The 56,347-nt window shown below is 61.6% G+C and carries 54 protein-coding genes and 2 pseudogenes (1 of these 56 cut by a window edge); 33 read left to right on the top strand and 23 right to left on the bottom strand.

Annotated features, from left to right (window positions below):
• Positions 1-1,330 carry the 5' portion of a beta-glucosidase BglX gene (gene bglX / locus ACK3CV_RS07300; RefSeq protein ID WP_164141994.1) on the bottom strand. The gene continues 968 nt to the left of window position 1, outside the view, so the window shows 1,330 of its 2,298 coding nt (coding positions 1-1,330); it begins with the start codon at positions 1,328-1,330; the stop codon falls past the left edge of the window.
• A 112-nt stretch (positions 1,331-1,442) separates the two neighbouring features.
• Positions 1,443-2,363: a LysR substrate-binding domain-containing protein gene (locus ACK3CV_RS07295; protein ID WP_164141992.1), complete on the bottom strand. Its 921-nt coding sequence runs from the start codon at positions 2,361-2,363 to the stop codon at positions 1,443-1,445.
• 118 nt (positions 2,364-2,481) lie between these two features.
• Between ACK3CV_RS07295 and ACK3CV_RS07290 the strand changes: the two genes are divergently transcribed.
• Positions 2,482-3,636: a pyridoxal phosphate-dependent aminotransferase gene (locus tag ACK3CV_RS07290; protein WP_049195871.1), complete on the top strand. Its 1,155-nt coding sequence runs from the start codon at positions 2,482-2,484 to the stop codon at positions 3,634-3,636.
• A 34-nt stretch (positions 3,637-3,670) separates the two neighbouring features.
• On the top strand, positions 3,671-4,450 hold the full coding sequence (locus tag ACK3CV_RS07285) for an ABC transporter substrate-binding protein (protein WP_033637552.1): 780 nt from the start codon (positions 3,671-3,673) through the stop codon (positions 4,448-4,450).
• A gap of 34 nt (positions 4,451-4,484) precedes the next feature.
• On the opposite strand, the gene ddlA is transcribed toward ACK3CV_RS07285, so the two are convergent.
• The gene (gene ddlA / locus ACK3CV_RS07280) at positions 4,485-5,588 is read right to left on the bottom strand and encodes a D-alanine--D-alanine ligase (protein ID WP_033637551.1); all 1,104 of its coding nucleotides are present in this window, start codon (positions 5,586-5,588) and stop codon (positions 4,485-4,487) included.
• A gap of 168 nt (positions 5,589-5,756) precedes the next feature.
• On the opposite strand from ddlA, the gene ACK3CV_RS07275 reads away from it, so the two are divergent.
• The 3 genes from ACK3CV_RS07275 to dld all read left to right on the top strand — a co-directional run bounded on the left by ACK3CV_RS07275 (position 5,757) and on the right by dld (position 8,583).
• On the top strand, positions 5,757-5,960 hold the full coding sequence (locus ACK3CV_RS07275; RefSeq protein ID WP_006324220.1) for a ParD-like family protein: 204 nt from the start codon (positions 5,757-5,759) through the stop codon (positions 5,958-5,960).
• Complete coding sequence (gene map, locus ACK3CV_RS07270) at positions 5,957-6,751, top strand: type I methionyl aminopeptidase (protein WP_033637550.1); 795 nt, start codon at positions 5,957-5,959, stop codon at positions 6,749-6,751. The genes ACK3CV_RS07275 and map overlap by 4 nt, the downstream gene beginning before the upstream one ends.
• A gap of 125 nt (positions 6,752-6,876) precedes the next feature.
• Positions 6,877-8,583: a D-lactate dehydrogenase gene (dld, locus tag ACK3CV_RS07265; RefSeq protein WP_164141991.1), complete on the top strand. Its 1,707-nt coding sequence runs from the start codon at positions 6,877-6,879 to the stop codon at positions 8,581-8,583.
• Positions 8,584-8,655: 72 nt separating this feature from the next.
• Here dld and ACK3CV_RS07260 read toward each other — a convergent pair whose 3' ends face one another.
• The 3 genes from ACK3CV_RS07260 to ACK3CV_RS07250 are packed head-to-tail and all read right to left on the bottom strand — an operon-like array spanning position 8,656 to position 11,349.
• Positions 8,656-9,663: a FecCD family ABC transporter permease gene (locus tag ACK3CV_RS07260; protein ID WP_033647054.1), complete on the bottom strand. Its 1,008-nt coding sequence runs from the start codon at positions 9,661-9,663 to the stop codon at positions 8,656-8,658.
• Positions 9,660-10,616, bottom strand: coding sequence for an ABC transporter substrate-binding protein (locus tag ACK3CV_RS07255; RefSeq protein ID WP_164037423.1), 957 nt, complete (start codon positions 10,614-10,616; stop codon positions 9,660-9,662). The genes ACK3CV_RS07260 and ACK3CV_RS07255 overlap by 4 nt, the downstream gene beginning before the upstream one ends.
• A 16-nt stretch (positions 10,617-10,632) precedes the next feature.
• Entirely contained in the window at positions 10,633-11,349 is a 717-nt protein-coding gene (locus ACK3CV_RS07250) for an ABC transporter ATP-binding protein (RefSeq protein WP_033647057.1), read from the bottom strand.
• A 586-nt stretch (positions 11,350-11,935) separates the two neighbouring features.
• Between ACK3CV_RS07250 and ACK3CV_RS07245 the strand changes: the two genes are divergently transcribed.
• Complete coding sequence (locus ACK3CV_RS07245) at positions 11,936-12,787, top strand: DMT family transporter (RefSeq protein ID WP_164141989.1); 852 nt, start codon at positions 11,936-11,938, stop codon at positions 12,785-12,787.
• A gap of 57 nt (positions 12,788-12,844) precedes the next feature.
• On the opposite strand, the gene ACK3CV_RS07240 is transcribed toward ACK3CV_RS07245, so the two are convergent.
• A complete protein-coding gene (locus tag ACK3CV_RS07240; RefSeq protein ID WP_033637547.1) occupies positions 12,845-13,435 on the bottom strand; it encodes a Yip1 family protein in 591 nt (196 codons plus the stop codon).
• 205 nt (positions 13,436-13,640) lie between these two features.
• Here ACK3CV_RS07240 and ACK3CV_RS07235 point away from each other — a divergent pair, with 205 nt between their 5' ends.
• The 6 genes from ACK3CV_RS07235 to ACK3CV_RS07210 all read left to right on the top strand — a co-directional run bounded on the left by ACK3CV_RS07235 (position 13,641) and on the right by ACK3CV_RS07210 (position 17,434).
• A complete protein-coding gene (locus tag ACK3CV_RS07235; RefSeq protein ID WP_033637546.1) occupies positions 13,641-14,108 on the top strand; it encodes an acyltransferase in 468 nt (155 codons plus the stop codon).
• Positions 14,108-14,650, top strand: a complete 543-nt coding sequence (locus ACK3CV_RS07230) for a GNAT family N-acetyltransferase (protein WP_164141987.1) — start codon at positions 14,108-14,110, stop codon at positions 14,648-14,650. The genes ACK3CV_RS07235 and ACK3CV_RS07230 overlap by 1 nt, the downstream gene beginning before the upstream one ends.
• Before the next feature lie 104 nt (positions 14,651-14,754).
• A complete protein-coding gene (locus ACK3CV_RS07225; protein ID WP_033637543.1) occupies positions 14,755-15,606 on the top strand; it encodes a DUF1460 domain-containing protein in 852 nt (283 codons plus the stop codon).
• A gap of 130 nt (positions 15,607-15,736) precedes the next feature.
• Positions 15,737-16,549 (top strand): MetQ/NlpA family lipoprotein, encoded by an 813-nt coding sequence (locus ACK3CV_RS07220; RefSeq protein ID WP_164037426.1) that lies wholly within the window; start codon positions 15,737-15,739, stop codon positions 16,547-16,549.
• Between the two features lie 158 nt (positions 16,550-16,707).
• On the top strand, positions 16,708-17,247 hold the full coding sequence (locus tag ACK3CV_RS07215) for a GNAT family N-acetyltransferase (protein WP_164141985.1): 540 nt from the start codon (positions 16,708-16,710) through the stop codon (positions 17,245-17,247).
• A gap of 103 nt (positions 17,248-17,350) precedes the next feature.
• A complete protein-coding gene (locus ACK3CV_RS07210) occupies positions 17,351-17,434 on the top strand; it encodes a small membrane protein YohP (RefSeq protein WP_016928643.1) in 84 nt (27 codons plus the stop codon).
• 42 nt (positions 17,435-17,476) lie between these two features.
• Here ACK3CV_RS07210 and ACK3CV_RS07205 read toward each other — a convergent pair whose 3' ends face one another.
• From ACK3CV_RS07205 to ACK3CV_RS07195, 3 genes are all read right to left on the bottom strand, one after another.
• Entirely contained in the window at positions 17,477-18,397 is a 921-nt protein-coding gene (locus ACK3CV_RS07205) for a DUF808 domain-containing protein (RefSeq protein WP_033653484.1), read from the bottom strand.
• A gap of 102 nt (positions 18,398-18,499) precedes the next feature.
• The gene (locus tag ACK3CV_RS07200; protein WP_239504674.1) at positions 18,500-19,465 is read right to left on the bottom strand and encodes an alpha/beta fold hydrolase; all 966 of its coding nucleotides are present in this window, start codon (positions 19,463-19,465) and stop codon (positions 18,500-18,502) included.
• Positions 19,466-19,544: 79 nt separating this feature from the next.
• Entirely contained in the window at positions 19,545-19,949 is a 405-nt protein-coding gene (locus tag ACK3CV_RS07195; RefSeq protein ID WP_033637539.1) for a VOC family protein, read from the bottom strand.
• Between the two features lie 75 nt (positions 19,950-20,024).
• Here ACK3CV_RS07195 and ACK3CV_RS07190 point away from each other — a divergent pair, with 75 nt between their 5' ends.
• The gene (locus ACK3CV_RS07190) at positions 20,025-20,480 is read left to right on the top strand and encodes a GNAT family N-acetyltransferase (RefSeq protein ID WP_164141984.1); all 456 of its coding nucleotides are present in this window, start codon (positions 20,025-20,027) and stop codon (positions 20,478-20,480) included.
• Positions 20,481-20,514: 34 nt separating this feature from the next.
• Here the strand turns inward: ACK3CV_RS07190 and pbpG are convergent, their stop codons facing one another.
• The 3 genes from pbpG to ACK3CV_RS07175 form a co-directional block, all read right to left on the bottom strand.
• Complete coding sequence (pbpG, locus tag ACK3CV_RS07185; protein WP_041033978.1) at positions 20,515-21,444, bottom strand: D-alanyl-D-alanine endopeptidase; 930 nt, start codon at positions 21,442-21,444, stop codon at positions 20,515-20,517.
• Between the two features lie 151 nt (positions 21,445-21,595).
• Positions 21,596-22,699, bottom strand: a complete 1,104-nt coding sequence (locus tag ACK3CV_RS07180; RefSeq protein ID WP_164141981.1) for an adenosylhomocysteinase — start codon at positions 22,697-22,699, stop codon at positions 21,596-21,598.
• 45 nt (positions 22,700-22,744) lie between these two features.
• Positions 22,745-23,689: a GlxA family transcriptional regulator gene (locus ACK3CV_RS07175; RefSeq protein ID WP_033653487.1), complete on the bottom strand. Its 945-nt coding sequence runs from the start codon at positions 23,687-23,689 to the stop codon at positions 22,745-22,747.
• A gap of 91 nt (positions 23,690-23,780) precedes the next feature.
• Here ACK3CV_RS07175 and ACK3CV_RS07170 point away from each other — a divergent pair, with 91 nt between their 5' ends.
• Positions 23,781-24,458: a DJ-1/PfpI family protein gene (locus tag ACK3CV_RS07170; protein WP_164141979.1), complete on the top strand. Its 678-nt coding sequence runs from the start codon at positions 23,781-23,783 to the stop codon at positions 24,456-24,458.
• 50 nt (positions 24,459-24,508) lie between these two features.
• Positions 24,509-25,072: a DedA family protein gene (locus tag ACK3CV_RS07165; RefSeq protein ID WP_033637532.1), complete on the top strand. Its 564-nt coding sequence runs from the start codon at positions 24,509-24,511 to the stop codon at positions 25,070-25,072.
• Positions 25,073-25,088: 16 nt separating this feature from the next.
• On the opposite strand, the gene ACK3CV_RS07160 is transcribed toward ACK3CV_RS07165, so the two are convergent.
• Entirely contained in the window at positions 25,089-25,982 is an 894-nt protein-coding gene (locus tag ACK3CV_RS07160; protein WP_033637531.1) for a LysR family transcriptional regulator, read from the bottom strand.
• Positions 25,983-26,094: 112 nt separating this feature from the next.
• On the opposite strand from ACK3CV_RS07160, the gene ACK3CV_RS07155 reads away from it, so the two are divergent.
• Positions 26,095-26,532, top strand: coding sequence for a PACE efflux transporter (locus ACK3CV_RS07155; RefSeq protein ID WP_033637530.1), 438 nt, complete (start codon positions 26,095-26,097; stop codon positions 26,530-26,532).
• 436 nt (positions 26,533-26,968) lie between these two features.
• Entirely contained in the window at positions 26,969-28,435 is a 1,467-nt protein-coding gene (gene ansP, locus ACK3CV_RS07150; protein WP_164037440.1) for an L-asparagine permease, read from the top strand.
• Positions 28,436-28,472: 37 nt separating this feature from the next.
• Here ansP and ACK3CV_RS07145 read toward each other — a convergent pair whose 3' ends face one another.
• Positions 28,473-29,252, bottom strand: coding sequence for a HalD/BesD family halogenase (locus ACK3CV_RS07145; protein WP_049195894.1), 780 nt, complete (start codon positions 29,250-29,252; stop codon positions 28,473-28,475).
• Positions 29,253-29,368: 116 nt separating this feature from the next.
• On the opposite strand from ACK3CV_RS07145, the gene ACK3CV_RS07140 reads away from it, so the two are divergent.
• Positions 29,369-30,265: a LysR substrate-binding domain-containing protein gene (locus ACK3CV_RS07140; protein WP_049195895.1), complete on the top strand. Its 897-nt coding sequence runs from the start codon at positions 29,369-29,371 to the stop codon at positions 30,263-30,265.
• On the opposite strand, the gene ACK3CV_RS07135 is transcribed toward ACK3CV_RS07140, so the two are convergent.
• Positions 30,250-31,002, bottom strand: a complete 753-nt coding sequence (locus tag ACK3CV_RS07135; protein ID WP_164141978.1) for an SDR family NAD(P)-dependent oxidoreductase — start codon at positions 31,000-31,002, stop codon at positions 30,250-30,252. The genes ACK3CV_RS07140 and ACK3CV_RS07135 overlap by 16 nt on opposite strands.
• A gap of 151 nt (positions 31,003-31,153) precedes the next feature.
• On the opposite strand from ACK3CV_RS07135, the gene ACK3CV_RS07130 reads away from it, so the two are divergent.
• From ACK3CV_RS07130 to ACK3CV_RS07095, 8 genes are all read left to right on the top strand, one after another.
• Positions 31,154-31,918, top strand: a complete 765-nt coding sequence (locus ACK3CV_RS07130) for an arylamine N-acetyltransferase family protein (protein WP_489009820.1) — start codon at positions 31,154-31,156, stop codon at positions 31,916-31,918.
• Positions 31,919-32,041: 123 nt separating this feature from the next.
• Positions 32,042-32,671: a response regulator transcription factor gene (locus ACK3CV_RS07125; protein ID WP_164141974.1), complete on the top strand. Its 630-nt coding sequence runs from the start codon at positions 32,042-32,044 to the stop codon at positions 32,669-32,671.
• Complete coding sequence (locus tag ACK3CV_RS07120) at positions 32,671-34,212, top strand: MASE1 domain-containing sensor histidine kinase (protein ID WP_164141972.1); 1,542 nt, start codon at positions 32,671-32,673, stop codon at positions 34,210-34,212. Before ACK3CV_RS07125 ends, ACK3CV_RS07120 begins: the two co-directional genes overlap by 1 nt.
• 60 nt (positions 34,213-34,272) lie before the next feature.
• Positions 34,273-35,601, top strand: coding sequence for an MFS transporter family glucose-6-phosphate receptor UhpC (uhpC, locus tag ACK3CV_RS07115; protein ID WP_275430306.1), 1,329 nt, complete (start codon positions 34,273-34,275; stop codon positions 35,599-35,601).
• Positions 35,598-36,629 (top strand): ABC transporter substrate-binding protein, encoded by a 1,032-nt coding sequence (locus ACK3CV_RS07110; protein ID WP_103773767.1) that lies wholly within the window; start codon positions 35,598-35,600, stop codon positions 36,627-36,629. The genes uhpC and ACK3CV_RS07110 overlap by 4 nt, the downstream gene beginning before the upstream one ends.
• Before the next feature lie 67 nt (positions 36,630-36,696).
• Positions 36,697-38,775, top strand: coding sequence for an ABC transporter permease (locus ACK3CV_RS07105; RefSeq protein ID WP_164141969.1), 2,079 nt, complete (start codon positions 36,697-36,699; stop codon positions 38,773-38,775).
• Positions 38,776-38,786: 11 nt separating this feature from the next.
• The gene (gene fbpC / locus ACK3CV_RS07100; RefSeq protein ID WP_033653496.1) at positions 38,787-39,833 is read left to right on the top strand and encodes a ferric ABC transporter ATP-binding protein; all 1,047 of its coding nucleotides are present in this window, start codon (positions 38,787-38,789) and stop codon (positions 39,831-39,833) included.
• 246 nt (positions 39,834-40,079) lie between these two features.
• On the top strand, positions 40,080-40,346 hold the full coding sequence (locus tag ACK3CV_RS07095) for a hypothetical protein (protein ID WP_049201133.1): 267 nt from the start codon (positions 40,080-40,082) through the stop codon (positions 40,344-40,346).
• Between the two features lie 41 nt (positions 40,347-40,387).
• On the opposite strand, the gene dusC is transcribed toward ACK3CV_RS07095, so the two are convergent.
• The 3 genes from dusC to rhlE form a co-directional block, all read right to left on the bottom strand.
• On the bottom strand, positions 40,388-41,320 hold the full coding sequence (gene dusC / locus ACK3CV_RS07090; protein WP_164141966.1) for a tRNA dihydrouridine(16) synthase DusC: 933 nt from the start codon (positions 41,318-41,320) through the stop codon (positions 40,388-40,390).
• A gap of 84 nt (positions 41,321-41,404) precedes the next feature.
• Positions 41,405-42,364: a D-2-hydroxyacid dehydrogenase family protein gene (locus ACK3CV_RS07085; protein ID WP_164141964.1), complete on the bottom strand. Its 960-nt coding sequence runs from the start codon at positions 42,362-42,364 to the stop codon at positions 41,405-41,407.
• 113 nt (positions 42,365-42,477) lie between these two features.
• A complete protein-coding gene (rhlE, locus tag ACK3CV_RS07080) occupies positions 42,478-43,854 on the bottom strand; it encodes an ATP-dependent RNA helicase RhlE (RefSeq protein WP_164141963.1) in 1,377 nt (458 codons plus the stop codon).
• 297 nt (positions 43,855-44,151) lie between these two features.
• On the opposite strand from rhlE, the gene ACK3CV_RS07075 reads away from it, so the two are divergent.
• From ACK3CV_RS07075 to ACK3CV_RS07055, 5 genes are read left to right on the top strand one after another with little or no spacing between them, the layout of a single operon-like run.
• Positions 44,152-44,850: a CerR family C-terminal domain-containing protein gene (locus tag ACK3CV_RS07075; protein WP_164141961.1), complete on the top strand. Its 699-nt coding sequence runs from the start codon at positions 44,152-44,154 to the stop codon at positions 44,848-44,850.
• Positions 44,851-44,868: 18 nt separating this feature from the next.
• Complete coding sequence (gene hlyD / locus ACK3CV_RS07070; RefSeq protein WP_489009819.1) at positions 44,869-45,855, top strand: secretion protein HlyD; 987 nt, start codon at positions 44,869-44,871, stop codon at positions 45,853-45,855.
• A gap of 8 nt (positions 45,856-45,863) precedes the next feature.
• Positions 45,864-47,600 carry an ATP-binding cassette domain-containing protein gene (locus tag ACK3CV_RS07065; RefSeq protein ID WP_164141959.1) on the top strand — a complete coding sequence of 579 codons (1,737 nt, stop codon included), beginning with the start codon at positions 45,864-45,866 and terminating at the stop codon, positions 47,598-47,600.
• On the top strand, positions 47,597-48,751 hold the full coding sequence (locus tag ACK3CV_RS07060) for an ABC transporter permease (RefSeq protein ID WP_033637510.1): 1,155 nt from the start codon (positions 47,597-47,599) through the stop codon (positions 48,749-48,751). Before ACK3CV_RS07065 ends, ACK3CV_RS07060 begins: the two co-directional genes overlap by 4 nt.
• An 11-nt stretch (positions 48,752-48,762) precedes the next feature.
• Entirely contained in the window at positions 48,763-49,869 is a 1,107-nt protein-coding gene (locus tag ACK3CV_RS07055) for an ABC transporter permease (RefSeq protein WP_033637509.1), read from the top strand.
• Between the two features lie 6 nt (positions 49,870-49,875).
• On the opposite strand, the pseudogene ACK3CV_RS07050 reads toward ACK3CV_RS07055, so the two are convergent.
• A pseudogene (locus ACK3CV_RS07050) lies at positions 49,876-50,067 on the bottom strand (transposase); the annotation flags it as partial.
• A 182-nt stretch (positions 50,068-50,249) separates the two neighbouring features.
• Here ACK3CV_RS07050 and ACK3CV_RS07045 point away from each other — a divergent pair.
• Both ACK3CV_RS07045 and ACK3CV_RS07040 read left to right on the top strand, forming a co-directional pair.
• Entirely contained in the window at positions 50,250-50,984 is a 735-nt protein-coding gene (locus tag ACK3CV_RS07045) for a hypothetical protein (protein WP_239504673.1), read from the top strand.
• A 64-nt stretch (positions 50,985-51,048) separates the two neighbouring features.
• Positions 51,049-51,558 carry a hypothetical protein gene (locus ACK3CV_RS07040; RefSeq protein ID WP_086581046.1) on the top strand — a complete coding sequence of 170 codons (510 nt, stop codon included), beginning with the start codon at positions 51,049-51,051 and terminating at the stop codon, positions 51,556-51,558.
• 368 nt (positions 51,559-51,926) lie between these two features.
• Here ACK3CV_RS07040 and ACK3CV_RS07035 read toward each other — a convergent pair.
• The 3 genes and pseudogenes from ACK3CV_RS07035 to ACK3CV_RS07025 all read right to left on the bottom strand — a co-directional run.
• Positions 51,927-52,075, bottom strand: a pseudogene (locus ACK3CV_RS07035) (RHS repeat-associated core domain-containing protein); the annotation flags it as partial.
• A 52-nt stretch (positions 52,076-52,127) separates the two neighbouring features.
• Positions 52,128-52,427 carry a hypothetical protein gene (locus tag ACK3CV_RS07030; RefSeq protein ID WP_060428927.1) on the bottom strand — a complete coding sequence of 100 codons (300 nt, stop codon included), beginning with the start codon at positions 52,425-52,427 and terminating at the stop codon, positions 52,128-52,130.
• Between the two features lie 21 nt (positions 52,428-52,448).
• On the bottom strand, positions 52,449-56,347 hold a 3,899-nt coding region (locus ACK3CV_RS07025), incomplete at its 5' end, for an RHS repeat-associated core domain-containing protein (protein ID WP_489009818.1).

Genomic DNA, 56,347 nt, shown 5'->3' with positions numbered 1-56,347 from the left:
CGCGCAGGGTGACCGACTGCTTGACCACCCCGGCGGCTGACCAGCTGCCCATCACGTCGCGCTGGCTGTCGGCCATCGGCCCGACCAGCGCGATGGTCGCCTGTTTGCTCAGCGGCAGCGTCTGCTTATCGTTCTTCAGCAGCACCATCGTCTTGCGCGCCACCACCCGCGCTTCGGCGCGGTGCAGGCGGCTTTCGGCGTTGGTGTCCTGCGGATCGGCACCCGCCGGGCCCAGATGCACATACGGATCGGTGAACAGCCCCATGTCGTACTTGGTGTTCAGCACGTCGCGGCAGGCGCGGTCGATATCGCTTTCAGCCACCAGCCCGTCTTTCACCAGGCCCGGCAGGTATTTGTCGTAGAACTCGTCGCTCATGCTCATGTCGACGCCGGAGGTGATTGCCAGGCGCACCGCGTCGCGTGCGTCGGCGGCCACACCGTGTTTAATCAGTTCTTTAATTGCGCCGTGGTCGCTGATGGTGATGCCTTTAAAGCCCCACTGGTCGCGCAGCAGATCTTTCAGCAGCCACGGGTTGGCGGTGGCCGGCACGCCGTTGATCGCGTTGAGCGACACCATCACCCCGCCGCTGCCGGCATCCACCGCCGCTTTATAAGGCGGCAGATAGTCCTGATGCATGCGCAGCGGGCTCATGTCGACGGTGTTGTAATCGCGGCCGCCTTCGACGGCGCCGTACAGCGCAAAGTGCTTGACGCTGGCCATCACCGAACCGGGTTTGGCCGGGTCGCCGTTCTGGAAACCGTCGACCATCACCTTGGCGATTTTCGACACCAGCCAGGTGTCTTCGCCGAAGCCTTCAGAGACCCGGCCCCAGCGCGGATCGCGGGTGATATCGACCATCGGCGCAAAGGTCATGTTCAGGCCGTCATCGCTGGCCTCCTGCGCCGCCACCCGGGCGCTGAGCGCGATGGCTTCCAGATCGAAGCTGGCCGCCAGCCCCAGGCTGATCGGGAACACGGTGCGCTGACCGTGCACCACGTCATAGGCGAAGAACAACGGGATTTTCAGGCGGCTGAGCTGCATCGCCTGATCCTGCATCACCCGGATATCCGGCCGGGTAACGGTATTGAAGATGGCGCCGATCTGCCCTTTGCGGATGCCCTCGCGGATCGCTTCTTTCGGGTTATCCGGCCCGACGCTGATCAGCCGCAGCTGGCCGATCTTCTCTTCCAGCGTCATCTGCTTCATCAAATGGGACACGAAGGCGTCGCGCTGCTGGGCGTGCATGCCCTGCGTTATCGGCGTTTCCTGCGCAAAAGCCGGGCTGAGGGCCAGACCGGACAACATACTCACCACACAAAGCCATTTCATCTTGTTTTATCTCAGGCGTGTTTCCGCCGCCAACGCCGCGGAGTTTAATCGGAGTGAAGAAACAGTTTGCCACACTCTGTTTCATCGCCAAGGTAATTCGCATCGTTAATGTTTACAAAGCATTACAGGTTATCGGCAGGTAATTCTGCAGCCGGGCGCGGCTGTCGGCGGCCTCCGCCGTCAGGAAATCGATAAACTGCGCCAGCACCGGCGATGGCGCCCCGCGTTCAGGATAGACCAAATAATAGGCCGCGCCGCTGCTGACGCAGAGCGGGAACGGCGTGACGATACGCTGCGCCTGGATATCCTCCTCCAGCAGGCACAGATCGCCGATGGCGATGCCGAACCCCTGCAGCGCGGCGCTCATCGCCAGATCGAGGGTATCGAAATGCTGAGCCTTGCCGGACGGCAGCGCATCGGCCCCCGCCGCCTTCAGCCAGCGCAGCCAGTCGCGCCGATCGCGCGTCGGGTGCAGCAGGGTTTTGTCCGTCAAGTCCGCCAGCCGGGGCGTTGGCGGCAGAAACGTCGGCGTGCAGACCGGCGTGAGGATTTCGTCGAACAGCAGGTGCGCGCTCAGCTTTTTGCCCGGCGGCCGGCCGAATATCACCGCGGCGTCAAACTGCTCGGTGCTGAAATCCAGGCCGTGCGACACCGAAGCGGTCAGCTCAATATGCATATCCGGCCGTTCATTCTGCAGGCGAATGATGCGCGGCAGCACCCAGCGCATCGCGCAGGTCGGGCATTTGATGCGCAGCGCCCCCGGCGGGGCGGCGGCCCGCGTCAGCGCCTCGTCCAACTGCCCCAGCGCCTGCTGCACCGGCGCCAGCAGCTGCGCGCCCTGCGGCGTCAGCGCCAGACCGCGCGCCTGGCGGCTGAACAGCGGATAGCCCAGGCGCTGTTCCAGCCCGAGAATTTGCCGGCTGACCGCCCCCTGCGTCAGGTGCAGCTGCCGGGCGGCATGGGTAAAGTTGAGGCGTTGCGCCACCACCACGAAGGTTTTCAACACGTCGAGCGACGGCAGGGATATCGGCATAGCGGGCCTCGATTAGGTATAATCGTAGTGCATGGCAAGTATGACAAACTTTCCCTTGTCCGCCTACGCCGCCTGATGCTTAATCGCTCAACACTTCCCTGTTTGCCTGGAGCCCATCATGCAGAGCGCCTGCTCATCCCGCTCGAAGCTGCCGGACGTCGGCACCACCATTTTCACCGTCATTGGCCAACTCAGCGCCGAACATCAGGCCCTCAATCTGTCGCAGGGCGCGCCCAACTTCGCCGGCGACCCGCAGCTGATCGAGGCAACGGCACAAGCCATGCGCGCAGGTCATAACCAATACGCGCCGATGAGCGGCGTGGCGGCGTTACGTGCTGCTCTGGCGGAAAAAGCTGAACGATTGTATGGCGCACGCTATGACGCCGACGAAGAAATCACGGTGATCGCCAGCGCCAGCGAAGGGCTGTACTCGGCGATCAGCGCGCTGGTGCATCCCGGCGACGAGGTGATCTATTTCGAACCGGCGTTCGACAGCTATGCGCCGATCGTGCGCCTGCAGGGCGCCACGCCGGTGGCGATCAAGCTGTCGTTGCAGGATTTTCGCGTCGACTGGGACGAAGTGGCCGCCGCCATCAACGGCAAAACGCGCATGATCATCGTCAACACGCCGCACAACCCGACCGGCGCGGTGTTTGACGAGCACGACATCGAACGTCTGACCGCCCTGACCCGCGACACCGACATCGTGATCCTGTCCGACGAGGTCTACGAGCACGTGGTGTTCGACGGCGATATTCACCACAGCATGGCGCGCTACCCGCAGCTGGCGGAACGCAGCGTGATCGTGTCGTCGTTCGGTAAAACCTACCACGTCACCGGCTGGCGCGTCGGCTACTGCCTGGCGCCGGCGGCGCTGATGGACGAGATCCGCAAGGTGCACCAGTTTATGGTGTTCTCCGCCGATACGCCGATGCAGCACGCCTTCGCCGCCGCGCTCGCCAACCCGCAGAGCTACCTGGGGCTGGCGGCGTTTTATCAACAAAAGCGCGATCTGCTGGCCAGCGCCCTGCAGGATTCGCGCTTTGAGCTGCTGCCCAGCCGCGGCAGCTTCTTCATGCTGGCCCGCTTTAGTGGCTTCAGTCACGAAAGCGACAATGATTTCGCCGTGCGCTTGATCCGCGAAGCGAAGGTGGCGACGATCCCGCTGTCGGCGTTCTACAGCGACGGCACCGATACCGGCATTATCCGGCTGAGTTTTTCCAAAGATAACGAGACCCTGCTGGAAGGCGCGCGCCGCCTGAGCCAGGTGTGATTTTTTGTCCAACCATGGGAAAGGGGCACTGCCTATGAAAGCATTGAAAACGCTGTTCGCCGCCGGATGCCTGCTGGCCGCCGGCGCTTCGCTGGCGGCGGAAAACAGCCTGCGCTTCGGCCTGGAAGCGCTGTATCCGCCGTTCGAATCCAAATCCGCCAGCGGCAAACTGGAAGGGTTCGACATCGAACTGGGCGACGCGGTGTGCGCCGCCGCGCAGTTGCAATGCAGCTGGGTGGAAACCTCGTTCGACAGCCTGATCCCGGCGCTGCAGGCGCGCAAGTTCGACGCCATCAACTCGGCGATGAACGTGACCGAACAGCGGCGCCAGGCGATCGCCTTTACCGACGCCATCTATCAGGTGCCGAACCGCCTGATCGCCAAGGCCGACAGCGGCCTGCTGCCGGACGCCAAAGCGCTGGCGGGCAAACACGTGGGCGTGCTGCAAGGCTCGATTCAGGAGATTTACGCCAAAACCCATTGGGCGCCGGCGGGCGTGGACGTGGTGTCTTATCAGGATCAGAATCAGGTTTATCTCGATCTGGCGGCCGGTCGGCTTGACGCCACGCTGGTGATGGCGCCGTCGGGGCAAAGCGGCTTCCTGTCGCAGCCGGACGGCAAGGGCTTCGCCTTCGTCGGCGAGGCGGTGCGCGACGACAAAATCCTCGGTGAAGGTATCGCCTTCGGCCTGCGTAAAGGGGATGAGGCGCTGAAGAAAAAACTGGATGCCGCCATCGCCAAAGTGAAACAGCAAGGCACGGTGGCGGCGCTGTCGAAGAAGTATTTCGGCGACATCGACGTGACGGTAAAGTGATAGACGGGGGCGGCACCGCCGCCCCCTGCCGCGTTTAGCGATCGAATACCGAACTGTTCAGCGCGCGATCCTGCTGGTGGCGCTCCAGCGCCAATTCGATCAGGCGCGTGATCAGCGCCTGATAGCTGACGCCGCTGGCGGCCCACAGCTTGGGATACATGCTGATGTTGGTGAAGCCCGGCAGCGTGTTGATTTCGTTGATCACCACCTGGTTGTCCGGCGTCAGGAACACATCCACCCGCGCCAGCCCGAAGCACTCCAGCGCGCGGAACGCCTTCAGCGCCACCTCGCGGATGTGGTCACTCACTTCCGGCGCGATCGCCGCCGGCACCACCACCTGAGCGCCCTGCTCATTGATGTATTTGGTGTCGTAAGAATAGAAGGCGTCGCTCAGCACGATCTCGCCGCACACGCTGGCCTGCGGATCGTCGTTGCCCAACACCGCGCACTCGATCTCGCGGCCGACGATCGCCGACTCCACCAGCACCTTGTGATCGAAGCTGAAGGCCAGCGATACCGCCGCGTCGAACTCGGCGCGGTTTTCCACCTTGCTGACCCCGACCGACGAGCCCTGGTTGGCCGGCTTGACGAACAGCGGCAGGCCGAGGCGCTCGCTCAGTTGCTCAAACGTGAATCCGGCGCGGTTGGCGCGTGTCAGGGTGACGAACGGCGCCACCGCCAGCCCGGCGTCGCGCAGCAGGCGCTTGGTCACGTCTTTGTCCATGCTGACCGCCGAGCCGAGCACGCCGGCGCCGACGAACGGCATATTGGCCATGCGCAGCAGCCCCTGCAGCGAGCCGTCCTCCCCCAGCGTGCCGTGCACGATCGGGAAGATGACGTCGAGTTGGCCCAACGCGCCGGCGCTGCCCGCTTCGATCAGCTGCTGTTTTTCCTGGCCCGGGATCAGCGCCACGTTCTTGTTCGAGCGGTTCAGCGCGATCAGCGCCGGGTTCTCGGCGTTGAGCAGGTAGTTGGAGGCGTCGTTGATGTGCCACTGCCCCTGTTTGTCGATCCCCAGCAGCGTGACGTCAAACTTCTCTTTGTCGATTGCATCCACAATGTTTTTGGCCGACTGCAGCGACACCTCATGCTCCGCCGATTTACCGCCAAAAATCACCCCAACACGTAGTTTAGTCACGCCTTAAATCCTTCTGAAAAATCATGGCAAAAAAGTCGTTCATCACAATAAACGCATTGCCTGGCGGCGGCAATCGTTGTTGCCAGAATCTTCTTACGCCACAGATTGCCACATCACGACCATCCTAAACGTATACACTTCGTATATCGTTCACTTAGGGAGACGCCGATGGGCATCGTAAAAATTTCAGACGCGCTGCATGACGATCTGCGCCTCGCCAGCCTGACCATGACGCGTTCGATCAATGCGCAGGCCGAGTACTGGATCAAGATCGGCATGCTGGCGGAGTTCCATCCGGAACTGACCTACCCGCAGCTGGTAAAAAAAATGATGAAAGATAACGCGCTGACGCTGAAGGAGATTGTCGGGTGAAACAGATTGTGATTAAAACGCCGGAAGAGATTGCCAAAATGCGCCATTCCGGCGCCCTGCTGGCGAAAGTGTTTGCTATGCTCGATGAGGTCATCGTCGAAGGCATCTCCACCATGGAGATCAACGACCGCGCCGAGGCGTTTATCGTCGAGGAGCTGAAGTCGCGCCCGGCCAGCAAAGGGCAGTATGATTTCCCCTATGTGCTCAACACCTCAATCGACGACGTGGTGTGCCACGGGGTGCCGTCGGCCAGCAAAATCCTGCGTTCCGGCATGATCGTCAACGTTGACATCACGCTGGAAAACGGCGGCTACATCGCCGACTCCAGCAAGATGTACTGCATCGGCCAGGTGACGCCGCTGGCCAAACGGCTGGTGAACAACGTCTATGAATCGATGTGGCAGGGCATTCGCGCGGTGAAACCGGGCGCCACCCTGGGCGATATCGGCCATGCCGTCCAGCGGCACGCCGAGCAGGCCGGCTACAGCATCGTGCGGGAGTATTGCGGCCACGGCATCGGCCGCGACATGCACGAAGAGCCGGCGGTGCTGCACTACGGCCAACCCGGCAGCGGCATGGCGCTGCAGGAAGGCATGGTGTTCACCATCGAGCCGATGATCAATCAGGGCGACCGCCGCATCAAGCAGAAGAAAGACGGCTGGACGGTGGTGACGCGCGACAAAAAACTGTCGGCGCAGTGGGAACACACCGTAGCGGTCACCGCCGACGGCGTGGAAATCCTGACGCTGCGCGACGAAGAGCGTCGGGCCGGCTACGCCGAGCGCTACTAAACCCACAAGCCATTAGCTCGGCAAGCTGATAGCTTAATAAGTTATTTAATTGATAACCTCTTAGCTTATATGCGGCACTCCGGCGCCGCGGTTAAAGCGACGGGGATGACAGGGAGACAGGCAGCATGCAGTCAGGCAATCAGGCGTTTATCAATCAGCTTAAGGACATCGTCGGCGGCCCGCAGTTGTTGACCGGCGATCGCAACACCGAGCGGTATCGCAAGGGGTTCCGCTCCGGCGAAGGCCAGGCGCTGGCGGTGGTGTTTCCCACCCGCCTGCTGCAGCTGTGGCGCATTCTGCAGGCCTGCGTGGCCGCCGATAAAATCGTCATCATGCAGGCCGCCAACACCGGCCTGACCGAGGGCTCAACCCCCAGCGGCAACGACTATGATCGCGATATCGTCATCGTCAGCACCCTGCGCCTCGACCATATTCAGGTGCTGGACAACGGCAAGCAGGTGGTCGGCTTTCCCGGCAGCACCCTGCACCACCTCGAGAAATTGCTCAAACCCTACGGCCGCGAACCACATTCGGTGATCGGTTCCTCCTGTATCGGCGCCTCGGTGATCGGCGGCGTGTGCAACAACTCCGGCGGCTCGCTGGTGAAACGCGGCCCGGCCTATACCGAAATGGCGCTGTACGCCCAGCTAGGGGAAGACGGCCAGCTACGCCTGGTGAACCATCTGGGCATCCGCCTCGGCGACACGCCGGAAGAGATCCTCACCCGGCTGGAAAAAGGCGATTACCGTCCAGAGGACGTCGAATACGGCGAGCTGCGCGCCTCGGATAACGAGTACGCCAGCCGGGTGCGCGACGTCGATGCCGACACCCCTTCCCGCTTCAACGCCGACAAACGCCGCCTGTACGAGGCCTCCGGCTGCGCCGGCAAACTGGCGGTGTTCGCGGTGCGGCTCGACACCTTTGAGAAAGAAGGCCAAGAGCAGGTGTTCTATATCGGCACCAACGACACCGCGGTGCTGACCGAACTGCGCCGCCATATGCTGAGCCAGTTCGACAACCTGCCGGTGGCCGGTGAGTACATGCACCGCGATATCTTCGACATCGCCGAGGTCTACGGCAAAGACACCTTCATGATGATCGACAAGCTCGGCACCGATCAGATGCCGCGCTTCTTCACCCTGAAAGGCCGTATGGACGCCAGTCTCAATAAGCTGCCGCTGCTGCCGCACAACCTGACCGATCGGCTGATGCAGGGCCTGAGCCATCTGGCGCCGAGCCACCTGCCGAAGCGCATGAAGGACTACCGCGAACGTTTCGAACATCACCTGCTGCTGAAGATGGCCGGCCCCGGCGTAGACGAAGCGCAGCGCTACCTGACCGAGTACTTCGCCCAGGCCGAAGGCGCTTTCTTCGCCTGCACGCCTGACGAAGGCAAAAAGGCCTTCCTGCACCGCTTCGCCGCCGCCGGCGCCGCCGTGCGCTACCATGCGGTGCACGCCGACAAGGTGGAGGATATTCTGGCGCTGGATATCGCCCTGCGCCGCAACGACACCGACTGGTTTGAAACGCTGCCGCCGGAAATCGACAGCCAGCTGGTGCATAAGCTGTATTACGGCCACTTTATGTGCCACGTCTTCCATCAGGACTACGTAGTGAAAAAAGGCGTCGACAGCCACGCGCTGAAAGAAAAGATGCTCGAGATCCTCAACCGGCGCGGCGCCGAGTACCCGGCGGAGCATAACGTCGGCCACCTGTATCACGCCAAGGCAGATCTGCAGGCGTTCTACCGCACCGCCGATCCGACCAACAGCTTCAACCCCGGCATCGGCAAAACCAGCAAACGCAAAGGCTGGGCCGAAGGCCCCCGCTAAGACCGCCCGATTGGCCCGCCGCCGCACCCGGCGCGGGCTTTTGATAGACGACTTTATCTTCGCGGGCGGCGTTCACCGCTCCGCGCGCAGCAGCAAGGACACAATGAACGCGCCCCCCAGCCCCGCCGTAATGATGCCGATGGGCAGTTCCTGATTGGGGATCAGGCTGCGGCTGAGCATGTCACCGCCGGTCAGCAGCATCGCCCCCAGCATGCCGCACATCGGCACGGACAATCGGTGGCGCACGCCCACCAGGCGCCGGGCCAGATAAGGCACCATCAGCCCGACAAAGCCGATCACGCCCGTCAGCGAAACGAGAAACGCCGTGGACAGTGCGCAGCACAGAAAGGTCTCGGTGCGCAGCCGCGCCACGTTGACCCCCATCGAATGGGCGGTTTGCTCGCCCGCCAGCAGCGCGTCCAGCGCCCGCCAACGCAGCGCCGTAAACCCGGCCAGCAGCACGAAACTCACCAGCGGAATGAACAGATTATCCCAACGCGCCAGCCCCAGCCCACCGAGCGACCAGAACAACACCGAACCGGCCGCCCGCTGATCGCCGGAAAAAACCAGGTAGCTGGTGAGCGCGCTAAACAAAAATGAGACCGCCAGGCCGCAGACGATCAGCTGCTCGGCGCGCCTGACCCGGCTGACGCGAAACAGGATCATCACCGCCAATGCGGACAAAACGCCGCCGACGAAAGCGGACAGCGGCAACGTCAGTACGCCCAGCGCATCGCCGAAGCGCGTGATGACCAGCACCGCGCCGGCGGAGGCGCCGGAGGAGAGCCCAAACAAAAAAGGATCGGCCAGCTCATTGCGGGTGGTGGTCTGCAGCAGCGCGCCGGTCATCGCCAGTCCGGCGCCGGTTAACGCCGCCAACAAAGCCCTGGGCACCCGCAGCTGCACGACGATGGTGTCCAGCATGCCGGAAAGCGGCGCCGAACCGAGCCCTAACGCCGCAAACGCCTGCCGCCATGACAGCGCGACGCTGCCCAGCTGCAGGCTCCAGATCATTAACCCGCACAATACCGACAGCGCCAACGGCGCGAGCAGCATAAACCGCCGGGTCGGCGAGTTCATTCAGCCTCCGGCGCGTACAGCGCCCGCGCCAGCTTTTCCACTGCGCCGATGTTGGCCGGCCCCGGCGTCAGCTCCGCATACTGCAGTTTCAGATAGCGGTGGTGCCGTACGGCAGGCGTCAATTTCATCAACGGGTGAGACTCGAGGAAGCGCCGCAGCGCATCAGCGCCCGAACCGGTCTGGTAATCCAGCAGAATAATGAAATCGGGCTCTGCCGCCGCTACCGCCTCCCAGGACGCCGTCGTCCAGCTCGCCGGCAAACCGTCCATCACGTTGCGGCCGCCCGCCGCTTCGATGATCGCCGTCGGCATAGCGTATTTGCCGCTGGTGAAAGGCTTCTCCTCCCCCGAGTCATAGACGAACACCTTGAGCGGCGCCTGGCCCGCTGGCCTGGCGGGAAGCGTAGCCAACCGGCGCTGCCAACCCTCAACCAGCGCGGCGGCCTCTTGCTGCTTGCCGAAAATCTTGCCGAGTTTTAGCTCATCGTCATACAGCAGGTTCATATCGGCCTTCTGCGGCCGCCCGCCGGCCTGTACGCAGCTCTCGCTCAGCACCAGCGTTTTGATGCCGAACGGGGCGAGCTTCTCCGGCGTGACGTCGCCGCCGATCTTCATGCCGTAATTCCAGCCGGCGAAGAAGAAATCCGGCTGCGCCGCCAGCAACGTTTCCAAAGCGGGATATTTCGGCGCCAGTTCGGGAATGGCGCCCATCGCCGCCTTGAAGTCGGGCGTCAGTTTGTACCAGCCGGTGATACCGGTCAGCCCGACAATGCGATCCTGCAGATGCAGTGCAAAGGCCATCTCGGCCATGTTGATGTCGTTGATGACGGCGCGCTGCGGCGCCTGGTTGAAGGTGACCGGCACACCGCAGCTTTCTACGGTGACGGGAAAATGTTCAGCCGCCGCCGACCTGGCGGCCAGCAGCAGAAGCAGGATGAATACGCGTGTGTTCATGTTTATCTCTGGTTTATCAAGCGCAATGGGGAACGTCAAAAATGCGCAGCGTTTTCCCGCTGACGGGATGCGCCACCTTGAAACTGTTCATGCCGAACACCGGCAGAATCACCGGGGTCTGCAACACCGCCTCGGGCGTACCACAGGCCACCTGACGGCTTTCGTTGAGCACCAGGATCCGATCGGCAAACGCCTCTGCCACGGGCAGATCGTGCAAGACCGCAATCACGGCGATGTCTTTATTTTTCACTAACGACAGCAGCGCCGAGCGCCCGGGCGGATCGAGGTGATTGGTCGGTTCATCCAGCAACAACAGATCCGGAGACTGCGCCAACGCCCGAGCCAGCGCGGCACGCTGGCGCTGGCCGCCCGAGAGCCGCCCCAACGGATGGCGCCTGAGCGGCGCCAGCCCGGTTTCCCCGATGGCTTCGTCAACGATGCGCTTTCCCGTCGCAGAACATGCGCCATGCGGCAAACGGCCCAACGCAACGTAGTCCTCAACCGACAGCCGCAAATCCGGCGAGTCGTTTTGCGCCAGAAAGGCGATGCTTCTGGCGCGCTCCGCCGCCGGCCACGCGGACAAGGCGCGCCCTCGCCAGTAAATGCCGCCGCTGTCCGGCCGCGTTTCGCCGATCAAGGCACGCAACAGGCTGGACTTGCCGCTGCCGTTAGGGCCGATCACCGCCAGCTTCTCACCGGCACGCAGCGCGAAATGGATGTTGTCGAGTATCAATGCCCCGCCGTGGCCGGTCAGGCTAACCCCATCAACATGGAGGATGTCGTGAACTGAATTCATTATGCGTAAATTGTTATATTATAACATATCAATATTTTTACCACGATTACGCGCCTTCTGCAAAAGCGAATCGCAACGTCTTTTGTCGCACGCATTGCGTGAACCGAGGCAAGGGCAAGCCGCGCCCTCTGCGTCAACACTGCGCGGCCAAAGCAACATAGCATACCTCTCAATAAATGATAATGATTTTCATTATCATTTAAGCCACTGCGATTTCCGATTGCACGCCCCGCTGAACTTAGTTATGTTTGAACGATTAGTTTCATTCCCGGTTTTCAGGAACTCACATGACCTACCTGGCGCACAGCACAGATCCGACAAACGCGACCGTTCCGGCTGCCGTTTTGCTGTGTGCTTCTTCCGCCCCACCCGTCGTTTCAGCGGTTGCCGCTTACCCGCCACGCATTGTGGTCGTGCGCTAAGCCAAACCGACTTTTTACCTCCGGCTTATTGATCTGTTGCGTTCAGGCGTAGACCGCCGCGCGCGCCGGAGCCTGTAATTTTCACGACAGGTGAAATTGACATGCGATTACCTTCTTTCTGGGCCAATGCCGGCCTGGCTACGCTGTTCGTCCTGCTTTGGAGCAGCGGCGCGATCTTCTCCCGTTGGGGGTTGGAGCACGCCTCCGCCTTCGCTTTTTTGTTCTTCCGCTGCGCCATCGCGCTGGCGGTGCTGTTGGCCATCGGCCTGTGGCAGCGCCAGTGCCTGCCCGCCCCCGGCACCCGCCGGCGCGTCGCGCTGGTTGGCGTGCTGATGATCGGCAGCTATCAAATCTGCTATCTGCTGGCGCTGGAACAGGGTATTACGCCCGGCGTGCTGGCCACGTTGCTTGGCGTACAGCCGATCCTCACCCAGTTCATCACCGAACGGCGCTGCACCGGGCTGCGGGCGCTCGGCCTGGCGCTGGCAATGGTCGGGCTGACGCTGGTGGTGTACCAAAGCCTGATGGTCGCCCACTTTTCGCTGAGCGGCATACTGTTCGCTTTTATCGCGCTGGGCTGCATGACCGCCGGCACCCTGCTGCAAAAGGGCATGACGCAGCCGCCGCTGGCGGTCTTGCCGCTGCAGTATGCCGTCGGGTTGCTGATGTGTACGCTGGCGCTGCCGTTTGAGCCGCTGCGGGTCGAGTGGCGGCCAGAGTTCGTGCTGCCGCTGCTGTGGATGGCGGTGGTGATCTCGGTGCTGGCGACCTTCTTGCTGTATCGCCTGATCCAGCGCGGCAACCTGGTGCAGGTCACCAGCCTGTTCTATCTGATCCCGGCGGTCACCGCCCTGCTGGACTACCTGCTGCTCGGCCACGCGCTGGCGGCGCTGAGCCTGCTGGGCATGGCGGGCATCGTGCTCGGCGTGATGCTGGTTTTCCGCCGCGTATAAAAGCAAAAGCCCCCGCGCCGTTCCACCGGCGCGGGGGCGACAACAACAGCCGTTAACTCAGAATAACCAGGAACCGTACCCCCACAGCAGCACCGTCACCCCAAGCAGCAGCTCGAGCAACAGAATGCCGATGGCGAAGGTCGAGCTGGAGAAGATGAACCCTTCCTTACTGTCGATATTCAGGAAGTGCGGGATCCCCAGATTCAGCAGATAGCCCGAATAGCACAGGCCGATAATGCCGACAAACAGACACAGCCAGACGACCGGATAGAGCGCCACAATCCCGCTGAGGAACATCGGGGTCGCCACGTAGCCGGCGAACACCATGCAGCGGTGCAGGCTGGGGCGCGATTCATAGCGCCGCGCCATCCAGTGAATGACTTTCCCCATGGCCGCTACGCCCGCCAGCATCAGCAGGTAAAACGCCACGGCGGTATAAAGCGCGGTAAACATGTCGAGCCTGATGGCATGTCCCTCGCCGGAGAGCCAGCCCAACTGGGTGGTGCCGATAAAGGCGCAGACCACCGGGATTGCTGCCAAGAGCAACACGTGATGGGTGTATAGGTGCGAGACGCTTTCATTCTCGTTTTTGATCTGTTCGAACTCGGCGCTGGGATGCGCCAGAAGTCCCCAAACATGACTGACCATGAGACACCTCCTATCTCGCCGTAGGCCGCGATCGGCGAACGAATTTCACACCTCCGACGGACTGCTACCCGTGCGAGGATTGCGGCCACGGGGCTCTCTCCCCTGTACTCATTATAGTCTTTCGGCGAAAAAACGTGCGGAAAGCGCAACGCCGCGGCGCTTTGTCTTATACTCCCACCATAAAAACCAGGCTGCGAGGAAGGTCATGTCATCCGTTATCACCACCCGCCAGGCGGGGATCGTCGACGTCGACGCCGGGCGCAACGTCACCGTTGTCGAGCCCTGCAATCTGTACGGCTGCCGGCTCGGCGACGATGTCTTCGTCGGCCCGTTCGTGGAGATCCAGCGCCACGTCAGCATCGGCGCGCGCAGTAAAATTCAGTCGCACAGCTTTATCTGCGAATACGTTACCCTCGGCGAAGCGTGCTTTGTCGGCCACGGCGTCACCTTCGCCAACGATCTGTTCAAAGACGGCGCACCCAATGCCGATCCGGCCAGCTGGGGGCGCACGCGCGTCGGCGATCGGGTGTCCATCGGCTCCGGCGCCACCATCCTGGCGGTGGAGATCTGCAGCGACGCGGTGATCGGCGCCGGGGCGGTCGTGACCCGCGACATCACCCGCAAGGGGATTTATGCCGGCAACCCGGCGCGCCTGCTGCGGGAGCTGCCGTAATGACCCCGGCCATCCGCATTGCGGCCATTGAGGCGCTGCCCGATGATTACCTGACGCGCAGCGATTTCAGCTTTACCATCCGCTGTTACGCCCTGCCGCAGTTCGACACCCCGGTCGACAGCTGGCCAACCCGCCCGGTGGCGCCGTTTCGCAAACAGTATTCCCTGGCGCCGTTCGCCAACCAAGACAGCGCGACTTTCCTGGCGTATCGCCAGGACCAAGCCGTTGGCCACATCACGCTGAGCAAAAACTGGAACGGTTACACCCTGATCGACGAGATCGCGGTCAGCGCTCACGCGCGCCGTCAGGGCATCGCCGGGGCGCTGCTGGACTGCGCCAAACAGTGGGCGCGGCAGCAGGAAACCTCAGGTATGATGCTCGAAACGCAGAACAACAATCTGGCCGCCTGTCGCTGCTACCAGCATTACGGGTTTATTCTCGGCGGCATCGACCGTTTGCTGTACCGCGCCGAGCCGGAGATCGCCGATCACGAAATCGCGCTGTTCTGGTATTTGCCGTTCAATAGCGAAATCGGTTACTGATTTATCGGCCGCCATTGAGGCTATGTTTACTTTTTAACCCCTACCATCGGATGAGAACTGTTATCACTGACTCTGATAAGCCAGCGACACCCAGGGAGGGCCGTATGAACCAGAACAAGGTTGTTTTACTGATGTTAGCTATCGCCATGAGCGGATGCGCCGAGCGCCCCACCGCCGTCTCCCCCGCAACGCCGCCGACCGACGTCACCGTTTCGCCGCCGGCGGTGCAACCGCAGATGGACGCCAGCACCCGCAGCAAGCTGCATGAGATCCTCGCGCTGCGCGCCGGTTGGCCCGCCACGCAGCCGCATGGCCGCACCGTCGATTTGATTTCGCGCGAGTTTCTCGGCACGCCCTATCTCGCCAACCGCCTGATCGGTTCGCAGAGCACGCCCGAGCAGCTGGTGATCGACTTCCGCGGGCTGGATTGCTTCACCTACATCGATTATGTGGAAGCGCTCAGCACCGCCCGCAGCGAGGGCGAGTTCGTACAGCGCCTGGTAGACATTCGCTACGTCGACGGCAACATCGCCTTCCCGCAGCGCAAACACTTCTTCACCGATTGGGCGCAGCGGCCAAAAAAAGTGGCTGAAGACATCACCGCGCGGCTCAGCCCGCACGCCGTCACCCTCGTGAAAACCCTCAACCGCAAAGCGGATGGCGGCAGCTACCTGCCCGGCTTGCCCGACGTACAACGCAGCGTGACCTATATCCCCAGCGACCGCATCGACGACAAGGTGCTGGCCCAGCTGCGCACCGGCGATTATATCGGCATTTACACCAACCTGGACGGGCTGGACGTGACCCACACCGGCATCTTCGTAATGACCGACAACGGCCCGGTGCTGCGCAACGCCTCTTCGCGCAAGGCCAACATGCGGGTGGTCGATTCGCCCTTTATGGATTACGTGATGGCCACGCCGGGCATCGTGGTGCTGCGTTCGCTCAGCCGATAATCCCCCGCCGCATAACGGCTATAAGCTATAGCCGTTTATGCTGAGCGAGCGTTTGACTTCATCGGCGGTTCAAGCTTAGCTGTAAGAACAAAAACCAACTGATTTTATTGTTCTTTTCAGGGAGACTTCGATGACCTTACGCTGGCGTATCACCCCTCTGGCGGCGGCCTTCGCCGCCGTTTTGGCGCTTCAGGGCTGCGATCAAAAAACCGATCGGAATCATATCAAGGTCGGCGTCATCAACGGCGCGGAACAGGACGTGGCGGAAGTCGCCAGGCAAGTGGCGAAAGAGAAATACGGGCTGGAGGTCGAGCTGGTCGGCTTCAGCGGTTCGCTGCTGCCGAACGATGCCACCGACAAGGGCGAACTGGACGCCAACGTGTTCCAGCACCGCCCGTTCCTCGAACAGCAAAACAAAGATCACGGCTATAAGCTGGTGGCGGTCGGCAATACCTTTGTCTTCCCGATGGCCGGCTACTCCAAAAAGATAAAATCGCTCAAAGAGCTGCCGGACGGCGCGGTGATCGCCATCCCGCTCGATCCGACCAACCTGGGGCGCGCTCTGCTGCTGCTGGAAAAAACCGGATTGATTACGCTGAAACAAGGCAAGGGGTTGTTGCCCACCGCCCTGGACATCAGCGCCAACCCGCACCGTTACCAAATCATGGAGCTGGAAGGCGCGCAGCTGCCGCACGTGTTAGACGATCCAAAGGTCACCGTCGCCGTCATCAGCACCACCTACATCAACCAGACCGGCCTGTCGCCGACCAAAGACGGCATCTTCATCGAGGATAAAGACTCGCCGTACACCAACATCATCGTCACCCGCGAAGACAACAAGGACGCGCCAAACGTACAGAACTTCATCAAGGCCTATGAGTCGGACGAAGTGGCCAAAGCCGCCGAAAAAATCTTCAACGGCGGCGCGGTGAAAGGCTGGTAATTCCAGGCACAGCGCCACAGGGGCTCTCCCCAAAGAGCCCCTGCCACATCATCATCGCCTTTTCTTATCTCACCATAAGAAAACCCGATTTACCCCGGCGGCGAGCGGCGCGCATAATGGCGTTTATCCGCTGATTTCCAAGGTAAACAGGCATTACCATGACGCTCTCCGCTCCCGTACTCAGCCTCCTCGATGCCACGCCGGACGATATGGCCGCCGTGCTGCGCATTTACACCCACCACGTGCTGTACGGTGCCGCCTCGTTTGAAGAACAGCCGCCGCCCCTGGCGGAAATGCAGCTGCGGCTGAGCAAGGTGCAAGAAGCCGGGCTGCCCTGGCTGGTGGCGAAAAGTGAAGGCCATATTGTGGGCTACTGCTATGCCACGCCGTATCGGCCCCGGCCGGCCTATCGTTTTACCGTGGAAGACTCGGTGTATATCGCCGAGGGGCAACAGGGTAAAGGCGTCGGCAAGGCGCTGCTGAGCAAGCTTATCGCCCGCTGCGAGCAAGGCCCCTGGCGCCAGATGCTGGCGATCGTCGGCGATTCCGCCGCCAACCGCGGTTCGCTGGCGCTGCACCAGTCGCTCGGCTTTACCAGCGTCGGGACGTTAAAGGCCGTGGGGTTCAAACTGGGGGAATGGCGCGACACCCACCTCATGCAGCGCGCGCTGGGCGCGGGCGACAATCGACATCCTTGAATGCACGGCAACGCACGATAGGGAGTTAGCGTCTATAGTGAAGAGTGATTTCATTAAGTTAGCGCCAATCGTGCGCCACATTTAACCGGTAAGGGAGAAGTAAATGAAAATTATTCTGTGGATTGTCGCCATCATCTTCATCGTGGGTTTGTTGACGATTACCGGCGTTCTCAAACTGATTTTTTAAAGCGTCAGCTCCGTCCCGCCCCTTGCGGGGCGAGACTTTTCATCATGCCTTGAAACGCGCGCGCACCGCGCCCAGCGCCGACACTACCGCCAGCACCACGCCGCCGGCAATCGCGCCGAACACCACGTTCAGCAGGGCTGGAATGACACCCTGCAAAATATGCCCCAACGTTGGCACCACCGTAGCGTAGGAAGCCCAGTCCTCAAACAGATGATGTACCGGCGGCAGACCGTGGGTCAGGATGCCGCCGCCGACCATAAACATGGCGACTGTGCCGACGATCGACAGCGTTTTCATCAAATAAGGCGCGGCGCGCACGATGCCGCCGCCGACGGCGCGCGCCAACGCGCTGCCCTTGCGGCTCAGGTACAGCCCCAAATCATCCAGCTTGACGATACCGGCGACGATGCCGTAAACCCCCAGCGTCATCACCAGCGCGATGCCGCACAGCACGATCACCTGCTGACTGAAAGTGGCGCCGGCGACGGTGCCCAACGTAATGGCGATAATCTCGGCGGATAACACGAAATCGGTACGCACAGCCCCTTTTATCTTGCGCTTTTCATAGGCCGCCACATCCTCATTGGCGCCCGGTCCGTCTTGCTTATCCTCATGCGCCTGCTTGTCTTGGCTCAGGCTGTGATACACCTTTTCGAACCCTTCGTAGCACAGGTAGGCGCCGCCCACCATCAGCAGCGGCGTGATCGCCCAGGGCGCGAAAGCGCTGATCAGCAGCGCCAGCGGCACCAGGATCGCCTTGTTGATCAGCGAACCTTTGGCGACGCTCCACACCACCGGCAGTTCGCGGTCGGCTTTAACGCCGGTGACCTGCTGCGCGTTGAGCGCCAGATCGTCCCCCAGCACCCCAGCGGTTTTTTTTGCCGCCATCTTGGTCATCAAAGAGACATCGTCCAGCAACGAGGCAATGTCGTCGATAAGGGTAAGTAAGCTACTTCCTGCCAAAATGATTCATCCTTTTCATGTTCACGGGCCATTCTATATTTAGCATAGCGGTAAAGCGTCATGAAAGGATATGGGAGGATCGCGGAAAACGCCGGGTGGAAGTTAAAACCTCTCGCCTGACAGTCCCTCATCAGCTCCGAGAGCGAACGCGCGTGAGATATGTTGAAGGACCGGGCCGTGGGCCTCAAAGACGCACGATAAATGCGTACTGCCCTCAAGCAAACCAAAGGCAACATGCACGCTGCCATGCTGTTCGACGAAACGCTGCAAGGATTGCGCGCTGAACAACTCATCCTGCGCCGCTGCCAGCAACAAGGTCGGCAATCGCAGCGCCGCCAGTTGCTTTGCCGGGGTACGTGGCGTCAAGGCGTTAGCCATATTAACGCTGTATTGGCAGACAAAATCGGGGGCGGCGGCCAGCACGGCCGGGGGAAAATTCAGGCTGACCGCCCGAGATTGCCCAAACCACCGCCCACCGCTGAGCGCATTGGCCACAAAAGGCCATTGCCGCACCTGGGCAAAACGGGCCGCCGCCGCCAGATCGCGGGCCATCCCGGAAAATGGCCCCAGCTCGGGTGCCAGCAGGATCAGGCTGTCCGCCTGCTGTTCACAAGGATAGCGGGTCAGGTAGTTGAGCAACATCCCGGCGCCGCTGGAATGGCCAAGCAGGTGCCTGCGCGCTAACGGAAAACGCAGGCGCATTTCCGCCAAGATGACATCGACATCGCGCCAAATACGCTCAGGCCGCTCAACCGTCCCCCACTCTCCCGTGGAATCGCCATGCCCGCGAATATCGACCAGGCACACCGCGAGCGTTGGCTCGGCGGCCAGCTGGCGCGCAAGAATGTCATACCCGGCGGCGCTGTTAACCCCGCCGCCGTGATAAACCACGATCACGTCTTCGCTCTCGGCAGTTTGCCGATACAGGCGGTAGCTCAATCCCTCAACGCAACCGGACAACGTGCCCACCTGTGCCCCCGGCCACTCACCGTAAGACTTCGCTTGCTCAACATAGCGGTCAAAATCAATCAATTCGCACCTTTCCCTGATGTTGTCGGTATTCCCCACGGCAGAGTTCCTGCCCCGGCGATAAGCATATGAAACAACAGCAGGAACTACCATGCCTTTTGCACACTCCCCCTTAGCCTCAGGGCAGATCCCCCGCCGGCACATTGAGCTGCCAGGAGAGCCCAAAGCGATCGTTGAGCCAGCCGAAGCGAGCGCTGAAGCCGTAGTCGTCAAGCGGCATCAGCACCTTGCCGCCCTCCGCCAAGCGGTGGAAAGCCTGCTCCAGCGCCTCTTCGTTAGGCAAGTTGATGAACAGCGACACCGCCGGGGTAAAGCTGAAATCATGGCTGATCGGGCTGTCGATAAACACCAGGTTCTGCCGATCGAAATCGATGGTGGCATGCTTGATCAATCGCCGACCGTCCGGCGTCGGGTCGTAATGCTGCACCTGCATGAGCCGAAAACGCGCAAACACCTGGCTGTAGAGGTCGATCGCCTGCTGTGCCTCCCCCTGGAACATGACAAAGGTCGAAACCTGACTCATAACATCCCCTCCGGTAATCGTTGTGGTATTAATGGAGGATAGCGGATTACCCTTGAAGCGGCGAAAGGAGCAACCATGAGCATCATTCATCGCCTGGCGCAGCCGGACGATCTCAACGGCCTGTTGGCTCTGTATCGCGAGCTGCGCCCACAGGATGCGCCGCTGCGCAGCGACGACGCGCGCCGTGCCCTGCAGCGCCTGCTGGACGATCCGGCCATTCGTCTGGTGGTGGCAGCGGAAGAGGAACAGCCGCTCGCCACCTGCATGCTGGCGCTGATCCCGGGGCTGGCGCACCAGGCGCAGCCGTTCGGCGTCATCGAGCACGTGGTGACGGCGGAGCCCTACCGCGGCCACGGCGTGGCGCTCGCGATGATCGAATACGCGCTGCAGCTGGCCTGGCGCAAGGGCTGTTACAAGGTGATACTGCTGTCGGGGCAGCAACGCACCGGCGCGCACCAGCTTTATCTCAAGGCGGGTTTCGACGGCGATCGCGAGCGGGGATTTGTCATCAGACGGCCCGAGGGCCGATAGCGGCCTGCCGCAAACGGGCAGGCCGCCAGGCGGGTTATTCGCTGTCGTTCTTCGCCAGACGGGCGTCTTTTTGGCGGCGATAGTCACGGGCGGCGGCCGGGATCGGCGTCACCTTGCCGGTTTCAATCCAGCTGCGCAGACGGTTGGCGTCGGCGAAGTGGGTATATTTGCCGAAGGCGTCCAGCACCACCAGCGACACCGAGCGGTTACCGATTACCGTACGCATCGCCAGGCAGTGGCCCGCCTGGTTGGTGAAGCCGGTTTTGGTCAGCTGGATGTTCCATTTCGGGTTATACACCAGATGGTTGGTGTTGCGGAACGGCAGCGTATAGTTCGGATCTTTGAAGCTGGCCATGCGCTCGGTGGTGGTGCTGAGCTGGCCAATCAACGGGTATTGCTTGGTGGCGATCAGCAGTTTGGTCAGATCGCGCGCCGTCGACACGTTATGAATAGACAGCCCGGTCGGTTCCACATAATGGGTATTGGTCATGCCCAGCGCCCTGGCCTTGGCGTTCATCGCTTTGATGAAGGCGTTGTAGCCCCCCGGATAGTGGTGCGCCAGGCTGGCGGCGGCGCGGTTTTCCGACGACATCAGCGCCAGCAGCAGCATATCCTTACGGCTGATTTCGCTGTTCAGCCGCACCCGTGAATACACCCCTTTCATCTCCGGCGTCTGGCGGATGTCCACCGCCAGCATCTCGTCGAGCGGCAGGTGCGCGTCGAGCGTAACCATGGCGGTCATCAGCTTGGTGATCGAGGCGATCGGCACCACTTCATCCGGGTTGCGCGCATACATCACCTTATGGGTTTGCATATCGACGACCATCGCGCTGCCGGAGGCCAACTCCGGTTGGGTGGCGTGCAGGGCGGCGGCGTTGTCGCTGGCCAACGCGCGCGGCGCAAAGCCTGCGCCCGCCTGCAAAGCGAGCAGGGTCAGAACCAAAACACGTATTTTCACAGGCATTACTCTGAAATGGGGGCTTGAACTCAGCGAATTATATGTGAGGGTTCAGCGCTTGGCACTGGGATTGTATGGCGGATTTGTGACAAATTCTGTCCGCTGAAAAACGACGCAGCCCGCGGGCGCTCTGGGATGAACGCCCGCGTGGAAAAAGTTACAGCGCCGGCTGCCAGGCCGACTGCGGCAACAGGTACAGCCCCGGTGTTTGCCGCGCCCCGGCGCCGACGATATGGCCGATGCCGGCCGCCATCACCGCCAGCGTCACATCGAAGGCGTTAAGGCTGTCGCCATAGCCGGCGGTCAGGTTAAACATCGAGCCGTTGGCCAGCAAATACACCGTATTCTCATTAAGTTGGTAAGCGTTCACATAAGGCATCGGCTCGTGGTGCGGCAGGCCTTGCAGGAAGCCGACGTCGATCTCTTCTGCCACGTGGCCGACGTTGAGGATAAACACGCCGTCTTGCGCCTGTTGCAAATGCTGCGCCGAGAGCACGTTTTTCGCGCCGGTTGCGGTAGCGATCACGTCCGCCTGCGCGACGGCGCTCGCCAGATCCACCACCTGCCAGCCGTCATAACGCGCCTGCAGCGCGCGCGCCGGATCGATTTCCGCCACCATCACCTGGCCGCCGTAAGCCCTGGCCGCCGCCGCTGTCCCCTGCCCGACCAGGCCGTAGCCGATCACCAGCACGCGCTTTTCGTGCAGCGTCAAATGGGTGGTCTGGAAGAAGGTGTGCCAGGCGGTCAGCCCAACCATATGCCGATTGTGCAGCCCCTCTTTCACCGGCAGATCGTCCCAGTTGAAGATCGGGTAGCGCGGCGCCACGCCGTTTAACCGGCTGATGCCCGAGCCGGTGGCCTCCAGCCCGGCGACGATCCGCGGGCCGTTCGGCGATTGGTGCAAACGGGTGGTCAGATCTGCCCCCATTTCGCACAGGTGGGTCGGCTGCCAGGCCAGCGCGCGGTCGAAAGATTCCGACCACTCGCCGGCGTTCATGTCGCGCCAGGCATAGGCCTGCGCGCCCCGCCGTTCCAGCCAGGCCACCACGTCGTTCTGCACCGTGGTGGGATTGCAGGTGGTCAGGAAGATCGCCGCGCCCTTATCCAGCAGGCCGGCCACCAGCGGCGCCATTTTCAGATCCAGGTGCATATTGCACGCCAGCCGCACCCCGTGCAGGTCCGGCAACGCCGCCACCGCCGCCCGGGTGCGCGGCATATGGCGCATCGCCCAGTTCAATTCGCTCTCGAAATCCTGATACATCCGTTGCTCCTCTGGTGTGCCCCGCCGCCAGGCGTGGCAAAAAAGTTATCCCGCGCGGCCGAGCCGGCGGATCGCCTGCGGCGACAGGCCAAATACGCGGATAAACGCCCGCCTCATGCGCTCCGGATCGCTGAACCCCACCGAACGGGCGATCGCCTCCAGCGGCTCGGCGCTCTCTTCGATGCGCACCCTGGCCGCCTCCACCCGCAGTTGTTCGATCACCTTGGCCGGCGTCTGCCCGGTTTCGGCGCGGAACAGCCGGCCGAACTGGCGCTCGCTCAGGCAGGCGGCGTCGGCCAGATCCGCCACCGACAGCGGCAGGTGCAAGTGCTCGCGCGCGAACGACAGCGCGGCGCGCATGCGATCCGACGACGGGTTCAACGCCAGCAGCAGCGAATACTGCGACTGCCCGCCGGGGCGCCGATGATAGACCACCAGCTGCCGCGCCACGGCCGCCGCCAGGGTGGCGCCAAGGTCGTCTTCTATCAACGCCAGCGCCAGATCGATACCGGCGCTGATGCCGGCCGAGGTCCAGATATCGCCGTCGCGAATGAAGATACGGTTGCTGTCGACGCGGATGCGCGGATAACTCTGCTGCAGCCGCGCCGCGTGATACCAATGGGTGGTGGCGCGCTTGCCGTCCAGCAAACCGCAGGCCGCCAGAATAAACGCGCCGGTGCACACGCTGGCGATGCGCCGCGCCCGCCGGCTGTGGGTGGTCAGAAACGCCACCAGCGCCGGCGACTGCGCCGCCATCACGTTGCCGCTGCCGCCGGCCACCACCAGCGTATCGAAACGCTCGTCGCCGCACGGCTGCGTGGCGATCTCCACCCCGGCCGAGCTGGCGACCATCCCGCCCTGCGGCGAGATCGCCACGCAGCGGTAGGCCGGCGGATCGGTAAACTGGCTGACGTTATCGAACGCCGCCAGCGGGCCGGCAAAGTCCAGCAGGTTGAAACCGGGAAAAACCACAAAACCGATCGTTTTCATGATGGCGCTTTTTGAGGGTTATCTGTCATACCAGCCAAAAACAGGGCGGCTATTATGGCCCAGGTCCAACGATAAAAATGAGGCGAATGTCATGTCTGAACCACTCGTGATTGTATTTCCCATCTATCAAGGCGTCACCCAGCTCGACTTCACCGGCCCGCTGCAGTTTCTGCGCCACATGCCGGGGGCGGAAATCATCGTCGCTTCGGTAGACGGCGCGGATGTCGAATCGGAAGGCTTGCACTTCGCCCAGTTGCGCCCGCTGCCGGAGATCGCGCGCTGCGACGTGCTGTGCGTGCCGGGCGGCAGCGGCTGCACCCAGGCATTGCAGGATGAAGCGTTCATGCGGCAAATCCGGCGGCTGGGCGCCGATGCCCGCTACCTGACCTCGGTGTGCACCGGTTCGCTGATCCTGGCCGCCGCCGGCTTGCTGCCGGGCAAACGCGCCGCCTGCCACTGGTCGATGCGCGACAGCCTGGCGCAGTTCGGCGCCATCCCCAGCGCTGCACGCGTAGAGCGCGACGGCAACGTGATCAGCGGCGGCGGCGTCACCGCCGGCATAGACTTTGCGCTGGCGCTGATCGCCGAACTGCACGGCGAAGACACTGCCCAAACGATCCAACTCTATCTGGAATACGCCCCGGCCCCGCCGTTCACGGGCGGCACGCCGGAACTGGCCCCGCCGCACATTTACGCCAGGGTACAGGCACAAATGGCGGAAAGCCTGGCACGGCGCAGAGCGTTGGTGGCCCAGATCGCCCAAGGCTAGCGATCGGGCGTATACTTGCCCTTATGCGTCAGTCACATAAGGAGTAAGGAATGACCGATTTGGCCCACTACATTACGGACTACGGTTACTGGGCGTTGTTTATCGGCTGCCTGGCTGAGGGAGAGACTATCACGCTGCTGGGCGGCATCGCCGCCCATGAAGGCTTGCTGCACTGGCCGTGGGTGATCGCGGTGGTGGCGCTGGGCGGCACGCTGGGGGATCAACTGCTGTACTTCGCCGGCCGCCGGTTCGAAGGCCGGGTCATCTCGCGGCTCAAGGGGCAGGAAAAGCGCATCGCGCGCGCCAGAAGGCTGATCGCCCGCCACCCGATGCTGTTCGTTATCGGGGTGCGCTTTATGTACGGCTTCCGCATCATCGGCCCGGTGCTGATCGGCGCCAGCCGCCTGCCGCCATCGCGCTTCGTGCCGCTCAATATCCTCGGCGCCATTCTGTGGGCGACGATCTTCGTCATGCTCGGCTATTTTGGCGGCCAGGCGATCGAACGCTTCGTTACCGGCTTCGACAAAAAACTCTCCAGCCTGCTGTTTGTCGCGCTGGCGATCGCCGCCATCCTGCTGGTGCGCTTCTGGTGGCGCAAACGCCACGCGGAATAAGCCAGCGTAGCGGGCGTCAGCCTTCCTGCGGTGCCGCGCGCATCAGCTCGACCAGTTCGCGCGCCGCCTTGTCCAGCGGGCGATTCTTCAGCCAGATCAAATGCATCGGCAAGCGCAGCTCGTTCTTGGTGTTTTTGAATTTCAGCCGCACCAGCCGCCCCTGCGCCAGCAGCGGCTCGGCCAGCGACAGCGGGAAATTGCCCCACCCCAGGCCCGCCTCCACCATGTTCAGCGCCATCGGCAGGCTGTCGGTGCGCCAGTAGGCCTCCGCCACCTGCGGGCGCAGATCGCCGATCGGCAGATCGCGGCTGGCCACCATGATCTGCCGCACGTTGACCAGATCCTCGAGAAACAGCTCGCCCGCCGCGCCGTCCAGCGCCGGGTGCTGCGGCGAGACCATCGCCACCAGCGATTCCGCGCCGACGGAGTGGAACTGCTCCGCGCTGTTGATGTTTAGCCCGCCGAACGCCAGGCAAACGCCAATACGCTCCTGGTGCAGCATGTGCAGCACGTCGTCCTGCGGCGCGCTGAGCACTTCGATGTTGAGCAACGGATAACGCTGCGACAGCGTCTTCACCGCCGCCAGCAGGCTGGCGCCGTTAATGTCCGACGCCACGCCGATCGAAAGCCGGCTCTCCAGCCCCTGAGACAGTTCGATGGCGTGCACCTGCAGCTGCTTGAGCTGCCCGGCGATCAGGCGGGCGTGCGGCGCCAGGGCCAACGCCAGCGCGGTCGGCGTCGGTTCCCGGTGTGAGCGATCGAACAGCGCGAAACCGAGTTCCGCCTCCATGTTGGCGATGCCCATGCTGACGGCGGACGGTACTCGCCGCAGCGCGCGGGCGGCGGCGGAAAACGAACCGCGATCGAGCACCGCCAGAAACAGTTCGATATTGTCGCTGGAAAAGTTCATCGTTTAACCTGTCAGTTAAACTGACAGCTCCTGACTTTTTCTATCAATGTGATTGACGTTATCTTAGCCGCCGTCGCCGCAGAGGCAACTAAAAACAGATCGGGAGAAAACAATGCAAGGCGTCAAACGCAAACTGGTGTATGTCACCGCTTATGAAATCATCGGCATGGCGATCTCGGCGCTGGGGCTGGCGCTGCTGTCGGGCCATGCGCCGAGCAGCACCGGGCCGCTGGCGGTGGTGATCACCACCATCGCGGTAAGCTGGAACTTTATTTACAACTCTTTATTCGAGTGGTGGGAAAGCCGCCAGCTGTCGCGCACCCGCACCCTCAAGCGCCGCATTTTGCACGCCGTCGGCTTTCAGCTGACGCTGGTGGTGTATCTGATCCCGCTGATCGCCTGGTGGATGGGCATCACGCTGTGGCAGGCGCTGCTGCTGGATATGGCGCTGATCGTCATCATTCCTTGCTACACCTTCCTGTTTAACTGGGCGTTCGACAAGCTGTTCGGCCTGCCGGCTTCGGCTCTGCCGGCCGGTGAATCCGCCTAAAAAGCCCCCGCGTCCGATTCGCCTGCGCACGCTAATTACTGCGCAGGCGCCATCGCTTTATTTTCCGCCCGCCTTCCCCCTCACGCAAAATAACTTCAAAATCCCTTTAATTTGCGCGGTAATTATTATTCTGTGATTTCAATCACTTTTATCGTTCGATATTTCCGTGTTGATAATGAGACTCATCTTACTGAATAATATGCGCTTTTGTTTTCAGTTTAAAAAATACACACAATTGTTCACGCTTTGTACGCAGGTTTTTTTGCCAGCTTTATCGGGAAACGGTAGCATGCCACGCCGTTATTTAACGGCGGCTGTATACACAATAAACAGCGGAATGATGCCACGACCTCATTCTCATTACGATTGCTGATGGCAATCGTTTGCCCTGCAGCTCAGGGCGGCGTTCATCATAGACAGGTAAACAGGACGGATAATGCACTCACAAAAAAAGTCGGCGGACGATAAACACGCCGCCAGAAGACGCTGGCTAGACTCCCATGAATCCGGTTATCACAAAAGCATGGGCAACCGGCAGATCCAAATGATCGCCATCGGCGGTTCGATCGGCACCGGCTTGTTCCTCGGTACCGGCGGCCGTCTCGAGTTGGCCGGGCCGGCGTTGGCGCTGGTCTATCTGGTGTGCGGGATCTTCTCTTTCTTCATCCTGCGCGCGCTGGGCGAGCTGGTGCTGCATCGCCCTTCCAGCGGCAGCTTCGTTTCCTACGCCCGCGAGTTTCTCGGTGAGAAAGCCTCTTACGTCGCCGGCTGGATGTATTTCCTCAACTGGGCGATGACCGGCATCGTCGACATCACCGCGGTGGCGCTGTACATGCACTACTGGGGCACCTTCGCCGACGTGCCGCAGTGGTTGTTCGCCCTCGGTGCGCTCGGCATCGTCGCCACCATGAACATGATCGGCGTGAAATGGTTCGCCGAGATGGAGTTCTGGTTCGCGCTGATCAAGGTGGTCGCCATCGCGCTGTTCCTGATTGTCGGCGTCGTCTTCCTCGGCACCGGCACCCCGGTCGCCGGCCACACCACCGGCATGCACCTGATCACCGAAAACGGCGGCATGTTCCCGCACGGCCTGCTGCCGGCGCTGGTACTGGTGCAAGGGGTGATCTTCGCCTTTGCCGGCATCGAGCTGATCGGCACCGCCGCCGGCGAGTGTAAAGATCCGGCCAAAATGATGCCCAAAGCGATCAACAGCGTGATCTGGCGTATAGGCCTGTTCTACGTCGGCTCCGTGGTGCTGTTGGTGCTGCTGCTGCCGTGGAACGCCTACCAGGCCGGCCAAAGCCCGTTCGTCACCTTCTTCAGCAAGCTGGGCGTGCCTTACATCGGCACCATCATGAACATCGTGGTGTTGACCGCCGCGCTGTCCAGCCTCAACTCCGGCCTCTACTCCACCGGCCGCATCCTGCGCTCGCTGGCAATGGGCGGCTCCGCGCCGAAGCTGATGGCCAAAATGAGCAGCCAGCAGGTGCCTTACGCCGGCATCCTGGTCACCTGCGGCATCTACGTGATCGGCGTGGTGCTCAACTATCTGGTGCCGTCGCAGGTATTCGAGATCGTGTTGAACATCGCCTCGCTGGGCATCATCGCCTCCTGGGCGTTTATCATCGTCTGCCAGATGCGCCTGCGCAAAGCCGTGCGCGAAGGCCGCGCGCAGCCGGTCTCGTTCAAAATGCCGGGCGCGCCGTTCACCTCCTGGCTGACGCTGGCGTTCCTGCTGATCGTGGTGGTGATGATGGCGTTCGACTACCCGAACGGCACCTGGACCATCGCCACCATTCCGGTGCTGGCGGTGCTGCTGACGCTGGGCTGGTTCGGCCTGCGCAAGCGCGCGCAGGAAGTGAAGCGGGAGCAGCAGGCTCACGAAGAGCAGACCCCGCACTGAATCGACAAACCGCCCTCCGGGGCGGTTTTTTTATCCGCTATAAGCGGCCGTAGAACGTCATTCTGGCGCTTTCCGACAGCATCACGTCCGGCTGTGCATTGTAGGCCAGCACCACCAGCATGCGCGTGGTGTCGCCTTCGGTCGGCGTCACCCGGTGCATGGCGTTGCGCCCGCGAAACAGCACCAAATCCCCCTCCTCCATCGCCAGCCGTTTGACCGCCCGCTCGCCGTCCAGCACCTGCGTGACCCCGGCATAGTTCATCTCGCCGCGATCGGCGTCGCGCAGGTTCTCCACGTACTCGAAACGCCCGCCCGCCGCCGGTTTCTGGATCAGCAGCGTGATGGCGAACGACGAGTTGTCGAAGTGCCAGCCCAGCTCCTGGCCGGTGTGGGCGTAATGCAGGTTGATCGACGACAGCCGATCGGCGTAGGGATACAGCTGCGCCTCATCCAACACCGCGCAGAGGAACGCGCGAAACGCCGGGGCATCGTACAGCGCGCGCAGCGGCGACTGCGGCGGGATATCCTCGTCGGTAATGCAGCCCTTGGACGACACCACCAGCCGGTTGCGCGCGTGATCGGCCGGCAGCGTATCGTCCTGCGGCCGTAGATACACGTTGTGTTTGCTGGTGGCGTAAAACGCCGCATGGTGCTGTTCGGCGCCTTCCAACCGCACCGTCGCCAGCGCGGCGGCACGCAGAAATCCCGGCAGCACCAGCGCGCCGGCGCGCTCCAGCGTTTGCCGGCAACGGGTGCGGAACGCGGCGTCGTCGATGGGATGGGCGGACAGATCGATAATATCGGCAAGTTGCGGCATGGCGTTCCCCTCGTGTGCGATAGCCGGATGCCTCTCACTGTAGCGAATGGCGCATTGCCGCCATAACAAAAATACGTTATGGATAAGCTAACCAATTCTTAGCGATAGCCCTGCCCATGCACTCACCATCCCGCGTGCGCTTGCCCAAGCTGAGCGCCATTCTGGCGTTCGAAACCGCCGCTCGCACCGGCAGCCTGGCCCGTGCGGCGGATGCGCTGGCGCTGACCGCCGCCGCCGTCAGCCAGCAGATCCGCCAGCTCGAACAGCATCTGGGCATCACGCTGTTCATTCGCGCCAAAAGCGGCGTCACGCTGACCGAACAGGGAGCGGACTACCTGGCCTACGTGCAGGAGGCGTTCGAAACGCTGCGCGTGGCGCAGCAGCACGTCGAGCGCCAGCGCGGCAAACAGACGCTGACGGTGTTCGCCCTGCCGGCGTTGGCCTCCAAGTGGCTGAACCCGGCGCTGGGCGACTGGTTGGCGCAGTGCCCCGACGGCGATCTGCGGCTGCACGCCACCCATGCGGCGGTCGATTTCGCCCATTCGGCGGCGGACTTCGCCCTGTGCTTTGGCGATCAGGACTATCCGCTGCTGGAAAAGGTGCGGCTGTTTCAGGATCGGGTGCAGCCGGTGTGCAGCCCGGCGCTGCGCGATCGCGGCGACTGGACGCAGTTGCCGCTGATCCACGTCGACTGGGGCAAGGAGAGCCAGTTTCTGCCGGGCTGGCACGAGTGGTTCACCGCCGCCGATCGAATGCCGCCGGCGCGGCGCGGGCTGACCTATAACCTGACCTCGCTGGCCATCGACGCCGCCGTGCAAGGGCGCGGGGTGCTGCTCGGCCAGCGGCGGTTGATCGGCCGAGAACTGGCGGCAGGCCAGTTGGTCACCCTGGCCGAACCGGCGCTGCCGCTCAGCAAACCCTACTACGTGGTTTACCCGCCGCGCACGCTGGAAAAACCCGGCGCAGCGGCGTTTCTCAGTTGGCTGCAGGCGCTGGCTCAGCGCGCGGTATAACCGCCGTCGATGCTGTAAAACGCGCCTGTGGTGAAACTGCTGTCGTCCGAGAGCAGGAAAGCCACCGTTTTTGCCACCTCTTCCCGCGTCGCCATTCTCCCCATCGGGTGCGAAGCGGCCATCTGCGCCCGCGCCGACGCCGGCAGTTTCCTCATCGCCGGCGTCTCCACATAGCCCGGCCCGACGGCGTTGATGCGCACGCCGCGCGTGGCGAACTCCAGCGCCGCCGAGCGCGTCAGGCCCAACACGCCATGCTTGGCGGCGGTATAAGGCGCGATCCCGGCAATGCCCACCACGCCGTTGGCGGAAGAGAGGTTCACCACCGCCCCGCCGCCGCCGGCGACGATCGCCGGCAGGCCGTACTTCATGCCGAAAAACGTGCCGCTCAGGCAGGTGGCGATCACCTCATGCCAATCTTCGACCGCGTACCGATCGATGTCCACCTCGTGCGGGCCGGTGATCCCTGCGTTGTTGACCAACAGATGCAGCGCGCCGCAGCGCCGCACCGTCTCTTCAATGCCCTGCTGCACCGACGGCGCATCGCGCACGTCCATCCGCAACGTCATCACCCGCCGGCCCTCGGGATCGAGCCGCGCGGCGGCGGCTACGAGAGGTGCGGCGTGGCGGCCGGTCATCACCACCGTGGCGCCGCGCCGAAACAGTTCGGCGGCGATCGCTTCGCCGATGCCGGTGGAAGCGCCGGTCACCAGCGCCACCCGATGTTTGAAATCTTGCATAGCCGTTCTCCTGCCAGATTGAACTCAGGGGAACAGGCTAACGCCGACCAGTGACAGTTTGCGGCAGCAGCAACAGCGCCGCACGTAATGCGCTCACAAAAGCCGCAAAGCCCGCTATTTTATGCCTACTTTTTCTCATGCGAGACTCCCTGTGAATACCCAACGCTACCTGCAGCATATCGGCTTTACCGGCGCCGCCCGCCCAGACCTCTCCACGTTGCAACAGCTGCACCATCGCCACATGCTGAGCGTCCCGTTCGAGAACCTGAGCATTATTTATCATCAGGGTATTCAGCTGGCGCCGGAGGCGCTGTTCAGCAAGGTGGTCGAGCGCAACCGCGGCGGTTTCTGTTATGAGCTGAACGCGCTGTTTGCTCTGCTGCTGCGCGAGATCGGTTTCAAGGTGAGCTTCATCTCCGGCGAGATCCGCGCGCGCGACGGCCATTTCGGCCCGCCCTACGACCATCTGGCGCTGCGGGTGGATCTGGCGGGCCAGGCCTGGCTGGTGGACGTCGGTTTCGGCGATTCCTTCCTGACGCCGCTGAAGATCGTCGCCGCCGAGCCGCGACCGCAGGCCAGCGGCACCTTCCATCTGGAGCGGGAAGGCGAGTATTACCTGCTGGAGCGCCGCAACGGCGACCAACGTTCGCATGCCAAAACCCTGTATCGCTTTACCATTCAGCCGCGCGAACTGCATGAGTTCGACGAGATGTGCCGCTTCCACAGCACCTCGCCGCAGTCGCACTTCACCCAGCGGCTGGTGTGCTCACGGCCGACGGACCACGGCCGGGTGACCCTCAGCGACATGAAGCTGATCGTGACCGAAGATCATCAGCGCCACGAAACGACGCTGCATTCGGAAGAAGAACGGCGCGCCGCGCTGTGGCAGCATTTCGCCATCGATTTGGATCGTTGACGGCGCAGGCGGCGCCCTTTTATTACGATTCTGTTACACCGATTGCATAACCGCGCTTGGCTGATTGCCAGCAACGCGGCGGCAGGCATCATAGGGCCATGATTCGGCAACAGAGTGCGAAAAATGATCCGTGTGATACTGGTGGATGACCATGTGGTGGTGCGCTCCGGCTTTGCGCAATTGCTGAGCCTCGAGGACGATCTCGACGTGGTGGGGCAATACAGCAGCGCGGCGGCGGCCTGGCCGGCATTGCTGCGCGATGACGTCAGCGTCGCGTTGATGGACATCGCCATGCCGGATGAAAACGGCCTTAGCCTGTTGAAGCGCCTGCGGGCGCAGAAGCCGCAGTTCCGCGCGATCATGCTCAGCATCTATGACTCCCCCTCCTTCGTGCAAAGCGCGCTGGACGCCGGCGCCAGCGGCTATCTGACCAAACGCTGCGGGCCGGAAGAGCTGGTGCAGGCGGTGCGTTCCGTCGATATGGGCGGCCATTACCTGTGCGCCGACGCCCTGCGGGCGCTGCGCGGCGGCGAGCAGCCGGCCACGGCGCTGGAAGTGCTGACCCCGCGCGAGCGTGAAATCTTCGATCTGCTGGTCAAAGGCGACAGCGTAAAGGAGATCGCTTTCAAGCTCGCGCTCAGCCATAAAACGGTGCACGTGCATCGCGCCAACGTCCTGGGCAAGCTGCAGTGCAACAGCACCATCGAGCTGGTGCATTTCGCCCTCGACCATCAGCTGCTGGCGGGGCATTGATGTCGCCCAAACTCCGGCCCTGGGTTATCTCGCTGTTTATCCTGTTGGCCTGGGGCAGCGGCTGGCTGATGCTGTGGACGCTCGGCTTCTATCTGACCCACAACGGCAACCAGGCGGCGCTGTTTCTGCCGCACGGCGTCTATCTCGCGCTGCTGATCCTGCTGGCGCGCCGCTATTGGCCCGCCCTGATAATTCCGCCGGTGCTGTTGCTGTTCTGGCTGCACGGCGAACGCCTGCTGAGCGGCTACGGCCTGCTGGCCGCGCCGTTTATCACCCTGCTTCCGGCCGCGGTCGCGCAACGACTCTGGCACCGTTTTCCGCTCTACTGGCAGCGGCTGACGCTGCTGCTGGCTGCGGTGACCGCCGCCTCGCTGCTCAATACCACCCTGCTTTCGCCGTTTGTGCCAAGCCCGGCGATGCTGCTTGGCCTGGCGTCGTTTACCGGCGGCGTCTTGCTGGCCCCGTTCGTCTACCTGATCTTTGAATTTCTGCGCCAGCAGCACCGTTACCACCTGCTGGGGCTGGACACTCCCAACCCGCCGCTGCGCGCGTCCTTAATCATCTGGTGCAGCCTGTTCTTCGTTATCGGCATCGGCACGCAGATGGTGCTGTCGCCGGAAATCGAACGCCTGCTGCTGATCGTGGTGTTTCTGCCGAACGTGGTGATGGCGTGGAAGTTCGGCTGGCAGGGCGGCGTGCTGTCCGGCCTGCTCGGCAGCATGATGATCACCCTCGCCCGGCAGGTCGGCGTGGGGTTCGGCAATCTGGTCGAGCTGGAAATCTTTCTGGCGACGCAGGCGCTGCTCGGTATCGGCCTGGGCATCGCCATCAGCCGCCAGCAGCACCTGGCGCAAAACCTGCACCACTATCAGCGTCGCCTGGAAGAAGAGCTGGCGGCGCGGCGGGCGCTGACCGAAAAACTGATCCACACAGAAGAAGACACGCGGAAAAACCTGGCGCGCGAGCTGCACGATGAAATCGGCCAGAACATCACCGCGATTCAAATCCAGTCGCAGCTGGTCAAACGGGCGCGCGATCCGGCGCAAACCCAGGCCGCCGCGCACCAGATAAGCGAGCTCGCCCGGCGCATTCATCACTCCACGCGCCAGCTGCTGCGCCAGCTTCGCCCGCCCGCGCTGGACGAGCTGGCGTTCAAAGAGGCGCTTCACCACCTGCTGAGCGAATTCGCCTTTGCCGAACGGGGCATTCACTGCCGTTTCGATTACCGGCTGAGCGACACGCCCGCCGGCGAAACGGTGCGCTTCACCCTCTACCGCCTGCTGCAAGAGCTGCTCAACAACGTGTGCAAACACGCCGAAGCCAGCGAGGTCGCCATCGTCTTGTATCAACAGGGCGCGCTTTTGCACCTCGAGGTGCGGGACAACGGCGTCGGCATCCGCGTGGACAAGGCGCCCGGCCTCGGCATTCAGGGGATGCGCGAGCGGGTCAGCGCGCTGGGCGGCGAGCTGACGCTGGAAACGTATTGCGGCACGCGGGTAATTGTTAACCTGCCCACAAATTTGCAACAAACCATCGACTAACTAGGAAAAAGTCTTAGCCACTCCGGACTTTCTCTCATCCCCTTTCCCTTTCACCTTCTTATAGTCAGCACCAGGGAGGCGGCTATGCAGGCACGCTCGGCATCTGAAATCGATCATCGTTACCGCGCGCTGCGCCCGCGACTGCTGCTGTACATGGTCATCGGGTACGCCGCCTTTTACCTGACGCGCAAAAGCGTGAATTACGTGCTGCCGGCGCTGCAAACGGATTTGGGGCTGGATAAAGGGGACATCGGCCTGCTCGGCTCGCTGTTTTACCTGAGCTACGGCCTGTCGAAATTCGCCGCCGGGCTGTGGCACGACGGCCACGGGCAGCGCAAGTTTATGGGGATCGGCCTGTGCGCCACCGGCTTGCTGAACGTGGCGTTCGCCTTCGGCGAATCGTTGACGCTGCTGCTGGCGGTCTGGGCGCTGAACGGCTTCTTTCAGGGCTGGGGCTGGCCACCCTGCGCGCGGCTGCTGACCCACTGGTATTCGCGCAACGAGCGCGGCTTCTGGTGGGGCTGCTGGAATATGTCGATCAACCTCGGCGGCGCGATCGTGCCGCTGATCAGCGCCTTCGCCGCCCAGCGCTGGGGCTGGCAGGCGGCGATGCTGATCCCGGGCGCCGTCAGCATGGTGTTGGGCATCTGGCTCACGCGGCGGCTGACGGGCACGCCGCAGGAAGAAGGCCTGCCATCGGTCGGCCAGTGGCGCCACGATCCGCTGGAGCTGCGCCAGGAACAGCAAAGTCCGCCGATGGGGCTGTGGCAGATGTTGCGCACCACGATGCTGAAGAACCCGATGATCTGGCTGCTCGGCGTCTCTTACGTACTGGTCTACCTGATCCGCATCGCGTTGAACGACTGGGGCAATCTCTGGCTGACGGAAAGCCACGGCGTCAACCTGCTCAGCGCCAACGCCACGGTGATGCTGTTCGAGGTAGGCGGCCTGCTCGGCGCGCTGTTCGCCGGCTGGGGCTCGGATTTGCTGTTCGGCGGGCAGCGCGCGCCGATGATTTTGCTGTTCACGCTCGGGCTGATGGTTTCCGTCGCCGCGCTGTGGCTGGCGCCGGTGCATCACTACGCGCTGCTGGCGGGCTGTTTCTTTACGGTGGGCTTTTTTGTCTTCGGCCCGCAGATGCTGATTGGCCTCGCCGCCGTGGAATGCGGGCACAAAGGCGCAGCGGGCTCCATCACCGGTTTTCTCGGCCTGTTCGCCTACCTGGGGGCCGCGCTGGCGGGCTGGCCGCTGTCGCAGATCATCGAAGGCTACGGCTGGTCAGGCATGTTCAGTTTGCTGTCGATCGCCGCCGTTCTTATGGGTTTATTGCTGATGCCGCTGCTGATGGCAAGCGTCACCACCTCTACCGAGAGAAGGATAAAACAATGAAAAAAACCTTAGTCACTACCCTGATAGCTTCCGGCATCGCGCTGGCCACGCTGAGCGGCGCCGCGCACGCCAAGGGCCGCCTGGTGGTCTACTGCAGCGCCACCAATGAAATGTGCGAAGCGGAGACCAAAGCCTTCGGCGAGAAATATGACGTGAAAACCTCGTTCATCCGCAACGGCTCCGGCAGCACGCTGGCGAAAGTGGACGCCGAGAAGAAAAACCCGCAGGCGGACGTCTGGTACGGCGGCACGCTCGATCCGCAATCCCAGGCCGGTGAAATGGGGCTGCTGCAGCCCTACAAATCGCCAAACCTCGAACAGGTGATGCCACAATTCCGCGATCCGGCGAAGCTGAAAGGCCACTACTCCTCGGCGGTCTACGTCGGCATTCTCGGCTTCGGCGTCAATACCCAGCGCCTGAAAGAGAAAAACCTGCCGGTGCCCAAGTGCTGGAAAGACCTGACCAAGCCGGAATACAAAGGTGAGATTCAAATCGCCGATCCGCAGAGCTCCGGCACCGCCTACACCGCGCTGGCGACCTTTGCCCAGCTGTGGGGAGACGATCAGGCGTTCGATTACCTCAAGCAGCTGAACGCCAACGTCTCGCAGTACACCAAGTCCGGCATTGCCCCGGCGCGCAACGCCGCCCGCGGTGAAACGGCGATCGGCATCGGTTTCCTGCATGACTACTCGCTCGAGAAAGAACAGGGCGCGCCGCTTGAACTGATCTCGCCTTGTGAAGGCACCGGCTACGAAATCGGCGGCGTCAGCATCCTCAAAGGCGCACGCAACCTCGACAACGCCAAGCTGTTCGTGGATTGGGTGCTGTCGAAAGAGGCGCAGGAACTGGCATGGCAGAAAGGCAAGTCCTATCAGATCCTGACCAATACCACCGCCGCTACCTCGCCGAACTCGCTGAAGCTCGACGATCTGAAACTGATCAACTACGACATGGACAAATACGGCTCGACCGAGGTCCGCAAGGCGCTGATCAACAAATGGGTCAGCGAAGTCAAGATGGGTAAATAAACCCGCATTCTGCGCCTGTTGCCGGGTAAGCCTCACGCCTTACCCGGCCTGAACATCCGGGAAACTTATGTCACATACACATGCTCTCCATCTCGTGAAAAAACGAGATGCGATATTCCTTTGGGTCTTGCTTGGCTGGCTGGCGTTCGCCCTGCTGCCGAGCTGGAGCCTGAATTACGGCCTGCTGGAGTCCACCGGCGATGAAATCCTCGCGGCCTACGGCTGGTCACACCGCAATGTCAGCTGGCTATGGTGCCTGTTGCCGAGCCTGCTGCTGCTTCGCCCTTACGCCCCAGCGGGTGGTGAACGGCGGCGGCGCCACGCGTTCGATGCCGGCTGGGCGCTGCTGTGCATGGCCTTTATCGTCGTCAGCGCCACGGTGGCGGGGCGCGGTTTAGGCTACGCCACCCTGGTGCAATTGACCGCGCTGGGCGCCATCATGACGCTGGCGCTGACCCGCCTCGAATGGCTGGGCGGCGACCGTTTCGTTATCGGTGCGCTGGTCACCATCGTGGCGCTGATCGGCGTTTTCATCGTCTGGCCGAGCATCGCGATTTTCATTCCGATGTTCACCGACCAGACGGGTGCGTTCGCGCCGCTGGCGTTTATGAACGTGCTGTCGCAGGCGCATATCGTTCAGGTGATCCTCAACTCCATCGCCCTGTCGATCGCGGTGGGCGCCGGCTGCACCTTCTTCGGCCTGGTGCTGGCGATTTACACCACCCGCATCGCCAGGCGCAGCGCCATTATCGGCCGCATCTTCTCCATCCTGCCCATCGTCACGCCGCCGTTCGTCGTCGGCCTGGGCGTCACGCTGATGATGGGGCGCTCCGGCTACGTCACCGAGTGGATGGTGGCCTGGTTTGGCCTGACCAACACCAACTGGCTGTACGGCTTTACCGGCATCTGGCTGGCGCAGGTGCTGGCGTTCACCCCGATGGCGTTCATGATCCTCGACGGCGCGATCAAGACCATTCATCCTTCGCTGGAAGAAGCCTCCTACACCCTGCGCGCCAGCCGCTGGCAAACCTTTAACGGCGTGTTCGTGCCGCTGCTGAAACCGGCGCTGGCCAACGCGTTTCTGATCGTGGTGGTGCAATCGCTGGCCGACTTCAGCAACCCGCTGGTGCTCGGCGGCAACTTCGACGTGCTGGCGACGCAAATCTATTTCTACATCACCGGCTCGCAGCTCGACTATCAGGCCGCCAGCACCCTCGGCGCCTTCCTGTTGCTGTTCTCGCTGCTGGTGTTCTGCATCCAGTACCTGTGGATCGGCAAGCGTTCCTACGTCACCGTGTCCGGCAAATCCTATCGCGGCGACGTACAGCCGCTGCCGGTCACGCTGGTGTGGGGCGTGATCGCGTTGCTGGCGGTGTGGGTAGCCTTTAACGCCCTGCTCTACGGCAGCATTTTCTACGGCAGCTTCACCGTCAACTGGGGGGTGGATTACACGCTGACGCTGGATAACTTCATCAAGCTGTTCGGCCAGGGCATGAGCGACGGCGCGTGGCCTTCGCTGCTCGACACGCTGCTGTACGCCGGGATCGCCGCGCCGATCACCGCCGCGTTCGGCCTGCTGATCGCCTGGATCGTGGTGCGCCAGCAGTTCAAGGGCAAAAAGACCATCGAGTTCACCACCATGCTGTGCTTTGCGGTGCCGGGCACCGTGGCCGGCGTCTCTTACATTCTCGCCTTCAACAGTGCGCCGGTGTACCTCACCGGGACGGCCGCCATCGTGATTATCTCGATGGTGATGCGCAACGTGCCGGTGGGCATTCGCGCCGGGATCGCCGGGCTGGGCCAGATAGACAAATCGCTGGACGAAGCCTCGCTCAGCCTGCGCGCCGGCTCGCTGCGCACCATCACGCACATCCTGCTGCCGCTGCTGCGCCCGGCGATCCTGTCGGCGCTGATCTACAGCTTCGTGCGCGCCATCACCACCGTCAGCGCCATCGTCTTCCTGGTCACCCCCGATACCCGCGTGGCCACCGCATACATCCTCAACCGCGTGGAAGACGGCGAATACGGGGTGGCGATCGCCTACGGTTCAATTCTGATCGTGGTGATGCTGGCGATTATTTTCCTCTTTGACTGGCTGATCGGCGAGGCACGCATCTCCCGTTCAAAAGCCAAAAACCAGGCGTAATGGAGCCCATGATGAGCCAGAAAAATTTCGTTGAACTGCGCAACGTCTCCAAACGGTTCGGCAGCAACACGGTGATCGATAACATCGCGCTCACCATCCCTCGGGGGCAGATGGTGACGCTGCTCGGCCCTTCCGGCTGCGGCAAGACCACCATTTTGCGCCTGGTCGCCGGGCTGGAGAAACCGAGCGACGGGCAGATATTCATTGATGGCGAAGACGTCACCCATCGTTCCATCCAGCAGCGTGACATCTGCATGGTGTTCCAGTCTTATGCCCTGTTCCCGCACATGTCGCTGGGGGAAAACGTCGGCTATGGCCTGAAGATGCTCGGCATTCCGCGCGCCGAAGTGAAAGCGCGCGTGCAGGAAGCGCTGGCGATGGTGGATCTGGCGGGGTTCGACGATCGCTATGTCGATCAGATCTCCGGCGGCCAACAGCAGCGCGTGGCGCTGGCGCGCGCGCTGATCCTCAAGCCGAAAGTGCTGCTGTTCGACGAGCCGTTGAGCAACCTCGACGCCAACCTGCGCCGCAGCATGCGCGAAAAGATCCGCGAGCTGCAAAAGCAGTTTGATATCACGTCGCTGTACGTCACCCACGATCAGAGCGAGGCTTTCGCGGTCTCAGACACCGTGCTGGTGATGAACAAGGGGCATATCATGCAGATAGGCTCGCCGCAGGATCTCTATCGGCAGCCGGCGTCGCGCTTTATGGCGAGCTTCATGGGGGACGCCAACCTGTTCCCGGCCGGCTTCAGCGCGGACTATGTCGATATCAGCGGCTATCGCCTGCCGCGCCCGGCGCACTTTGCTACCGAAGGCGCCGGCACGGTGGGCGTGCGGCCGGAAGCGATCACGCTGAGCGAGCACGGCGAGGAAAGCCAGCGCTGCGTGATCCAGCATGTCGCCTACATGGGGCCGCAGTATGAAGTGACGGTGGCGTGGCATGGGCAGCAAATTTTGCTGCAGGTTAACGCCACTCGCCTGCAGCCGAACGTCGGCGAACATTATTATCTGGAAATTCACCCCTACGGCATGTTTATGCTGGCGGACGCGGCATAATAAGCATCACTCTTAAGCGTTAGAATAACGGCCATTCCGCATGGAATGGCCGGAAATAACCGTCTAAAAAACCGTATTTATCTATTTTTACAATTCCATCCAAGTCCTTGTTCAATCGAAAAATAAATACAGCCGCATTCACTCAAAAATAACCACCAGGGCCGACAAGGGTGATATTTTTATTTAGATAGGGTAAGCTTAATCCCGCAGTCGAAATTATTTAACGGCCAACTCAAGGAGAAATTCATGAGCAACAATGCAAACGCACAGGCGCAGCTGGATAATTTACGCAACGTCGCTTCCCAGCTGAAGGAAATGCGCCACTATGCGCAGTCGAATACCGAGACGCTCTCCGCACACTGGCTGGCCTTCGATCAGGGGGAATGCAAAAATAAGGCATTCGCCGAAGCCATTAACGACCTGTTGAATAAACAGGGCGCCTGTCTGGAAGGGCTGGAAAAAACCATTCAGGATATCGAGATAGAATTGAACCGTCTCGACAAAGCCGCCTGATAATACCGATTTAAATAAACCCGCCGCGTGCGGGTTTATTTTTAGCTGCGGCAGATGACGCGCGCAATATCCCCCGAGGTCGTCAGCGCGCGTATTTCGCTGAACAGTTCGGTGGCTTCGTCATATTCCTTGCGCAAATAGCCCAGCCACTGTTTGATACGCGCCACGTGATACAGGCCGGTGTCGCCCTGCTTTTCCAGATGGACGTATTTTTGCAGCAGCTCAACCACCTGCGGCCAGGGCATACGCGGTTCGTTGTACTTCACCACCCGGCTCAGGTTCGGCACGTTGAGCGCGCCGCGCCCCAGCATGATGGCGTCGCAGCCGGTCGTCTGCAGGCAATCCTGCGCGCTCCGGTAATCCCAGATCTCGCCGTTGGCGATCACCGGAATGCTCAGCCGCTGACGGATCTCGCCGATCGCCGCCCAGTTGATGCGATCCGCCTTGTAGCCGTCCTCTTTGGTGCGGCCATGCACCGTCAGCTCGCTGGCGCCCGCCTGCTGCACCGCATCGGCGATTTCAAAACTGCGGTTGGAGGAGTCCCAACCCAAACGCACCTTCACCGTGACCGGCAGATGGGCCGGCACCGCCGCGCGCATCGCTTTGGCGCCCTGGTAGATCAATTCCGGATCTTTGAGCAGCGTCGCCCCGCCGCCGCTGCCGTTCACCAGCTTGGATGGGCAGCCGCAGTTGAGATCGACGCCGTAAGAGCCCAGCTCCACCGCGCGCGCAGCGTTCTCCGCCAGCCACTGCGGGTGCTGCCCCAGCAGCTGTACGCGCACCAGCGTGCCCGACGGCGTGCGGCTGGCGTGGCGCAGTTCCGGGCACAGCCGGTAGAACGACTTGGCCGGCAGCAGCTGATCGACCACGCGCAAAAATTCGGTGATGCACAGATCGTAGTCGTTCACCCCGGTGAGCAACTCACGCACCAAAGAATCGAGAACGCCCTCCATCGGAGCCAATAATACGCGCATGACCAATCCCAGCTAAAAAAAGACCCGCAATGATACGGGTGAATGCCCGCGCCAGACAAGCCTCTGCGGGCATTAAAAGCGCCGTCAGCCCAGCCGGCGGATCGGTTGGCCGGCGAGGAACGCCGCAATATCCTCGACCGCCTCGGTGAAGTAGGCGCGGTAGTTGTCGTCCGCCACATAACCCACATGCGGCGTCGCCAGCACGTTGGGCAGCTGACGAAACGCATCGTCGGCCGGCAGCGGCTCCGTCTCGAACACGTCCAGCCCGGCGCCGGCGATCTTCCGCTGTTGCAGCACGTCCACCAACGCCGCCCGATCGACGATCGCCGCACGCGAGGTGTTGATCAGGTAAGCGGTGGGCTTCATCGCCATCAATTCGTCACGCCCCACCAGCCCGCGGCTGCGATCGCTCAGCACCAGGTGGATAGAGACAAAATCGCTCTGCTCGAACAGTGCCCGTTTGGACGGCGCCAGTTCAGCCCCCTCCTGCGCCGCCCTTTCCGCCGTCAGGTTCTGGCTCCAGGCCAGCACCCGCATGCCGAACGCCTGCGCTACCCGGGCCATCTGGCCGCCGATCTTGCCCAGCCCCAGCAGCCCCAGCGTTTTGCCCTGCAGGGTGACGCCGAGATCCCGCTGCCACGGGCCATTGTTTTTCAGCCCGACGCTTTCCGGCACGATATGCTTCGCCAACCCGAGCAGCAGCGCCCAGGTCAGCTCCATCGGCGCCGCCGACCCGCTGCTGGTGCCGCACACCACCACGCCGCGCTCGGCGGCGGCGGCCAAATCGATAGCGGCGTTGCGCATGCCGGAGGTGATCAGCAGCTTCAGCTTCGGCAGCCGCGCCAGCAGCGAGGCGGTCATCGGCGTGCGCTCGCGCATGATGACCAGAATGTCGCACTCCTGCAGATGCACCGCCAGCTCCGCCTCATCGGTAAAGTGCGCGCTGATGGCGGACACCTCCACCCGCTCGGCCAGCGCCGACCAGTCCGCCATCTTGAGCGCCACCTGCTGGTAATCATCGAGAATTGCGCACTTCAATTTCATCTCCGTCTCCTGGAATGTAGGGGTAGCCACCGTCCAGCCTAGTACGAAAATGCCTTTCCGCCAGGCAAAAAAAAGCCGCCCGTATCGGCGGCTTACTCTTAGAGCAATCAGGCTTATTCGGCCGGTTTGCGATTGCGCGGGCGGCGCGAAGGCGCGCCGGAACGGCGCTGGCCGTCACCCTGCGGGCGGGCGTTACCGTTGCCGTTGCCGCGGTTTTCACGCTGGCCGCCGTTCGCGTTACTGCTGCGCTGACCGCCGCCGTTACCGGAACGCTGGCCACCGCCGTTGCCGCGCGGCGCACCGCGCCCGCCACCCTGGCGGCCGTTGATGATCGGCTCGGCCTTGATAGTCGGATCCGGCTCGTAGCCCGGCAGTGCGATGCGTGGAATTTCACGCTTCAGCAGACGCTCGATGTCGCGCAGCAGCTTGTGCTCGTCCACGCACACCAGCGAGATAGCTTCGCCGGTGCGCTCCGCGCGGCCGGTACGGCCGATACGGTGCACGTAGTCTTCCGGCACGTTAGGCAGCTCGTAGTTCACCACGTGCGGCAGTTGGTCGATATCCAGACCGCGCGCCGCGATGTCGGTGGCCACCAGCACGCGGATGCGGCCGTCTTTGAAGTCCGCCAGCGCACGGGTACGGGCGCCCTGGCTCTTGTTGCCGTGGATCGCCGCGGCGGTGATGCCGTCTTTGTTCAGCTGCTCCGCCAGGTGGTTGGCGCCGTGCTTGGTGCGGGTAAACACCAGCACCTGTTTCCAGTCGCCTTCGCCGATCATCTGCGACAGCAGTTCCCGCTTACGCTTCTTGTCGACGAAGTGCACGCTCTGCTCAATCTGCTCGGACGCGGTGTTGCGGCGCGCCACTTCTACCGAAGCCGGGTTGTGCAGCAGCTTGTTGGCCAGCGCCTTGATGTCGTCGGAGAAGGTGGCGGAGAACAGCAGGTTCTGACGCTTGGCCGGCAGCTTGGCCAGCACGCGGCGGATGTCGTGGATAAAGCCCATGTCCAGCATGCGGTCCGCTTCGTCCAGCACCAGAATTTCGATTTTGGACAGGTCAACCGCGTTCTGATGTTCCAGATCCAACAGACGGCCCGGCGTCGCCACCAGGATATCGACGCCGCCGCGCAGCTTCATCATCTGCGGGTTGATGCTCACGCCGCCAAACACCACCAGCGAACGCAGGCGCAGGTGTTTGCTGTAGGCATCGACGTTTTCGCCGATCTGCGCCGCCAGCTCACGGGTTGGCGTCAGGATCAGCGCGCGCACCGGGCGACGGCCCTTGACCGGATGGTCATGCTTGCTCAGCAGCTGCAACAGCGGCAGGGTAAAACCGGCGGTTTTACCGGTGCCGGTCTGGGCGCTGGCCATCAGGTCACGACCTTCCAGCACGACAGGAATAGCCTGACGCTGAATTGGCGTCGGTTCGCGATAGCCCTGTTCTTCAACAGCGCGCACAATTTCAGCACTTAAGCCGAGGGTTTCAAATGACATAAAGAGAAAAACTCCAGATCCCCCCTAACCTAACGGTGTTCGGTGCAGTTTCCTGGGAGGATGATCAGACGGGGCATTAAGCATGACCACGAGGGATTGGCACAAACTGCAGTGCACCAGGCGGCGATTGTAACAGAAGTCGCGCAATAAAAAGCACTTTTACGCACCCAGAGCACAATCTGCCGTAAATTCAGCATTGTCTGAAGCCGATCACATAACGCATTGTGATTGGCGGTTGCATTTTAAACAATCTGGCATAAAGTTAATCATATGATTGATTAACTTCGAGCGTGACCCATGCCAGCTTCCGTACCTCATCAGGCCGCCGGCCGGGCGCGCGGCGAGCAAGCGCGCCGGCAGCTGCTCGCCGCGGCGACCGACCTGTTCGGCGAATATGGCCTGCAGGGCGCCACCACCCGCGATATCGCCCAGCGCGCCGGCCAGAACATCGCCGCCATCACCTACTACTTCAGCTCCAAAGAGGGGCTGTACCTGGCCGTGGCGCAGTCGCTCGCCGATTTCATCCAGCAGGCGTTCGCCCCGCTGGCCGAAGAGGTCGATCACTTCTGGCAACAGCCCGTCGCGCAGCGCTCACCCGACGCGGCGCTGCATTTGCTGCAGCGTGGCCTGCTGGCCTTCAGCGAACTGATGACCCAGCCGCACACGCTGAACCTGAGCAAAATCATGTCGCGCGAACAGCTCGCCCCGACCGACGCCTACCCGCTGATCCACAGCCAGGTGATCGCGCCGATGCACGAGCGGCTGTGCCGCCTGCTGGCGGCCGCCACCGGCATCGACGAACGCACCCCCCGCCTCGTGCTGCATACCCATGCGCTGATCGGCGAGGTACTGTCGTTCCGCGTGGCGCGCGAAACCATCCGCCGCCAGGCCGGCTGGCAAGAGATTGGCGAGGGCGAAGCGGCGCAAATCGCGGCGGTGCTGAGCGAGCATATCGAGATTCTGGTTGTTGGGCTGCGCCAACGTCATGGCGCGTAAATTCAGGCAGGGAGTGTTATGAACAAAAAACGCAGTGCCTTGATCGTGTTGTTAATTCTGCTGATCGCGGCCGCCGCTTACGGGGTATGGCATTACCAACAGCAGCAAGATAAGCCGCTAACGCTGTACGGCAACGTCGACATCCGCACGGTGAACCTCGGCTTTCGCGTCGATGGCCGCCTGGCGTCGCTGACGGTGGATGAAGGCGATGCCGTTCAGCCGGGCCAGCTACTCGGTAAGCTGGACGACGCCCCCTACCGCAACGCGCTGCAGCAGGCCGAAGCCAACGTCGGCAGCGCGCGCGCCAAGCTGTCGCTGCTGCAGGCCGGCTACCGCAGCGAAGAGATCGCCCAGGTACGGTCGGAAATGGCGCAGCGTCAGTCCGCCTTCGCCTACGCCGACAGCTTCCTGAAACGCCAGCAGGGGCTGTGGGCGAAAAACGCCACCTCCGCCGACACGCTGGAAGATGCGCGCACCGCCCGCAATCAGGCGCAGGCCAACCTGCAGGCGGCGAAGGACAAGCTGTCGCAATACCGCAGCGGCAACCGTCCGCAAGAAATCGAACAGGCCAAGGCCGACGTGGCGCAGAGCGAGGCGGCGCTGGCGCAGGCACAGTTGAACCTGCAAGACGCCACGCTGGTTTCCCCTTCCGCCGGCACGGTGCTGACCCGCGCGGTGGAGCCGGGCACCATGCTCGGCGCCGGCGGCACGGTCTTCACCCTGTCGCTGACCCGGCCGGTGTGGGTGCGCGCCTACGTCAACGAAACCAGCCTGAGCCAGGCGGTGCCCGGCACCGAACTGGAGATCTACACCGACGGCCGCCCCGGCAAGCCTTATCACGGCAAGATCGGCTTCGTCTCGCCGACCGCGGAATTCACGCCGAAAAGCGTTGAAACGCCGGATCTGCGCACCGATCTGGTGTACCGCCTGCGGGTGATCGTCACCGACGCCGATGACGCGCTGCGCCAGGGCATGCCGGTCACCCTGCGCTTCGCCAAACCCTGAGGCCGGCCATGGAACAGGCGCACACTATTGAGCTGGAAGGGCTGGAGAAGCGCTTCCCGTCGCTTGAGAAACCGGCGGTCGCCAGCCTGACCACCACCCTGCGCAGCGGCGCGGTGATCGGGCTGGTCGGCCCGGACGGCGCCGGCAAAACCACCCTGCTGCGCATGCTGGCCGGGCTGCTGCAGCCCAGCAGCGGCAAACTGCGGGTCGCCGGGCTGGATCCGATCGCGCAGGATCGTCAACTGCACGCGATCCTCGGTTACATGCCGCAGAAGTTCGGGCTGTATGAGGATCTGACGGTGATGGAGAACCTGACGCTGTACGCCGATCTGCGCGGCGTCACCGGCGATCTTCGCCGCCAGACCTTCGAGCGGCTGTTGAAATTCACCGATCTGACCCGCTTTACCGAGCGCCTGGCGGGCAAGCTGTCCGGCGGTATGAAGCAGAAACTCGGCCTGGCCTGCACGCTGGTGGGCGAACCTCAGGTGCTGTTGCTGGATGAGCCGGGCGTCGGCGTTGATCCGATCTCGCGCCGCGAGCTGTGGCGCATGGTGCACGAATTGGCCAACGACGGCATGCTGATCCTGTGGAGCACCTCTTATCTCGATGAGGCCGAACAGTGCCGCGAAGTGCTGCTGCTCAACGAGGGCGAGCTGCTGTTCAGCGGCGCGCCGCAGGCGCTGACCCGCCGTATGGCCGGGCGCACGGTGTTGATCGCCGCGCCCCCCGGCAGCCATCGGTCGCTGCTGCAGCGGGCGATCTGCCTGCCGGCGGTCACCGACGGGGTGATCCAGGGCAAGTATCTGCGCCTGATCCTGAAGGAAGGCGAAGATCACCGGCAGCTGTTGCAAGCGCTGGATCTGCCGGACGCCGAACTGGACGAAGCGGATCCGCGCTTCGAGGATGCGTTTATCGATCTGCTCGGCGGCGGCCCCAACCACCGCTCGGCGCTGGCGGAGATCATGCCGACCGTCAACGGCGCAAGCGGTGAAACGGTGATCGAAGCGGTGCAACTGACCAAAAAATTCGGCAACTTCGCCGCTACCGATCACGTTGATTTCCAGGTGCGGCGCGGCGAAATTTTCGGCCTGCTCGGGCCGAACGGCGCCGGCAAGTCCACCACCTTCAAAATGATGTGCGGCCTGCTGATCCCCTCCAGCGGTAAAGCGCTGGTGCTGGGGATGGATCTCAAGACCAGCTCCGGCCAGGCGCGCCAGCGCCTCGGCTACATGGCGCAAAAATTCTCGCTGTACGGCAACCTGACGGTGGCGCAAAACCTGAAGTTCTTCTCCGGCGTCTACGGCCTGGGCGGCAAGGCGCAGCGCGACAAAATCGACGAGATGTCCCGCGCCTTCAACTTCGCGCCGATCCTCGATCAGACGCCGGACGCGCTGCCGCTCGGCTTCAAACAGCGCCTGGCGCTGGCCTGCGCGCTGATGCACGAACCGGATATCCTGTTCCTCGACGAACCGACTTCCGGCGTCGATCCGCTGACGCGGCGCGAGTTCTGGTTGCACATCAACGGCATGGTCGACAAGGGCGTCACGGTGATGGTGACCACCCACTTTATGGACGAGGCGGAGTACTGCGACCGCATCGGCCTAGTGTACCGCGGCAAGATCATCGCCGCCGGCACGCCGGACGATCTCAAACAGCAGGTGGCGCGCGACGACAATCCCAACCCCTCGATGGAGCAGGCGTTTATCGAGCTGGTGCAGGGCTACGACGAGGAGGAATCACGGTGAGCGATAACCGCACCCCAATCGACGACGGCGGCTTCTCCTGGCGCCGGCTGCGCGCGCTGTGCCTGAAGGAAACGCGGCAGATACTGCGCGATCCCAGCAGCGGCCTGATCGCCTTCGTCATCCCGCTGATGCTGCTGTTTATCTTCGGCTACGGCATCAACCTGGACTCCAGCAAGCTGCATCTGGGCATTCTGATGGAGCAGCAGAGCGAAGACGCGCGCGATCTGGCCCACGCCTTCGCCGGTTCGCCCTATATCGAACCAACCATCAGCGACAACCGTCAACGGCTGATCCAGCAGATGCAGGCCGGCACGATCCGCGGCCTGGTGGTGATCCCGGTGGATTTCGACCAGCGCATGGCGCGCCCGCACGACAGCGCCCCGATCCAGGTGATCACCGACGGCAGCGAGCCGAACACCGCCAACTTCGTGCAGGGTTACGCCCAGGGCGTATGGCAAGTTTGGCAGCAGCAGCGCGCCGCCGATCGGGGTAACAGCGACAAGCCGCTGATTGACGTGCAGATGCGCTACTGGTTCAACCCGGCGGCCATCAGCCGGCACTACATCATTCCCGGCGCCATCACCATCATCATGACGGTGATCGGCGCCATCCTCACCTCGCTGGTGATCGCCCGCGAATGGGAGCGCGGCACCATGGAGGCCCTGCTGTCCACCCAGGTGACGCGCAGCGAGCTGCTGCTCTCCAAGCTGATCCCTTATTACTTCCTCGGCATGGCCGCCATGGCGCTGTGCATGGCGGTGGCGGTCTGGGTGCTCGGCGTGCCCTATCGCGGCTCGCTGCTGATCCTGCTGCTGATCAGCAGCCTGTTCCTCGCCAGCACCCTCGGCATGGGCCTGCTGATCTCCACCCTCACCCGCAATCAGTTCAATGCGGCGATGGTGGCGCTGAACGCCGCCTTCCTGCCGTCGATCATGCTGTCCGGCTTCATCTTCCAGATCGACAGCATGCCGGCCATCGTGCGCGCGGTGACCTACATCATTCCGGCGCGCTACTTCGTCAGCACGCTGCAAACGCTGTTCCTGGCGGGCAACGTCGGCACCGTGCTGCTGATCAATCTGCTGTTCCTGATCGCTTCCGCAGTGGTGTTCATCGGCCTGACGGCCTGGAAAACCCAGCGCCGGCTGGATTGAGGAGAAAAGCGATGTTTCATCGTCTGTTGACGCTCATCATCAAGGAAATGCAGGCGCTGCTGCGCGATCCGCAAACCCGCGCCATTTTAATCATGCCGGTGATCCTGCAGGTGCTGCTGTTCCCGTTCGCCGCGACGCTGGAAGTCACCAACGCCACCATCGCGGTCTACAGCGAGGACAGCGGCCAGGCCTCGGTAGAGCTGACCCAGCGCTTCGCCAAGGCCAAGGCCTTTCAACACGTGCTGCTGCTGCGCAGCCCGCAGGAGATAAAGACCACCATCGATAACCAGCGGGCGCTGCTGCTGATCCGCTTCCCGGCGCAGTTCTCGCGCGATATCGCCACCGGCAACACCGCGCCGCTGCAGCTGCTGCTCGACGGGCGCAACTCCAACAGCGCGCAGATCGCCGCCAACTATGTGCAGCAGATCGTGCAGGAATATCAGAACGAGCTGCTCGGCAACCGCGCCAAACCCAACAACAGCGAGCTGGTGGTGCGCAACTGGTATAACCCGAATCTGGACTACAAATGGTTCGTGGTGCCGTCGCTGATCGCCATGATCACCACCATCGGCGTGCTGATCGTCACCTCGCTGTCGGTGGCGCGCGAACGCGAACAGGGCACGCTGGAACAGCTGCTGGTCTCGCCGCTCACCACCTGGCAGATCTTTATCGGCAAGGCGGTGCCGGCGCTGATCGTCGCCAGCTTCCAGGCCAGCATCGTGCTGCTGATCGGCATCTTCCTGTACCAGATCCCGTTCGCCGGATCGCTGCTGCTCTTCTATGCCACCATGCTGATCTACGGGCTGTCGCTGGTCGGTTTCGGCCTGCTGATCTCGTCGCTGTGCGCCACTCAGCAGCAGGCGTTCATCGGCGTGTTCGTGTTCATGATGCCGGCGATCCTGCTCTCGGGTTACGTCTCGCCGGTGGAGAATATGCCGGTGTGGCTGCAGGATCTGACCTGGGTCAACCCAATACGCCACTTCACCGACATCACCAAGCAGATCTACCTGAAGGATGCCAGCTTCGACATCATCTGGCACAGCCTGTGGCCGCTGCTGGTGATCACCGCCACCACCGGCAGCGCCGCCTACGCGCTGTTCCGCCGCAAAATCGCATAAAAAGGTTCATAACGCTTTACCGGGAAACGCTGCTTTGATTTTCAAAAAGAAGTAATCGTTATCCCGGTATCCCTAGGCCATTCTTTTTATCGCCTTAATTTTATTATTTATCCCTTCCAGAACGCTGGTACTCCGACGATGCGTGGGACTCACGAATATGCCATTGGCATAACTTCTCAGCTTATTGGCAAACTGCTGTTTGAAGGGGTATGCTCGCTACAGCTTGATTTAACGATCTGTGGCGGCTCACGTCTGAGAGAAACTAATCAAGATATTGATCAAATTATCGATGTAAATAAGGTATTTTTATACTGAATGTTCTTGAAAGACAAAGCATAAATAATCTATAAAAAACAATAGTGAAAATGATGGAGATCCAAGTGAAAAAAGAGATTCTTGCCGTCCCGGGTATGTCTCCATCCCCCTTGTTCAAAAGGACGTATAAAGCCGTTCAAGATATTGATGAAAAATTAACCAAATTGATTCGTAGATGGCGATTCCTCCATGCAGGACCACCTATGAAAGTTACTGCATATGATGGAGCAGAAATCTGCTATCAAGGTGTAGCATTTAAAGGTTCTCCCGTTCAGGTTTTTTGGAATGGATTTATCGAACCTTACATTGAAAATTACTCAATAAATGTATTTGAGCAGACCTCAGCGTTAGCAATCGAATGCCAATATTCAACAGAGGAATCCATTGAAGAAGCTAAAATAATATTACTGGTGATGGTTCGTAGGCTTTACCATGAAATGGCCGAAACAGATAGAATATTAAGAGGGGATGGGTTTTCATTTCCACAAAAGAAAGATGTTAGCGGTCATATTGAAAGTATGTCTCAAAAGATTATAGAACATGCAGAAATTGAGAAGTTAAAAAAGCCACTGGCGAACCAGAATATATTCAATATAGAGACTGTAAATAGCAAATATGCGCAATTTGGCACAAGTAATAACATCAGTATTCAAGAGTTAAGTGACTTTTTCGGAATGATTGCTTCTTCGGGTGAGGATGAGATTATTGTTCTCTCGAAAATACTTCTGAGTAGCGCCCACTCAAGAAACTTACTAAGTAAAGAAAAATATGATTTTTTAATATCTATTTTTAAAAAGTAGCTTATGCTCATATTTATAAATCAGCAAACCTAATCAAAAAACAGAAATCTAAAGGAGTAACATGATGGATTTTGATGCTATGACATACCCTGAAACTTTTAAAATCGCTGGAGCTGAATATAAAGGCCTACGGAATTCAGCTGAAAAAAAAGTGCTAATCCCTTACACTGAAGAGCCCAACATTAGCATTGGCGATAAAATAACTCAAAAACTAGGAAAGGGCGAAATATCTTTAAAAGTACTTGATATGTCATTCTTACCTGGAGGTACACTTAATGTTGATACCAATCACCCACACATGCTTACATTAAAGGTTGAGAATTTAACTGCCAATGAGCAAAAAACCAAGCAATCTAGCCAAAATATATTCAACATAGGAAGCGTATCAGGCTCACAAGTTCAAATCGGTGAACGTAACCATCTTATTGTAAATATCAGCATAACTGAACTTGTTGAAAAAGTATCTCAATCACAAGACCCTCAGGCAAAATCTTTACTTAAGGATTTGCTAAATAATAGCACTGTAGCTAGTCTCGTTGGTGCTGGCGCATCAACCTTATTAGCTATGCTTTGAAGAAGTGGCCTGGCAAAAACCGGGCCAAATGTATCATCTCTCACTCATCTATTTTGGAGATAGTGGCATTTTTTCTCTATAGGCCCGCAGGGGTTCAATCAAAGCATCAAGCTGCTCTTTGTTTGTTGCAAGAGTTTCATCTGATAGAGAACGACAAGCAAAGTCATGATGGTCTAACCAGAACAGTGATCTTACCCAGCAATAGTTGTCATACGAATAAATGAGTAAGCTCTAAATCAGAGGTGACTCACATGACAAAACCCGTATCAAGCAGTAAGAAAAGCACGCTCCTCGAGTCATTTGAGTACTTTACCCCTAGCTTTTTCATAAGAATCTTCCGGCGTTTTCTCTGTTTTACATGGCTTACTACTCAGCCCCTGCGGATCCAACCACATCAGCGAGTTCTCCGCATACAGATAAAAATTCAGCCCACCGTGCCCCCTACAGGATCCTGTGTGGTAAAACGTCCCACCTCAGGTTCTGCATTATCGTCCTGATATTGCCCGGCATAGCGCAGGCCACCGTCTGGCTCTGCATCTCGTACAGCTCAGACCAACACTATCAAAAACTCAGGTATTAATAAGAAACACATCCGCTACTTTTTTAGGCCCTTCGTAAATTTCGAATTTATCATGCTGAACCATACGCTCTTTAGGTGCAGATTCCATAAGAAAATCTACAGTTCCCAACGAAAACGTCTTGCCATTTTCAGACTTGGATTCCTCTAGCTCAAAAACAACGCTCCAGGCATTATTTTGCCACTCCTTGTCCTCAGGGAATCGAGATACTGCATAATACTTTCCTGCTGGAGGGACCGTTTTTCTCCCGCCCATATGTTCAGGAGTCCAATCAACCTTTACGAGATTCATAACACACTCTCCATTAGATACTCAACACCCACGCTTAGCTTTAATTTCTTTGCTCCAAGTAACCTTAGCGTGATTATTCAAATCAACAACTTCAGCATACCTCGCAGGTCCTATTCCATCTAGGTGAGGGTCAATATGCATTTTACTTGCCACGTTGTCGGGCACATCAATTTGTACGACTCTAAAAACATCGCCCCCATGCCCCATTTTGTTACCCCACGTAACTGCATCTTTATAAGACTCAGCGAACCATTTCCCCTCCATCGTTCCTTGGCCTGCTTTCCACCCCTCATTCATCAAACTATTGTACTCATCGAGACTCATGCCTCGGTAAAGTACTTTCAACCCCAGCGGATCCACCCACATCAGTGGGTTCGGCGCATACTGATACAGGTTCAACCCACCGCGCAACCCTATAGGATCCTGCGTGGTGAAACGCCCCACCTCGGGTTCGTAGTAGCGGAACAGGTTGTAGTGCAGGCCGCTTTCGTCGTCCTGATATTGCCCGGCGTAGCGCAGCGGCTGCTGATATTGCGCGCCCTGCCGCTTCGCCGCACCGGCCACCGTCTGGCCCTGCAGCTTGCCGAAGGTGTCGTATTGCCCGGACCAGCACAGGTTGCCCGCTGCGTCGGTCACTTCCAGCGGCGCGCTGTTCAGATCGGTGTGATACCAGTAAATATCTGCCGAGTGGCTATCACCCGCCTGCTCCAGCGCCGCCAGCGGGCTCCACGGGCTGGCCGGATCGTAGCTCCAGCTGCGGCGGCTGCCGTCGTCGCGCTGCTCCTGCAACAACCGGTAACCCTGCCACAGGAAACGAGTCGTCTGTTCGGTTTTGCCCTTATAGCGCACCGCCTTGCGGCTGCGGCGGCCCAGCGCGTCGTAATGATACTGCGCCTCGAACTCGCCCTGCGGGCCGCGGCCATGCGCCTGCACCAGCCGATTGTCAGCGTCGTAGCGGTAGTGCTGTTCATACAGGCCGTTGCGCCGGCTGATCAGGTTGCCCCAGGCGTCGTAACGGTAAAACAGTTTTTGCCAGTGCGTCAGCCGGTTATCGGCGATCGGCGCCAGCGGCAGGTGCGCGTCGATGTCGCTCTGCGGGCTGCGCTCGCCCAGCAGGTTATCCGCCAGATCGTACACCAGCCGCGCGCCCGGTTTGCCCTGATTGGGCTCGCGGTGTTGCAGCAAGCGGCCTTCGGCGTCGTAACCGTAGTGCACTTCGCCGCGCAGCGCGTCGCTCACCCCGGCGAGCTCGCCGCGGCCGGTATAGCGATAAGCGCGCCACAGCACGCCGTCTTCCGGCCGGGTCAGTTTGTCGTGGCCGAAGGCGCTGCTCTGCCAGCTGCGGCGGCCCATGGCGTCGTAACGCCGCTGCTGCTGCAGCGCGCCCTGGCTGCGGCCGGTTTCCCGGTGCAGGCGATCGCGGGTGAATTCGCTCACCACCTGCTGGTTGAATTTAATGGCGCTGGCGTGGCCGGAGCCGTAATACAACCACTGCAGGCGATCGCCCTGCGGCAGCGTCAGCGCCTGCAGGTTGGCCAACGCATCCCACTGGTATTGCAGCTCGCCGTTCACGCCCTGCTCGCCGAGCAGCCGCCCGGCGGCGTCATAGCGCATCTGCACGCTGTCCGGCTCGATGCCCAGCGCCGCGCCGCTCGCCGTCGGCAGGCGGTTCAGCTCGCGCAGCCGCCCCATGGCGTCGAAGCGGTAATGCCATTCCGCGCTGGCGTTGCCGCGCCAGACCAGCTGCCCCGCCTCGTCGAAGCGGAAGCGCTGTTCGCGCTGCGTCAGCTCGCCCGCGCTGCCCGGCAGGCCGACCTCGCGGTGCTCCTCCAGCAGCCCGGCCGCGCCGTAGCGATAATAGTGGCGGGTGTCGTCCGGGCGCTCTTCGGCCAGCACGCGGCCCACCGCATCGTAGCTGAAGCGGTAGTCGCCGCCGTTGCCGTTCTCCAGCCGCGTCAGCCAGCCCTGCGGGCTGTAGTGATAGCGCCGGGTGCGGTTAATGCGGTCGGTGATGCTGACCGGCAGCCCCAGGGCGTTGTACTGCCAGCGGGTCAGGCTGCCCAGCGCGTCCTGATGCTCGGCCAGCTGGCCGTGCGCATTCCAGTTAAAGCGCTCTTCGCCGCCGTCCGGCTGGATGAGGGTGTGCAGGCGCCCGCCGTTATCCCACCGGTAGCGCGTCTGGTGGCCTTCGGCATCGGTCTGCGCCGTCAGTTGCCCCAGCGCATCGTAGGTATAAGCCGTCACGCTGCCGGAACAGTCGGTGTAGCGCGTCAGCTGGCCGCGGGCGTCCCACTCCAGCTTCACTTCCCCGCCCAGCGCGTCGATCACGCCGGCCGGCAGGCTCTCTTCGTCATCCGGATAGCGGTACAGCGTGGCATTGCCCAGCGCATCGACATAGCGCGTCGGGCGCCCCAGCGTATCCCAGTGCTGCGCCTCGCTGCTGCCGTCCGGGTACGCGACGGCGAACAGCCGGCCGCTGTTGCGCGAATATTGATAGCGCGTCACGCGGCCGAGCGGATCGGTCTCCGACAGCAGGCGGCCGTAAGGATCCCATTCGCTCTGGCGCTGCGCGCCGCCGGGCAGCAGCACGCTGCACAGTTCGCCGCGTTGGTAGATAAAACCGTAGCGGCGCTGGTCGAAGTCGGTGTACTGCGCCACGTTGTCGTCGTCATCCAGCCGCCACTCCGCGCGCTTGCCGTCGCCGCGCACCGCGCTGCGGCGCCCACCGGCGAAGTCATAACCGAACTCCAGCGATTCTCCGGCGCTGTTGCGGTAGGCCGTCACGCGCGGCACGCCGTCAATCTCTTGCCATTGGTATTCGTTCAGCAGCCCGGCGGCGTCCTGGTGGCTGATCATCAGGCCGTCGCGCCAGCCGAAGCGGCGCGTTACCTCACCGGCACGGTTGCTCACCGTCGTCAGTTGGCCCTGCTCATCGTAATCGTAGCGCGCCAGCGTCCGTTCGCCTTCGGCGGTTTGCAGCGCCACTTCGCGCAGGCGGCCCTGCGCATAGCGGCACATCAGGCGCTGCCCGGCGCTGTCCACCAGTTCGCTCAGCAGCCCCTCGTCATCGTAAAACAGCGAGGTGGCGTTGCCGATGGCGTCGGTGATCATACTGAGCCGGCTCGGCTGGTCGCCCGCCAGCGGCGGGTAGTGGAAAATCTGTTCGCCGACGTCAAACAGCTGCCAGCTACCGTCGTCGTTGTGCATCAGCCAGCATTTTTCGGCTTCGCAGTAGGTTTTGTAGCCGCGCGGCACCCTGGGGAAAGCGACGAAGTCACCGGAAGGCGCGCGCCACACCAGGCCGTCCTGATACGGCTGCAGGCTGCTCTCCCAGAATAGGTTCCAGCCGCGGCCCAGTACGCCGTCGCCGGGGTTGCCGCTGCGCCAATAGCGCTGCCAGGCGACCGGCAGGCGCGAAGGCAGCACGAAATCAAGATCGTCTTCGCCGTCGAGGAATTTCTGGCCGCTGACGATATCCACCGGCCGGGCGATAATGCCGACGGCGGCGGTGGCGGTCATCAGGGTGCCGGCGCGGCAGGCGATGCGCGCCAGCTTGTTGATGCCGGGCAGCTTGCCCAGCAGTTTACCCAGCGCCCCCAGCTTGCCGGCGGCGCCGCCCACGCCGCCCACCAGGCCGGCGAACAGCAGCGTCAGGTCAGAGACCTTGTACAGCCAATCCGGCACTTCGGGCTTGATCGGCAAGGTGGTGACGGTGCCGCCGCCGATAAACACGTTGGGCGAGCCTTCCATCACCTGCGCGTCGCAGTTGGTTTTGTCCCCCACGCGCGAGGCAGGCTGGCCGTTGATGCTGACCTTGTCGGAGCCCTGCGCCATCTGCATGCTCGGGCCGTCGTCGCTGCAGGCCACCTGGCTGTGGGTGGCGAGCGCGGCGGGTTTGCCGTTGATGAAGACGTTGGGGG

This window comes from Serratia sp. TSO36 (assembly GCF_057808395.1).
The sequence above is the reverse complement of the archived record's forward strand: the minus strand, read 5'-3'. Positions and strand labels throughout refer to the sequence as shown.

Excerpts from the sequence above, each read along its gene's own strand:
- ACK3CV_RS07225 (WP_033637543.1), top strand. The coding sequence starts at position 14,755 with ATGAACCAGAACAAGGTTGTTTTACTGATGTTAGCTATCGCCATGAGC.
- ACK3CV_RS07125 (WP_164141974.1), top strand. The coding sequence starts at position 32,042 with ATGATCCGTGTGATACTGGTGGATGACCATGTGGTGGTGCGCTCCGGC.
- ACK3CV_RS07195 (WP_033637539.1), bottom strand. The coding sequence starts at position 19,949 with ATGAGTCAGGTTTCGACCTTTGTCATGTTCCAGGGGGAGGCACAGCAG.
- ACK3CV_RS07230 (WP_164141987.1), top strand. The coding sequence starts at position 14,108 with ATGACCCCGGCCATCCGCATTGCGGCCATTGAGGCGCTGCCCGATGAT.
- ACK3CV_RS07210 (WP_016928643.1), top strand. The coding sequence starts at position 17,351 with ATGAAAATTATTCTGTGGATTGTCGCCATCATCTTCATCGTGGGTTTG.
- ACK3CV_RS07290 (WP_049195871.1), top strand. The coding sequence starts at position 2,482 with ATGCAGAGCGCCTGCTCATCCCGCTCGAAGCTGCCGGACGTCGGCACC.
- ACK3CV_RS07215 (WP_164141985.1), top strand. The coding sequence starts at position 16,708 with ATGACGCTCTCCGCTCCCGTACTCAGCCTCCTCGATGCCACGCCGGAC.
- pbpG (WP_041033978.1), bottom strand. The coding sequence starts at position 21,444 with ATGCCTGTGAAAATACGTGTTTTGGTTCTGACCCTGCTCGCTTTGCAG.
- rhlE (WP_164141963.1), bottom strand. The coding sequence starts at position 43,854 with ATGTCATTTGAAACCCTCGGCTTAAGTGCTGAAATTGTGCGCGCTGTT.
- ACK3CV_RS07065 (WP_164141959.1), top strand. The coding sequence starts at position 45,864 with ATGGAACAGGCGCACACTATTGAGCTGGAAGGGCTGGAGAAGCGCTTC.
- ACK3CV_RS07165 (WP_033637532.1), top strand. The coding sequence starts at position 24,509 with ATGACCGATTTGGCCCACTACATTACGGACTACGGTTACTGGGCGTTG.
- ACK3CV_RS07220 (WP_164037426.1), top strand. The coding sequence starts at position 15,737 with ATGACCTTACGCTGGCGTATCACCCCTCTGGCGGCGGCCTTCGCCGCC.
- ACK3CV_RS07145 (WP_049195894.1), bottom strand. The coding sequence starts at position 29,252 with ATGCCGCAACTTGCCGATATTATCGATCTGTCCGCCCATCCCATCGAC.
- fbpC (WP_033653496.1), top strand. The coding sequence starts at position 38,787 with ATGAGCCAGAAAAATTTCGTTGAACTGCGCAACGTCTCCAAACGGTTC.
- ACK3CV_RS07120 (WP_164141972.1), top strand. The coding sequence starts at position 32,671 with ATGTCGCCCAAACTCCGGCCCTGGGTTATCTCGCTGTTTATCCTGTTG.
- ACK3CV_RS07140 (WP_049195895.1), top strand. The coding sequence starts at position 29,369 with ATGCACTCACCATCCCGCGTGCGCTTGCCCAAGCTGAGCGCCATTCTG.
- ACK3CV_RS07075 (WP_164141961.1), top strand. The coding sequence starts at position 44,152 with ATGCCAGCTTCCGTACCTCATCAGGCCGCCGGCCGGGCGCGCGGCGAG.
- ACK3CV_RS07275 (WP_006324220.1), top strand. The coding sequence starts at position 5,757 with ATGGGCATCGTAAAAATTTCAGACGCGCTGCATGACGATCTGCGCCTC.
- ACK3CV_RS07235 (WP_033637546.1), top strand. The coding sequence starts at position 13,641 with ATGTCATCCGTTATCACCACCCGCCAGGCGGGGATCGTCGACGTCGAC.
- ACK3CV_RS07085 (WP_164141964.1), bottom strand. The coding sequence starts at position 42,364 with ATGAAATTGAAGTGCGCAATTCTCGATGATTACCAGCAGGTGGCGCTC.
- ACK3CV_RS07295 (WP_164141992.1), bottom strand. The coding sequence starts at position 2,363 with ATGCCGATATCCCTGCCGTCGCTCGACGTGTTGAAAACCTTCGTGGTG.
- ACK3CV_RS07285 (WP_033637552.1), top strand. The coding sequence starts at position 3,671 with ATGAAAGCATTGAAAACGCTGTTCGCCGCCGGATGCCTGCTGGCCGCC.
- ACK3CV_RS07095 (WP_049201133.1), top strand. The coding sequence starts at position 40,080 with ATGAGCAACAATGCAAACGCACAGGCGCAGCTGGATAATTTACGCAAC.
- ACK3CV_RS07260 (WP_033647054.1), bottom strand. The coding sequence starts at position 9,663 with ATGAACTCGCCGACCCGGCGGTTTATGCTGCTCGCGCCGTTGGCGCTG.
- hlyD (WP_489009819.1), top strand. The coding sequence starts at position 44,869 with ATGAACAAAAAACGCAGTGCCTTGATCGTGTTGTTAATTCTGCTGATC.
- ACK3CV_RS07190 (WP_164141984.1), top strand. The coding sequence starts at position 20,025 with ATGAGCATCATTCATCGCCTGGCGCAGCCGGACGATCTCAACGGCCTG.
- ACK3CV_RS07245 (WP_164141989.1), top strand. The coding sequence starts at position 11,936 with ATGCGATTACCTTCTTTCTGGGCCAATGCCGGCCTGGCTACGCTGTTC.
- ACK3CV_RS07255 (WP_164037423.1), bottom strand. The coding sequence starts at position 10,616 with ATGAACACACGCGTATTCATCCTGCTTCTGCTGCTGGCCGCCAGGTCG.
- ACK3CV_RS07135 (WP_164141978.1), bottom strand. The coding sequence starts at position 31,002 with ATGCAAGATTTCAAACATCGGGTGGCGCTGGTGACCGGCGCTTCCACC.
- ACK3CV_RS07180 (WP_164141981.1), bottom strand. The coding sequence starts at position 22,699 with ATGTATCAGGATTTCGAGAGCGAATTGAACTGGGCGATGCGCCATATG.
- ACK3CV_RS07170 (WP_164141979.1), top strand. The coding sequence starts at position 23,781 with ATGTCTGAACCACTCGTGATTGTATTTCCCATCTATCAAGGCGTCACC.
- ACK3CV_RS07240 (WP_033637547.1), bottom strand. The coding sequence starts at position 13,435 with ATGGTCAGTCATGTTTGGGGACTTCTGGCGCATCCCAGCGCCGAGTTC.
- dusC (WP_164141966.1), bottom strand. The coding sequence starts at position 41,320 with ATGCGCGTATTATTGGCTCCGATGGAGGGCGTTCTCGATTCTTTGGTG.
- ACK3CV_RS07055 (WP_033637509.1), top strand. The coding sequence starts at position 48,763 with ATGTTTCATCGTCTGTTGACGCTCATCATCAAGGAAATGCAGGCGCTG.
- ACK3CV_RS07110 (WP_103773767.1), top strand. The coding sequence starts at position 35,598 with ATGAAAAAAACCTTAGTCACTACCCTGATAGCTTCCGGCATCGCGCTG.
- ACK3CV_RS07040 (WP_086581046.1), top strand. The coding sequence starts at position 51,049 with ATGGATTTTGATGCTATGACATACCCTGAAACTTTTAAAATCGCTGGA.
- ansP (WP_164037440.1), top strand. The coding sequence starts at position 26,969 with ATGCACTCACAAAAAAAGTCGGCGGACGATAAACACGCCGCCAGAAGA.
- ACK3CV_RS07030 (WP_060428927.1), bottom strand. The coding sequence starts at position 52,427 with ATGAATCTCGTAAAGGTTGATTGGACTCCTGAACATATGGGCGGGAGA.
- ACK3CV_RS07155 (WP_033637530.1), top strand. The coding sequence starts at position 26,095 with ATGCAAGGCGTCAAACGCAAACTGGTGTATGTCACCGCTTATGAAATC.
- ACK3CV_RS07105 (WP_164141969.1), top strand. The coding sequence starts at position 36,697 with ATGTCACATACACATGCTCTCCATCTCGTGAAAAAACGAGATGCGATA.
- ACK3CV_RS07175 (WP_033653487.1), bottom strand. The coding sequence starts at position 23,689 with ATGAAAACGATCGGTTTTGTGGTTTTTCCCGGTTTCAACCTGCTGGAC.
- ACK3CV_RS07160 (WP_033637531.1), bottom strand. The coding sequence starts at position 25,982 with ATGAACTTTTCCAGCGACAATATCGAACTGTTTCTGGCGGTGCTCGAT.
- dld (WP_164141991.1), top strand. The coding sequence starts at position 6,877 with ATGCAGTCAGGCAATCAGGCGTTTATCAATCAGCTTAAGGACATCGTC.